Annotated in this window: 49 protein-coding genes (2 of these 49 cut by a window edge); 29 read left to right on the top strand and 20 right to left on the bottom strand. The window is 35.7% G+C overall.

Annotated elements, in window-relative coordinates:
• Positions 1-334 carry the 3' portion of a hypothetical protein gene (locus H3T43_RS03310; RefSeq protein ID WP_198212590.1) on the top strand. It extends 83 nt beyond the left edge of the window, so the window shows 334 of its 417 coding nt (coding positions 84-417); its start codon lies beyond the left edge, outside the window; its stop codon occupies positions 332-334.
• A 666-nt stretch (positions 335-1,000) separates the two neighbouring features.
• On the opposite strand, the gene H3T43_RS03305 is transcribed toward H3T43_RS03310, so the two are convergent.
• Positions 1,001-1,840, bottom strand: coding sequence for a helix-turn-helix domain-containing protein (locus H3T43_RS03305; protein ID WP_198212588.1), 840 nt, complete (start codon positions 1,838-1,840; stop codon positions 1,001-1,003).
• 663 nt (positions 1,841-2,503) lie between these two features.
• On the opposite strand from H3T43_RS03305, the gene H3T43_RS03300 reads away from it, so the two are divergent.
• Entirely contained in the window at positions 2,504-2,665 is a 162-nt protein-coding gene (locus H3T43_RS03300) for a hypothetical protein (protein WP_198212586.1), read from the top strand.
• A 391-nt stretch (positions 2,666-3,056) separates the two neighbouring features.
• On the opposite strand, the gene H3T43_RS03295 is transcribed toward H3T43_RS03300, so the two are convergent.
• Together H3T43_RS03295 and thiD are read right to left on the bottom strand one after the other, a co-directional pair.
• Positions 3,057-3,752 carry a type 1 glutamine amidotransferase gene (locus H3T43_RS03295; RefSeq protein ID WP_198212584.1) on the bottom strand — a complete coding sequence of 232 codons (696 nt, stop codon included), beginning with the start codon at positions 3,750-3,752 and terminating at the stop codon, positions 3,057-3,059.
• A gap of 65 nt (positions 3,753-3,817) precedes the next feature.
• Complete coding sequence (gene thiD / locus H3T43_RS03290) at positions 3,818-4,630, bottom strand: bifunctional hydroxymethylpyrimidine kinase/phosphomethylpyrimidine kinase (protein WP_198212582.1); 813 nt, start codon at positions 4,628-4,630, stop codon at positions 3,818-3,820.
• 147 nt (positions 4,631-4,777) lie between these two features.
• Here thiD and glpK point away from each other — a divergent pair, with 147 nt between their 5' ends.
• The 10 genes from glpK to H3T43_RS03235 all read left to right on the top strand — a co-directional run bounded on the left by glpK (position 4,778) and on the right by H3T43_RS03235 (position 14,922).
• Entirely contained in the window at positions 4,778-6,280 is a 1,503-nt protein-coding gene (glpK, locus tag H3T43_RS03285; RefSeq protein ID WP_198212580.1) for a glycerol kinase GlpK, read from the top strand.
• A gap of 26 nt (positions 6,281-6,306) precedes the next feature.
• Positions 6,307-7,080 (top strand): tyrosine-protein phosphatase, encoded by a 774-nt coding sequence (locus H3T43_RS03280; protein ID WP_198212578.1) that lies wholly within the window; start codon positions 6,307-6,309, stop codon positions 7,078-7,080.
• Between the two features lie 450 nt (positions 7,081-7,530).
• Positions 7,531-8,448, top strand: coding sequence for a GntR family transcriptional regulator YhfZ (gene yhfZ, locus H3T43_RS03270; RefSeq protein WP_198212576.1), 918 nt, complete (start codon positions 7,531-7,533; stop codon positions 8,446-8,448).
• Between the two features lie 17 nt (positions 8,449-8,465).
• Positions 8,466-8,822: a PRD domain-containing protein gene (locus H3T43_RS03265; RefSeq protein WP_198212574.1), complete on the top strand. Its 357-nt coding sequence runs from the start codon at positions 8,466-8,468 to the stop codon at positions 8,820-8,822.
• Between the two features lies 1 nt (position 8,823).
• Positions 8,824-9,186 (top strand): DUF2620 domain-containing protein, encoded by a 363-nt coding sequence (locus H3T43_RS03260; protein WP_198212572.1) that lies wholly within the window; start codon positions 8,824-8,826, stop codon positions 9,184-9,186.
• A 55-nt stretch (positions 9,187-9,241) separates the two neighbouring features.
• Positions 9,242-10,537 carry a YhfT family protein gene (locus H3T43_RS03255; RefSeq protein ID WP_187154092.1) on the top strand — a complete coding sequence of 432 codons (1,296 nt, stop codon included), beginning with the start codon at positions 9,242-9,244 and terminating at the stop codon, positions 10,535-10,537.
• Positions 10,538-10,546: 9 nt separating this feature from the next.
• Positions 10,547-11,440, top strand: coding sequence for a phosphotriesterase (locus tag H3T43_RS03250; RefSeq protein WP_198212570.1), 894 nt, complete (start codon positions 10,547-10,549; stop codon positions 11,438-11,440).
• Positions 11,433-12,530, top strand: coding sequence for an aminotransferase class V-fold PLP-dependent enzyme (locus H3T43_RS03245; RefSeq protein ID WP_198212568.1), 1,098 nt, complete (start codon positions 11,433-11,435; stop codon positions 12,528-12,530). The genes H3T43_RS03250 and H3T43_RS03245 overlap by 8 nt, the downstream gene beginning before the upstream one ends.
• Positions 12,530-13,696 (top strand): YhfX family PLP-dependent enzyme, encoded by a 1,167-nt coding sequence (locus tag H3T43_RS03240; protein ID WP_198212566.1) that lies wholly within the window; start codon positions 12,530-12,532, stop codon positions 13,694-13,696. Before H3T43_RS03245 ends, H3T43_RS03240 begins: the two co-directional genes overlap by 1 nt.
• Positions 13,696-14,922 carry a phosphopentomutase gene (locus H3T43_RS03235; RefSeq protein WP_198212564.1) on the top strand — a complete coding sequence of 409 codons (1,227 nt, stop codon included), beginning with the start codon at positions 13,696-13,698 and terminating at the stop codon, positions 14,920-14,922. Before H3T43_RS03240 ends, H3T43_RS03235 begins: the two co-directional genes overlap by 1 nt.
• A gap of 84 nt (positions 14,923-15,006) precedes the next feature.
• Here the strand turns inward: H3T43_RS03235 and H3T43_RS03230 are convergent, their stop codons facing one another.
• Positions 15,007-15,930, bottom strand: a complete 924-nt coding sequence (locus tag H3T43_RS03230) for a LysR family transcriptional regulator (RefSeq protein ID WP_198212562.1) — start codon at positions 15,928-15,930, stop codon at positions 15,007-15,009.
• Positions 15,931-16,045: 115 nt separating this feature from the next.
• Here H3T43_RS03230 and H3T43_RS03225 point away from each other — a divergent pair, with 115 nt between their 5' ends.
• Together H3T43_RS03225 and H3T43_RS03220 are read left to right on the top strand one after the other, a co-directional pair.
• A complete protein-coding gene (locus tag H3T43_RS03225) occupies positions 16,046-17,827 on the top strand; it encodes an FAD-binding protein (protein ID WP_198212560.1) in 1,782 nt (593 codons plus the stop codon).
• Positions 17,828-17,933: 106 nt separating this feature from the next.
• Positions 17,934-18,443, top strand: coding sequence for an O-acetyl-ADP-ribose deacetylase (locus tag H3T43_RS03220; protein WP_198212558.1), 510 nt, complete (start codon positions 17,934-17,936; stop codon positions 18,441-18,443).
• A 60-nt stretch (positions 18,444-18,503) separates the two neighbouring features.
• On the opposite strand, the gene H3T43_RS03215 is transcribed toward H3T43_RS03220, so the two are convergent.
• The 8 genes from H3T43_RS03215 to H3T43_RS03180 all read right to left on the bottom strand — a co-directional run bounded on the left by H3T43_RS03215 (position 18,504) and on the right by H3T43_RS03180 (position 30,210).
• On the bottom strand, positions 18,504-19,760 hold the full coding sequence (locus H3T43_RS03215; RefSeq protein WP_198212556.1) for an MFS transporter: 1,257 nt from the start codon (positions 19,758-19,760) through the stop codon (positions 18,504-18,506).
• Between the two features lie 243 nt (positions 19,761-20,003).
• Positions 20,004-21,620: an alpha-glucosidase gene (locus H3T43_RS03210; RefSeq protein WP_198212554.1), complete on the bottom strand. Its 1,617-nt coding sequence runs from the start codon at positions 21,618-21,620 to the stop codon at positions 20,004-20,006.
• An 83-nt stretch (positions 21,621-21,703) separates the two neighbouring features.
• Entirely contained in the window at positions 21,704-22,777 is a 1,074-nt protein-coding gene (locus tag H3T43_RS03205; RefSeq protein WP_198212553.1) for a P1 family peptidase, read from the bottom strand.
• A gap of 106 nt (positions 22,778-22,883) precedes the next feature.
• Positions 22,884-24,830: a MucBP domain-containing protein gene (locus tag H3T43_RS03200; protein WP_198212552.1), complete on the bottom strand. Its 1,947-nt coding sequence runs from the start codon at positions 24,828-24,830 to the stop codon at positions 22,884-22,886.
• A 331-nt stretch (positions 24,831-25,161) separates the two neighbouring features.
• Positions 25,162-26,850 (bottom strand): SLAP domain-containing protein, encoded by a 1,689-nt coding sequence (locus H3T43_RS03195; RefSeq protein WP_198212551.1) that lies wholly within the window; start codon positions 26,848-26,850, stop codon positions 25,162-25,164.
• 341 nt (positions 26,851-27,191) lie between these two features.
• Positions 27,192-28,319 (bottom strand): MucBP domain-containing protein, encoded by a 1,128-nt coding sequence (locus H3T43_RS03190; RefSeq protein WP_198212550.1) that lies wholly within the window; start codon positions 28,317-28,319, stop codon positions 27,192-27,194.
• 507 nt (positions 28,320-28,826) lie between these two features.
• Entirely contained in the window at positions 28,827-28,997 is a 171-nt protein-coding gene (locus H3T43_RS03185) for a hypothetical protein (RefSeq protein ID WP_187154080.1), read from the bottom strand.
• 259 nt (positions 28,998-29,256) lie between these two features.
• Positions 29,257-30,210 carry a class A sortase gene (locus H3T43_RS03180; protein WP_198212549.1) on the bottom strand — a complete coding sequence of 318 codons (954 nt, stop codon included), beginning with the start codon at positions 30,208-30,210 and terminating at the stop codon, positions 29,257-29,259.
• Positions 30,211-30,461: 251 nt separating this feature from the next.
• Between H3T43_RS03180 and H3T43_RS03175 the strand changes: the two genes are divergently transcribed.
• The 3 genes from H3T43_RS03175 to H3T43_RS03165 all read left to right on the top strand — a co-directional run bounded on the left by H3T43_RS03175 (position 30,462) and on the right by H3T43_RS03165 (position 34,911).
• The gene (locus tag H3T43_RS03175) at positions 30,462-31,331 is read left to right on the top strand and encodes a PRD domain-containing protein (RefSeq protein ID WP_034981150.1); all 870 of its coding nucleotides are present in this window, start codon (positions 30,462-30,464) and stop codon (positions 31,329-31,331) included.
• 145 nt (positions 31,332-31,476) lie between these two features.
• Entirely contained in the window at positions 31,477-33,450 is a 1,974-nt protein-coding gene (locus H3T43_RS03170; protein WP_198212548.1) for a beta-glucoside-specific PTS transporter subunit IIABC, read from the top strand.
• A 15-nt stretch (positions 33,451-33,465) separates the two neighbouring features.
• A complete protein-coding gene (locus tag H3T43_RS03165; protein ID WP_198212547.1) occupies positions 33,466-34,911 on the top strand; it encodes a glycoside hydrolase family 1 protein in 1,446 nt (481 codons plus the stop codon).
• Between the two features lie 124 nt (positions 34,912-35,035).
• On the opposite strand, the gene H3T43_RS03160 is transcribed toward H3T43_RS03165, so the two are convergent.
• Positions 35,036-36,757, bottom strand: coding sequence for an ABC transporter ATP-binding protein (locus tag H3T43_RS03160; protein ID WP_198212545.1), 1,722 nt, complete (start codon positions 36,755-36,757; stop codon positions 35,036-35,038).
• Positions 36,758-37,126: 369 nt separating this feature from the next.
• Here H3T43_RS03160 and H3T43_RS03155 point away from each other — a divergent pair, with 369 nt between their 5' ends.
• Positions 37,127-39,274 (top strand): PTS transporter subunit IIABC, encoded by a 2,148-nt coding sequence (locus tag H3T43_RS03155; protein WP_198212543.1) that lies wholly within the window; start codon positions 37,127-37,129, stop codon positions 39,272-39,274.
• Positions 39,275-39,795: 521 nt separating this feature from the next.
• Here H3T43_RS03155 and H3T43_RS03150 read toward each other — a convergent pair.
• Both H3T43_RS03150 and H3T43_RS03145 read right to left on the bottom strand, forming a co-directional pair.
• Positions 39,796-40,239, bottom strand: coding sequence for a hypothetical protein (locus H3T43_RS03150; RefSeq protein WP_052060365.1), 444 nt, complete (start codon positions 40,237-40,239; stop codon positions 39,796-39,798).
• 195 nt (positions 40,240-40,434) lie between these two features.
• Positions 40,435-41,298: a helix-turn-helix domain-containing protein gene (locus H3T43_RS03145; protein ID WP_198212541.1), complete on the bottom strand. Its 864-nt coding sequence runs from the start codon at positions 41,296-41,298 to the stop codon at positions 40,435-40,437.
• 106 nt (positions 41,299-41,404) lie between these two features.
• Here H3T43_RS03145 and H3T43_RS03140 point away from each other — a divergent pair, with 106 nt between their 5' ends.
• Complete coding sequence (locus H3T43_RS03140) at positions 41,405-42,649, top strand: MFS transporter (RefSeq protein WP_198212539.1); 1,245 nt, start codon at positions 41,405-41,407, stop codon at positions 42,647-42,649.
• Positions 42,650-42,781: 132 nt separating this feature from the next.
• Here the strand turns inward: H3T43_RS03140 and H3T43_RS03135 are convergent, their stop codons facing one another.
• Positions 42,782-44,020: an MFS transporter gene (locus H3T43_RS03135; protein ID WP_187154070.1), complete on the bottom strand. Its 1,239-nt coding sequence runs from the start codon at positions 44,018-44,020 to the stop codon at positions 42,782-42,784.
• Between the two features lie 150 nt (positions 44,021-44,170).
• Here H3T43_RS03135 and H3T43_RS03130 point away from each other — a divergent pair, with 150 nt between their 5' ends.
• A complete protein-coding gene (locus tag H3T43_RS03130; protein ID WP_198212537.1) occupies positions 44,171-45,088 on the top strand; it encodes a cytochrome C5 in 918 nt (305 codons plus the stop codon).
• Positions 45,089-45,322: 234 nt separating this feature from the next.
• On the top strand, positions 45,323-45,646 hold the full coding sequence (locus H3T43_RS03125; RefSeq protein WP_198212534.1) for a hypothetical protein: 324 nt from the start codon (positions 45,323-45,325) through the stop codon (positions 45,644-45,646).
• A gap of 122 nt (positions 45,647-45,768) precedes the next feature.
• Here the strand turns inward: H3T43_RS03125 and H3T43_RS09580 are convergent, their stop codons facing one another.
• From H3T43_RS09580 to H3T43_RS03110, 3 genes are all read right to left on the bottom strand, one after another.
• Positions 45,769-46,092, bottom strand: coding sequence for a hypothetical protein (locus H3T43_RS09580; RefSeq protein ID WP_370520777.1), 324 nt, complete (start codon positions 46,090-46,092; stop codon positions 45,769-45,771).
• Entirely contained in the window at positions 46,089-46,367 is a 279-nt protein-coding gene (locus H3T43_RS03115; protein ID WP_198212532.1) for an AbrB/MazE/SpoVT family DNA-binding domain-containing protein, read from the bottom strand. The genes H3T43_RS09580 and H3T43_RS03115 overlap by 4 nt, the downstream gene beginning before the upstream one ends.
• A gap of 306 nt (positions 46,368-46,673) precedes the next feature.
• On the bottom strand, positions 46,674-49,661 hold the full coding sequence (locus H3T43_RS03110) for a TIM-barrel domain-containing protein (RefSeq protein WP_198212530.1): 2,988 nt from the start codon (positions 49,659-49,661) through the stop codon (positions 46,674-46,676).
• Positions 49,662-49,817: 156 nt separating this feature from the next.
• Here H3T43_RS03110 and nagA point away from each other — a divergent pair, with 156 nt between their 5' ends.
• From nagA to H3T43_RS03095, 3 genes are all read left to right on the top strand, one after another.
• Positions 49,818-50,972, top strand: a complete 1,155-nt coding sequence (gene nagA / locus H3T43_RS03105) for an N-acetylglucosamine-6-phosphate deacetylase (RefSeq protein WP_034981109.1) — start codon at positions 49,818-49,820, stop codon at positions 50,970-50,972.
• Positions 50,973-51,187: 215 nt separating this feature from the next.
• Entirely contained in the window at positions 51,188-52,831 is a 1,644-nt protein-coding gene (locus tag H3T43_RS03100; RefSeq protein WP_198212528.1) for a malolactic enzyme, read from the top strand.
• A gap of 6 nt (positions 52,832-52,837) precedes the next feature.
• On the top strand, positions 52,838-53,803 hold the full coding sequence (locus tag H3T43_RS03095) for an AEC family transporter (protein WP_198212526.1): 966 nt from the start codon (positions 52,838-52,840) through the stop codon (positions 53,801-53,803).
• A gap of 102 nt (positions 53,804-53,905) precedes the next feature.
• Here H3T43_RS03095 and H3T43_RS03090 read toward each other — a convergent pair whose 3' ends face one another.
• Positions 53,906-54,343 (bottom strand): GNAT family N-acetyltransferase, encoded by a 438-nt coding sequence (locus tag H3T43_RS03090; RefSeq protein WP_198212525.1) that lies wholly within the window; start codon positions 54,341-54,343, stop codon positions 53,906-53,908.
• 363 nt (positions 54,344-54,706) lie between these two features.
• On the opposite strand from H3T43_RS03090, the gene H3T43_RS03085 reads away from it, so the two are divergent.
• The 5 genes from H3T43_RS03085 to H3T43_RS03065 all read left to right on the top strand — a co-directional run.
• Complete coding sequence (locus tag H3T43_RS03085) at positions 54,707-55,309, top strand: rhodopsin (RefSeq protein ID WP_198212524.1); 603 nt, start codon at positions 54,707-54,709, stop codon at positions 55,307-55,309.
• A 162-nt stretch (positions 55,310-55,471) separates the two neighbouring features.
• Complete coding sequence (locus H3T43_RS03080) at positions 55,472-56,176, top strand: hypothetical protein (RefSeq protein ID WP_198212523.1); 705 nt, start codon at positions 55,472-55,474, stop codon at positions 56,174-56,176.
• A 10-nt stretch (positions 56,177-56,186) separates the two neighbouring features.
• Positions 56,187-56,822, top strand: a complete 636-nt coding sequence (locus tag H3T43_RS03075; RefSeq protein ID WP_198212522.1) for an ATP-binding cassette domain-containing protein — start codon at positions 56,187-56,189, stop codon at positions 56,820-56,822.
• Positions 56,812-57,336, top strand: a complete 525-nt coding sequence (locus tag H3T43_RS03070) for a hypothetical protein (protein ID WP_198212521.1) — start codon at positions 56,812-56,814, stop codon at positions 57,334-57,336. The genes H3T43_RS03075 and H3T43_RS03070 overlap by 11 nt, the downstream gene beginning before the upstream one ends.
• A 10-nt stretch (positions 57,337-57,346) precedes the next feature.
• Positions 57,347-57,671, top strand: partial view of a hypothetical protein gene (locus tag H3T43_RS03065; protein WP_198212520.1) — the start only. Its footprint extends 464 nt past the window's final position; 325 of the gene's 789 nt are visible here — the first part of the coding sequence; it begins with the start codon at positions 57,347-57,349; its stop codon lies off the right edge, out of view.

Here is a 57,671-nt window from a genome sequence, read left to right as displayed (position 1 = left end):
TGTAAATAGCGTTGAAAATTATAAGGCAGAATCTGCTGATGAGTATAATAGGGCAAAAAGTTATCTTGGCGAAAATAATAATTCGTTTAAATCTTTTCATGTAAGTGTGGATTCCGCAAAAGATTTCTTGTGTTTATTGAATTTGCTGGGTGCAATACACGCAAATTTTAATATACGTTCAAAGCCTTTTATAATAGAAGGAGAAGAAAACAGTAAGTCGCTAAAAAAAGAGAAAGACTATTATAACAATTGGATGGAATGTTTTTCAAACTATGAATTTATGATAGTTAATTTTGATGAAACTGCTTTAGACCAGGATCAATATTACGGTTAATTTCATTAATTTATAAAAAGGCAGCTTACCAAGCTTAAGCTACCTTTTTTAGTTCAGTTATTTCGCATTATTGAAATCATTATATTAAAAGCTAATATGCTATTATTCATCAATTTTTTTAATGTAAACTAATTTTGCTTTTCTTAATATGCCACGATCTTTAAATAGAAAGCCATAATATCTATTATTAATTTTTCCGACATAATAAAGCGTATCATAAGATCCTTAATTATCAGTAGTTATTTTAACAGAAGCAATTTTTTTATTATGTAAGCATTTATATGTGTCTAAGTTATATGAATATTTTCTTTCGCCAGCACTAAGATATACGGTTTTTCTAAAGAATTAATTCTATAATAATGTATAAAGCTTATTCCAATGCCTATAAAGAGAAATGTTAAAATAAATACAGTTATAGTTTTTTTCATTTTTGCTTCCTTTTTTAATAGGATAATATGCCTGAGATGAATAATACATCGGCAGAGCCTTTTGAGCTTGTCGCAACAAAAATATAACAACAATTGACAGCGCAGGAGTTATTGAGGTCAAAGGTGACAATGTAACTCTCATTAAAATATATGATCAATAAAGTATACTCTTGCGAACATATTAAAATTTATATGATTATAGAGAAAATTAGTGTTCACTAGACTATGTTCAATAAATTTAAATAAATTCATTGATTTCTGATTTCAAATTATTAGCTAATTGTTGCGCCTCAATTTTTTCTAGTAAACTTACTTGTTCCAAAGCTTTAGTTTTATCTTTTTGGCAAACCGCAATTCTTGCCCTTATTACAAGTAATTTATCATATTGACCAAGCTTTTTAATTAGCGGCTTTAGCTTAAGCATATTATCAGCTGCCAGCTTAAATTTATGATCCAGCATTTCTATCATGGCCTGATTAATTAAAGTATCAATTTTCAAAGATTTTTTAAAAGGGTAATCTCTGTCAATTACCATAATGATTTTAGCAATAATTTCATTGGCAGTTTCATAATCAAAAGCAAATAAAATTGTATTTAGAACATAAATATCAGTGATTGTAAGAATTTTAGTTTTAGCCAGATAATCAAACCAGATTGGTTGCACCATCTTTTTAGCTTTGGCTAAACCTTTAGGTTTATTGGCTAATAATAAAGCTTCTAAAATTGTTTTAATTCTTTCGATGTCCCCGTCATTTTCTACCAAAAAGCAATCTTGTAACAATGCTTCTATATCAGCGATACTATTATCGGCAGTATCTGTACTTATTTCAAGTTCAAAAAAACGGTGTAATAGTCGTCGCTTAAAGCTTAAAGTATAATTATTACTAATATATTCAAATTCATCTGGTGTAAGACTTAATCGTTTAATCAGTTCGATTTCATTCTCATAAGAAACAGCTAATTCACTATGTTCTATCTTAGAAAGTTCACTGCGGTCAAAAAGATCATTTGCCAACTCTTGTTGTGTTATTCTGCGGGATATTCTCAATTTTCTAATAGTTATACCAAATCTACTCATACTGGCCAATTACCTTAATTACGTTTATTAAAAAATTATTCTGTTTTTAATATTTATTCTATAAATATTAAACAATATTTTTTCCTTATTGTGCAGGCTTTGCACACATTTTCATAAAAATCAATGTTATTATGAAAGTAGGAACAAAATTAAAAATAGAGTTCTAAATTTAACATAATTTCTAATATATATATTAATTCTTTATAGAAAGAATTTATAATGTTTATTACTTTTTCGGTTATGTGGTTTTTAAATAAAAGCTTGCACTTTTAGCAAAATGCCTCGGCTATAGTACAAAACAGGGCACAAACCTGGGCAAATAATTTATCTAACTTTAATGCCAGCTATAGAAAATCAGGAATTTATCAAGATATAAATTAGGCTGCACAAGACTCCGAAGGAGTTTTGCACGATTAAAATTCTAAAAACATTACAGACTATCATATAGTTTGTATGTTAAGGGGGCTCAAAAATGGCTACTTTACAGTTATACAATTCATACTTCATGTAGGTCAACTTTCATTAATTATCCTTGTGATAGCAGGTATATTTTATGTAAGTAGACACAAAAAAGAAGTCTATAGTAGACCACGACTATATCCTAAAAATGTTGAAATATTTTTATCTTGTATTCCTTTTTTGGTTCCATGGGGCGCATTATTCATGTACTTCATATTTCCAATTAAAGCTAATGTTTCAGTATATATTCAAAGAGTAGTTGATGTGTGGCCATTAATTGTAATATGCGCCGTTTGGACATTGATATTACTTATCGCAATACATTATGACTTAAAGATGCGCAAAAAATATGGTGGAGATCTATAAATTTAACAATTAAATTTTTAACTCAAAGAGATTGGTTAAAATGTTTTAGCCCCGCCATTTTATTTCTAATAAAGAATGCTCCTAACAACTTTGTTTGCTAGGAGTATTTTTATGTAGTAATTAAAGACTGCAATATAACTAATTAAATAAATTATTTATTTAAATGTGCCATCTATTTATACGAAAGAAAGATATTTAATATCTATAATAATGTTTGGATCAACTCAAAATAGTAAAGAAGAATAGATGAGTTTTAGTTCACTAAACAATAAAAATACATTTAACGCCAACTTAATTCACCAGAGCCAATTTTATCTTGCTTAGACAATTTAGACATAAAAATATGACCTGCGAAATTGTCTTAATTCGGGGGTCATATCATTTACTACGTCTAGTAGCTTTTTTGCAATTCATTTGTTTTAGCTGCTATTCGCTCATCATGCCATTCAAGAATCATCTTCACTATGGCGTTAGCAACATTCAAGTTTTTTAACAATGGTCCGTGAGAATAGGTACCAATGAAATTGCGATAACGCAGGCCTTCAACGTGGCCTTGCGGGTTGTTGCCGTAGCCTTCAATCATTTCCCCTAAGGGATGCAACTTATCATTATCGTCAAAATAAGTTTGCCCGGAATGATTTTCAAAGGCCTTGACTTCGCCCCATTCACTCATGTAGCGGGTATCGCCAATCATCCGTTTATCTGCTTTAAAAACAGTATGGAAGGGTAGGATATCTAGTCCCTTGATAGTCACACCGGCATTAGTTTTGTAATATGTACCAACGAGTTGATAGCCGCCACAAACGCCTACCATAGGTTTACCTGCATTAATGTACTTGGTTAGCGTTTCCTTATGACGCGGTAAATCTTTGGCAATAACAGTTTGTTCGAAGTCCTGCCCACCGCCAAAAAAGATGAAATCATAGTCAAAAGCATTGAACTGACTACCAAGAGAAATATTATCAACTTGCGTAGTATAGCCTTGCTTTTTAAGTAAAAAACTGATGATTTTAACATCCCCGGAATCGCCATAGGTGTTCATCAGGTCTTCGTATAAATATGCAATCTTGATTATTTTGTTCGCCATTGTTTACCAACCCCTATTTTCTTGTTTAAAGTATATCTTAATAGTTAGAAGTGGGCAAAGAATAGTTATTTAAGATTTTGCTGCGCTGCAAAATGATTAATTGGGCCGTATTTGGAGCCAACTGCAATTGGGTGAGCAATAGCTTCATAAGTAAAATCTTTAGCAGTCTGTACACTTTCAATAATTGATTGTCCTTTTGCTAATTCAGCAGCAATTACTGCTGATAAGGTGTCACCTGTACCATTAATTCTATCTGTATTAATAAACGGCTTGGTAAATTCGTGAAATTTTCCGTCTGCAGTGAGTAAAATATCTGTTACTTGCGACTGCGCAGAATCATCATGACGGCCTTTCATTAAAACATTTTTGGCTCCCATATCCTGCAATTTTTTGGCTCCTTGATGAATTTCATCTTTGCTAGCTAAATTCAAACCGGTTAATTTTTTCTGCTCGTAAAAGTTAGGCGTAATAATGTCGGCTAATGGCATTAACTGCTCAAGAAAAGCCTGGTAGGCATCGTCATCAAGCAAGGTGTCACCGTGCTTGGTCATAATAACCGGATCAAGCACGACCTTACCCATATCATATTTGTGCAAATTAGCAGCAACACAGGTAATTACGTCCTTGTTAGCTAGCATACCTGTTTTAAGTGCGTCAATTGTAAAATCATCGTTTAGTACGTCAAATTGTTTCTGAATAAAAGAAATAGGCATAACTTCTTGTGCATATATACCAGTTGTATTACCAGCAACGGCAGCTGTCAAAAGCCCCATACCGTACACTTGACGGGCATAAAATGAATGTAAATCGGCAGTCATCCCTGCGCTGCCATCGCTGTCATTTCCCGCTATTGTTAAAGCAATAATTTCTTTTTTCATTTTTATGTATCCTCTTTTTAATGTAAGCTCTATGTAATCAGTATAACTTAAAATAAGGATAATGTTATAATAATTTCTTGTAAAAGCAAGGCCGGGTAGTAAAATTAGTATAAACCGCTTTCTGTCGGAGAGGATACAAGAGACAACATGCTAAAGCAATATATTATGGCAATCGATGAAGGGACTACTTCAACTAGGGCGATGATAATTGATCATCGGGGCAAAAAAATAGCTTCATCACAAAAAGAATTTCCCCAATATTTTCCTCAACCTGGTTGGGTGGAACATAAACCTGAAGAGATTTGGCACGCAGTCCAAACAACAATTGCCAATGCCATTATTAAGTCTGGCGTGCGTCCGGAGCAGATAGCAGCAATTGGTATTACTAACCAGCGTGAAACAACGGTAATTTGGGATAAAAAGACCGGCAAACCTATTTATAATGCAATTGTTTGGCAGTCACGGCAGACAACTGACTTAGCTGAAAAGCTAAAAAAAGATGGCTATAGTGAATTGATCCATAAAAAGACGGGACTAATAATTGACCCATACTTTAGTGCTACCAAAATTCGCTGGATTTTAGACCATGTTGCTGGTGCACAAGAAAAAGCCGAAAAAGGCGACTTGCTTTTTGGTACAATTGACAGCTGGCTTTTGTGGAACTTAACTGATGGTGAAGTACATGTGACTGACTACACTAACGCTTCGAGAACGATGCTGTTTAATATTCACGATTTAAAATGGGATGACGACATCTTGAAGCTGCTCAATATTCCCAAGGTAATGTTGCCAGAAGTTAAGTCCAATTCAGAAATCTATGGTTATACCAAGTCTTATACCTTTTTTGGTGGCAAAGTGCCAATTGCCGGTATTGCCGGAGACCAGCAGGCAGCCTTGTTTGGTCAGCTGGCTCTGAAAAAAGGAATGGTTAAAAATACTTATGGTACTGGCTCCTTTATCGTCATGAATACCGGAGACCAGCCGACAGAGTCGGACAATAATCTGTTGACGACTATTGCTTATGGCTTAAATGGCAGAATTTCCTACGCTTTAGAGGGTTCTATTTTTGTTTCTGGCAGTGCTATTCAGTGGCTGCGTGACTCGTTAAAAATGATTAAGACAGCTGCAGATTCGGAAAAGGCGGCCAGGCAGTCGAAGTCTGAAAATGAGGTTTACGTTGTTCCGGCATTCACAGGTTTAGGTGCTCCGTACTGGGATTCAGAAGCACGTGGATCCGTTTTTGGAATTACACGTGGAACAAATGATAAGGATTTTATCAAGGCGACGTTGCAATCGCTGGCTTACCAAACACGGGATGTGGTGGATACGATGCAGGTTGATTCCGGCATTAAAATTCCAACCTTGCGCGTTGATGGCGGAGCTTCCAATAATGATTATTTGCTCCAATTCCAGTCTGATATCCTGGGCATTAAAATCGAACGTGCTAAAGTATTGGAAACAACTTCAATGGGCGCAGCCTTCTTGGCTGGCCTCGCAGTCGGCTATTGGCAAAATGTGGCTGAATTAAAAGATATTTTTGTTGTAGGCAAGACCTTTGAACCTCAAATGCCTGAAAGTGAAAAAGAACATTTATATCAAGGCTGGAAGAAGGCCGTAAAAGCTACTCAGGTTTTTGCACATGGTGAATAAGTTATTTAAAAAAGGGGGACAAGAAATTGGCACATGATCGAATAGTTGCACTAGATAGTCCGATGAACTTTCGTGATGTTGGCGGTTATCAAAGTGTGACTGGTAAAACAGTTAAATGGAATAAAATTTATCGTTCAGATTCACTTAGTTCTTTAACGGCCAGGGATCAAGTTAAATTAGCTAAAATGCGTGTCACTGTTGATTGCGATTTACGCTCTGAATACGAGAAGTCCTCTTCACCGGATATTTCTTGGCCCGATGTGGAATATGTGGACTTGCCGGTATATTCAGATAACGTCAATGATGCCCAAAACAATCGTTCACTCTACCGTTTTTTGCACCATATTCCTGATATGCACCATAATTTTATTGGTCGCATTTACCAGCAAACTCTGCTTAGTTCGCACAGTCAGGAAATGTTTGCCCGTGTTTTTGCGGAGTTGCTGGAATTGCCCGAAGATGAAGCACTGGTCTATCACTGCAGTGCTGGTAAGGACAGAACAGGAATGGTTTCGGCTTTAATATTAATGGCACTTGGAGTAGATGATGATACCATCGCCCGCGATTATTTATTAACTAACGAGTTATATGATTTTGCTGTTTCTCGCCAATTGCCAAGTAATGATGAAATTACGCAAATGGTTTCAAAAATGAATGTAACTAAAGGTGAAGGTATAGCTATTCGCGGCATTACAGAAACAGTCCGTGGCGGCTGGGGCGATTTTCCCACCTTTTTCAAAAAAGTATTGGGCTTTAATGATGATGACTTGGCTCAACTAAAGCGAATGTACTTAGATTAGAGGCTGATCACGATAGTAACCTTGCTTGACGTTGCTAAGAAAGCTAATGTTTCAAAGATGACAAGTTCATGGGGTTATCTCTCTTAAGTAGTTCGGTGATGGGTCAATAGTTCTGTAAAATATTAAACAAAATGCATAATTTAAAAAGAAAAAATCAACGAGATAAAAAGCATTGAATTTTATTGTTCAATGTTTTTTTCATATGTATTTTTTCTTGAACTTAATATTAGTTATCAGTAAAAATATCAAAATTTAACTGTAAGGTATAAGAACTATATAAAGACCTTTTTTAAGGAGATTTACTAATTATTTTTAAGTTTTCTTTAAAGCTTGTATTTGTTATATTATGGCAAGTTTAAAATCATATTGACAAAAGGCACGATTTGAGTAATACTGAAAACGTATTCAATATACGGTATTTTGAATATTCTATAAAAAGGGGTTTTAAAATTGCAAACTGCACAGTATAAAATGAGAGGATTAGCGCTAACATTTTTAGCAAAAAAGTATTTACTTTTGGAACCTGACGATCGCGTACCAACAGTAGAGGAATTTTGCAAAGAATCAAATATATCTCAGGGTACAATGCAGGCAGCAATTAGTATCTTAAAGGAGGATGGTGCAATTAGTACAAGATCAAGAGGTCATTTAGGTACATTTGTTGAAAGCATTAATCATCATAAACTACTTTCTTATATAGGAAATCATACATTGGTTGGTTCATTACCACTACCATATACTAAAAAATATGAAGGACTCGCAACTGGAATTTACAAGGCATTTTTCAACAATGAGATTCAGGTTAGCCTTTCGTATATGAATGGTAGTGAAAAGAGACTTTCGGGATTACAAGAAGATCGTAGCAATTTCATTATCACTTCAGGATTAACTGCTGATTATTTGATTAAAAAAAATGGCAACTTGGCGGAATTTTTAGTACTGCCTGAACAAACTTATGTTACAAAGCACGTTTTAGTTTTCAGAAAAGGTGAAGATGCACAAATAAAAAGTGGTGCCAGAATTGGGGTAGATACACAGTCCATTGATTATACTTTGCTAACAAAGTATGTAACCAAAGGAAAAAATGTGCAGTTAATTCAAATGCCATATAACCAAGTGAGCAAAAGTATAGAAGAAGGACTAATCGACTTTGCTATTTGGAACAAAGATGAAGTTGTCGAACATAACTATCCACTTGATTATAGTGAAATAGACAATAGTTTAACTGTTCGCTCTTCTCAAGCTGTATTTGTAGGTAAAAAAACGGATATTTTTACAAAAAGTATTTTAGAGAAAACGATAAATGTAGATAAATTGTTAAGTACACAGAAAAAAGTGATTTCTGGTGAACTTCTTCCAGAATATTAAGGATGTGGTCATTTTTAATGCAAAAGGAAACTCAAAACAAGCTGAATATACTATTGCAGGCGGGTAAAATCAATGACTTAGACGTAGAATTTCTTAATGAAATTGATAATGATTTGAGTAAATATGATAATGGAAATAAAGAAGAGATGCTGTTAATTCATGTGGCAATGACTATCTCGAGACAGAGAAACAACGAGGTGATTGATACCATGCCCGAAGCTCTTTGGCAACAAATAAAAAATAAGCCTGCATATCAACGAGCAAAGCAATATTGGCTAGAAAAGAAAGCAAAAGCACCTATTGCCCTGAGTAAGGATGAAGATCAGTATATTATTATGCATTTAGTAAATGTTTTATCGAAGGGAGGACATTAGTATGACAAAAATTGTAATTGGAGGCCAAATGGGCAAAGAAGAAATCAGACAAGACTTAGAAAAATTAACAAGCGATAAAAATGTCGAAATTACTGTGCAGAGTGACCTGGATGCTGCAATGGCAGTTCAAAATCATCAAGCTGATTTTTACATCGGTGCCTGTCAAACTGGTGCTGGAGGTGCATTAGCGATGGCTACCGCCTTACTTGGTTCAGGGAAAACCCTCACTGTTGCTACACCAACTAAGGTATTAAAAGCAGATGAAATTAAAAAAGGGGTAGAAAGCGGCAAAGTTGCTTTTGGTTTTACATTTAATGCTAAAGATACTGTATTGCCAGAAATTGTTAAGGCATTACCTTTATAGTGTTTTTAATATCAATATTCAATTTTTAGAATATTGAATATAAGGAGGATAAAAAATGTCAATGACTACAATTATAAATTATGTTCTAATAGCCCTGGTTGGGGGCGTTGGTTCAGTTTTGGCGAATAAAGGCATTGCTGTTTTCAATGATGGATTAAGGCCAATTTATCCAGAATATTTTGACCACAAAATTAATAGACGTGAATTAGCTCTAACATCTTTTGGAGTTAGTTTTGGCTTAATTATTGGTTTTGGTATTCCAGTATCAATTGGTTCAACGATTTTACTCGCTCATAGTATTTTACTTGCTTGCGATATTTTTGGGACTTGGACACCTGATAATAAATGGGGTGCCACTGCTGCTTTTGCTATTGGAGCAGTTTATGGTGCTGGCTTATTATTAGGCTTATCTTGGATCGTTAAACTATTCAAAATGCTGCCATTTAACTTTTTTGGAGCACTTTCTCTTTTAGGTAGTCCAATATTGCTTGCCTTTTGTGCATTTCCAGCAATTGCAGTTGCAGAGCAACATAATGTAAAAAAGGGTCTTATTACCTTTGTTTGGACCTTTGTAACTTACATTCTAATTAGTAAGTTTGGAATCTTTAACTTGGGTAATGGTATTACCATCACTTTGAACGCAACCGGTATGGCACTATTAGTGGCCATGATTTGTATGGTTTATTACGCAGCCAAAGTAAAGGGAACCAATAACTCAAACGAAAATTTGGTTAATGTCTTTTCTGCACGTATCGGAAGAATTAAGAAAAATTGGATTTGGCTTTCATTAATGGGGGGCTTGATCACTGCTGCTTCAAGTGAATTAATTCTTGCAGTTGATGTTCTTCCTCAACAGTTATTGATTAAAGGGCAAATTCAAGAAGCAGCAATGGCAACTTTTGCCAGAGCCATTGGCTTCATTCCCTTAGTATTTTCAACCGCTATTGTAACTGGTGTTTACGGTATGGCTGGAACAACTTTAATTTTTGCAATCGGCTTGTTATTAAAAGGTCAACCGTTAGTTGCCTTTATCGCAGGTGCTGTCTGGATGTGGATTGAAGTACAAGCCTTAGGTGCTACCGCTAAAGGAATGGATAAGTTTCCAGGTTTACGTGATATGGGTGACCATATTCGTACTTCTCTGATGGAAACCATTTCAACTTCGTTATTAATTGGGGCGGCCATTGCATGTAATAAGATGGCACCAAATCTAGGATTCTTCTGGGTCATAGGTACCTGGCTCTTAAATAAAAAAATGAAAAAACCTCTAGTTGATATGGCCGTGGGGCCAATAGCTACTATAGCATTAGGACTTTTATTAAATATTTTAAGAATAGTGCATTTATTCTAAGGAGATTATATGACAGTTTTAAAACCAGGTATTACGTATGCGCATGAACATATTCCTATAGATCGTTCAGAAGTAATTGAGGATGAAGATGCATTACTTGATTCCCAAGGGCTGGTAATAAAAGAATTGAAAGAGCTTTATAACAAAGGGGTAAGAAACATTGTTGAAGCCACCTGTCGAGGTATTGGAAGGAATGTAGCATATGCACAAAAAGTAGCTACAGAAACAGGAATTAATATTGTCCAAGCTACAGGCTGGTATCAATCTGCTTTTTTACCAATAGAAATATATCAGTTATCAGTCACACAATTAGCCGAAATGATGATCAAAGACATTACAGTAGGAATTAAAAATACAGATATTAAAGCTGGAGTCATAGGAGAAATTGCTACAACTAAAAATAGATGGACTGAACAAGAAGAAAAAGTATTTAATGCAGCAGTTATTGCTAGTAAAGAAACTCATACTCCAATTATGACACATACTTCAATAGGCACTTTAGGACGTGAGCAAGTTGAATTTTTTCAAAAAAAACATGCCAATTTAAGCAAGGTCATTATTGGCCATGTAGATCTAACGGGTAATCCTAATTATGTCTTAGAAATGTTAAAGACAGGAATTAATGTAGAAATAGATACTATAGGTAAAAATAACTATATGTCTGATGCTAAAAGGGTCGAAATAATTAAAGCAGCCCAAGATGCAGGCTTTACAGATCAAATTGTTATGTCAATGGACATAACTAGAAAATCTCATTTAAAAGCAAATGGCGGCATTGGTTATGCATATTTATTGGATAGTTTCATTCCTGAGCTAAAAGCTGGTGGTGTAACTGAGGAGTTTATTAATAAAATGCTGGTAGAAAACCCTCAAAGAATTTTTGGTGGTGATTGGAATGACTGATTTTACAACTTACCCGCTAGAAAGTATTACACCGGAGGAAGCTTTAACAAAGCAGTGGCAATTAGTAGATGCAATTACTAATGTTTTTGCGGGTAATGAGATTATTACCAGAGGAGACTTGGGAGTTATTCCAGGGTTAAATGAACCCAAGTTTACTAAAAAAGCAGAGGAAGTAATCGCCAAGTTTTTTAATACTGAAGCCGCCATGCTGGTAAGAGGCTCAGGTACTGGTGCTATTAGAAGCGCACTACATTCTGTTTTAAATGCGGGACAAACTTTATTAGTTCATGAAGCTCCAATTTATCCTACTACCCAAGTTTCTCTGACTATGATGGGTGTAAAAACAAAAGAAGTTGATTTCAATAAAATTGATACTGTTAAATTACCGGAAAATATTGCTGGCATATTAGTTCAATATACCAGACAAAAGCCTGATGATTCTTACGATATGGGTCATGTTCTAAAAGTCTTAAGGACACGCTATAGCCACAATATTCCTATCATTACAGATGATAACTACGCTGTTATGAAAGTGCATAAAATTGGAACTGAACTAGGTGCAGATTTAAGTTGTTTTTCCACATTTAAGCTATTGGGTCCTGAAGGGATAGGATGTATAGTCGGTAAAAAAATATACTTGGATAAACTACGAGAGGAAAATTATTCGGGTGGTTCGCAGGTTCAAGGGCATGAAGCTTTGGATGTTTTAAGGGGCATGGTATATGCACCTGTCGCTTTAGCTAATCAAGCTCGAGTTATTAATGAGTTAAAAGAGAGACTTAATAACAACGAGGTTCCAGAAGTCAAAAAAGCTTACGTTGCAAATGCACAATCAAAAGTTTTACTAGTGGAATTTACTCATCCGATAGCCAAAGAAATTTTAAAAAATGTGGCTAAATTTGGTGGAGCACCTAATCCAATTGGTGCAGAATCTAAATATGAAATTGTTCCTATGATATACAGAGTTTCAGGAACATTTAAAGCTTATGATCCTGAATTATTGGACAATACGATTCGAATAAATCCGTATAGAGCAGGTGCAGATACTATTATTAATATTTTGCAAAAATGTATAAAGGAGGTGAAATAATGTTTTTACCTTCACTAAAAAAATATAACCCTTGTCTAATTGATTATGCAGTTCAACTTCATCAAAGTGGTCGGATTTTACCAGACACTTATGTCATTGATTTGGAAGCAATTAAAAATAATACCAAAAAAATGGTTAAAGCAGCCAAAGAAAATAAGGTTGAATTGCTTTATATGACAAAACAATTTGGTCGTAATCCAGTTATAGCCAAAGCGATTGAAGAAGCCGGAATACCACTAGCAGTAGTTGTTGATTTTAGGGAAGCAGAAACCTTTATGCATTATGGACTGCACCTTGGTAATGTGGGGAATTTGGTGCAAATGCCGAGAAGTTTGGTCAAAAAAGTCTTAGCTTATGGAACCAAATACGTGACGGTTTATTCGATGAACAATTTAGTATATATCAATCAGATAGCTAAAGAATTAAAAGTAACTCAAAAAATTATCCTTAAAGTTATAGGAGACAATGACGAACTCTATCCGGGACAAGTGGGAGGGTTAACTATCAGCGAGTTTAAGTCTAATTTCACCAAAATAGTTAGCTTTTCAAATGTTGAGTTGGTTGGTATAACCTGCTTTCCCGCACTTTTATTTAATGACTCTACTAATAAAATTGAACCTACTACTAATGTTAAAACTATAGAAAAAGTCAGAAAAATATTTCGGGAAAATAATTATCCTTTACGGGTTGTGAGTTTACCTTCTGCTACATGTTGCAATTCAATTCCATTAATTAAAAAATTGGGAGGAAACGAAGGGGAACCCGGTCATGGTTTATCAGGTACTACGCCACTTCATGCAAATTCAAAGCAACCGGAAATTCCGGCATACTGCTATGTTAGTGAAATTTCGCATAGTTTTAAGGGCCACAGCTATTTTTATGGCGGAGGATATTACAGAAGAGGGCATGCAAGCAATGCATTAGTATTTGCTGATAATCAGGAATATGAGAGTAAAGTTTTGCCTTTTGACAACGAAAGCATTGACTATTACTTGGAGCTTGAAGATTCTTATACAGAAGGTGCAACAGTTATTACTGATTTTAGGACGCAAATTTTTGTTACAAGAAGTGTTGTAGCAATTGTAGATGGCTTGCAATCAGGCAAGCCAAAATTATTAGGTTTATATGATAGTCAGGGCAAACATATGCCTAAGGAGATAATGTAATGAGTAAATTTGGTGTAATAGTTTTAGATGGTTTTGGTGTTGGTGCAATGGACGATGTACCTCAAGTCCGGCCTAATGATGTTGGTTCAAATACAGCTTTGAATATCATTAAAGCTGAGCCGAACATTGATATTCCCAATCTTGAAAGATTAGGTTTAATTAATGCAATTGGCGTTGAACGTGGCAGACATATTTTTTCACCGGACGCGAATTGGGGTACAGCTCTTCTTAAACATCACGGGGCTGATTCTTATTTAGGACACCAAGAAATAATGGGAACTAATCCACCAATGCCTTTACTTCAACCCTTTAATGAAGTAATTGATCAGGTTGAAAAACAAGTAAGGGAAGACGGCTTTACTGTAAAAAGATACGGAGATCCGGGATTAGAAATTTTAGTTGTTAATAACTGTGCGACTGTTGCTGACAATTTAGAAGCAGATCCAGGACAAGTATATAATGTTACGGCTACTTTAGATAAAATGTCATTCGCAGAAATTACAAAATTAGGAGAATCCGTTAGAAAAGTAGTCAAAGTATCCAGAGTAATTGCTTTTGGTGGTAGTGATGTGACCATTGATAATATTCTTGATGCCCGACACATTAAAAAAGAAAAGTATGTTGGTATTTCTGCACCGGAATCAGGTGTATATAAGAAAAATTACCATGTTGTTCATTTAGGTTACGGTATTAATCCCAAAGTACAGCTAGCCAGTATTTTAATTCGTCATGGGATTGATGTTGCTTTAATTGGCAAAGCTTCTGATATAGTAAGAGGTGACACTGATAGACGATTTCCTGGTGTAGATAGTAACTACTTGTTTGATAGATTTATAGATCAGGCAAAAGAAATAAGTAATGGATTAATTTTCATGAATATTCAGGAAACTGATTTAGCTGGCCACTCTGAGGATACAGATCATTATGCAAATATTTTGGAGATAGTTAATAGAAGATTGCCAGAAGCGGAACAGTATTTTACCGGAGATGATATTTTAATTGTCATGGCTGATCATGGTGATGATCCTACTATTGGCCATGCACAACATACTAGGGAAAAGGTTCCTTTATTAATATATAAAGAGAATGTACATTATAAATATGTTGGTGAAAGAGAATCTCTTTCTGATGTTGGTGCAACTGGAGCTGAATTCTTCGGAGTAGAAATGCCACAGAATGGAACTAGCTTTCTTAATAGAATAACAGGAGGTGTAGATATTTCCTGATAGTGCTATAACATATTTAAGATTTTTGCTATTTATATAGAAGAAAAATGCGACCACTTTGTGAGTCGCATTTTTTGTTTTGTCCTAATTTTGCCAACCTGTTTTGATTATTAAATCTGCAAAACTTTTAGCAATATTTTGTAATTGAATAGGAGCATCTCTGCTGATACTTAAGCCTGTATCTAAGTTTAAACTGGATAATGGTAATTTCATGTAGTTGAATTCTAATGAACTGTCAATATAGTTTAACGTATTAGCGAGAGTAATAGTTATACCAAATCCTTGAATTGCTAATTCTACAGCTCCTATAAAGTCATTGACTGTGATAGATTGATTAACCTTAATCCCATTATCTATAAAAAGATGGTTAACCGCTTCTTGAAACCAAGAATCATTTTCTAACGCTACTAAATTTGAACCATTAAGTTGATTAAATTTTGCTTTACTAAAAGAAATTTCTCTTAATCCTCGTTGATAAATTGCAGAATTTTTAGGAATAATTAAATAGGCTATTTGTCTGTATAAAAACTTAGAACGAATTTCATTGCCTTTAAGATAACGTCCCCAAAATATATCATAAATATGATTAGCAATTAGATTATAAGATGTATTGCTGGTGAATACTTTTTGCAGGAAAAATTTAGTATGTGGAAATTCGTTTTGTAACTGTTTAATTATTTTACCTTGTTGTTTTGTCCATATAGGAGTATATGCAATCTTAATTGTATCTTCTTTTGACGCAATAAATGGTCTTAAATTGGCATTGATTTCGTTTCTATCGCTAATAATTTTAAGCAAGCCATTCCGAACTTGTTCTCCTGCAGGGGTTATACTAATTGGTATTGTTTTACGATTAATCAGTTTAACCTTGTAATATGCCTCTGCATTTTTAAGAACTTGACTAATATATGGTTGACTTAAATATAACTGAGTTGCAATTTCGCTAATGCTTTTACAGTATTTAGTACTCTCTAAAATTTTAAAGACTAATTCTTCATCAAGTTTCATTATTGATATTCACTTATATTCAACTTATAAAATAACTATTTAACAAGTCACATTATATCATTGATAATAAGGATGTAAACGGTTATATGAAGTCAAATAGTAGGAGAACATAATAATGAAACCAGAATATAAAGCGAAATATGATGTTGTTGTTCTAGGCTTTGGTGGAGCGGGTGCTACCGCTGCACGTTTTGCAGCAGATAATGGAGCAAAAGTCTTGCTGGTTGACTCTGCTCCATATGGCCATGAAGGTGGAAATACAAGGTATTGTGTTCAGCTGATTGGAACAGGGGATAACTATGAGAAGCTGTTAGCCTATTATAAAAATTTGTCTACACCGATGGATGAAGATGAAAAAGTACAAGAAGTTTATGCAAAAGGTATGACTAACATGAGAGAATATTTGAAAAAATATCTAAATGTTAATCCAGTTAGTGTACGACATGATAACTTAGACACCTCTAAATATGCTTTTCCTTTACAAGAGATGCTGGAAGAATTTCCAGAATATGAAGGAGCCAATACATTTGACTTTTCATTAGTTCATGAAGGGATAGCTGACAGTGCATTATGGAAAATATTGCGGCAAAAGGTAATTGATAGAAGTGCGAATATTGATGTTTGGCTTAATTCAAGAGCTAAACATTTGATTATTGATCCGGATGATAAAACTGTAGTAGGTGCAATTATTGAACGTAATGGTAAAAATATTAGTGTTGCTGCGACTAAAGGGGTAGTTTTAACGTTAGGTGGTTATGAAAATAGTCGTGAAATGGCTCAGACATATTTGAATAGCAAATATCTGTCACCATTTGGCACTTTGTACAATAAGGGAGATGGCATTAGATTATCTATTGAAGCTGGCGCGCAATTATGGCACATGTGGAATTATGAAAGTGCAGGTGTATTGCCAGGACTTGCTTTCTATACGAAAGAAGGAGAGCGTGCGCGACTTGTATTTGATAATTCACAGTTTAGAAATGGAAGCATTATAGCTGTAACTGAAGATGGTACAAGGTATATGAATGAGAGTGGGGCAAATCGTCATGGCCATGTTTATAATCATGGCAGATGGGATATACCACGTTATCACACAAATATCCATCTTGTTTTTGATCAAAAACAACTTGAAAAAATAAAATCAAAACCAGATCCATTTGAAGGTTTTGACAAAACTTTAGTTAAAGCAGCCACTGTTGAAGAATTAGCTGAAAAGATTAATGTTCCCGTTGCTAATTTAAAGCAATCGATTAGCGATTTTAATTTCTTCGTTGATCAAGAAAAAGACTATCAATTTAATAGAGATGTTAAAACAATGAGCAAATTTGACCATGGACCATTTTATGCCATCAAGATGGTAAACTGTGTTTTAAATACTCAAGGCGGACCTAAACGTAATAGTAAGGCTCAAATTGTCGATCAAACAGATCAGCCTATTAAACATTTGTATGGTGCTGGTGAACTTGGTGGGGTTTGTGTAAATAACTATCAAACAGCATGCAATATCGCCGAATGTTTAATATTTGGGAAAATAGCTGGTGAGAATGTTACAAAAGAAGAGAGTAAGAGAGTTGCTGCTTCTACAGAAATGAATGGGCAGAATGATCTAATTAATCATGAAGATAAAATTACATTAGACAGTAACCAATACCTGGGTGTTTCTCATTCAGGTATGGGTGACGAAATTAAAGTTCGGGTTACTTATCAAGATAGTCGAATCACCAACGTAGAAATTGTTTCTGAAAATGAAAGTGAGGATGTTGGTAAAAGAGCGTTAAAGGTTGTACCGCAAGAAATAGTTAATGCAAATTCAATAGATGTCGATGCCGTTACTGGAGCAACTAGGACAAGTAAAGCAATTGAAGAAGCTGTAGAGAATGCACTGAAAAATAAGTAATTATGTATACTAACTTGTTGAAAATGCGACCACTTTGTGAGTCGCATTTTTTGTTTGGGCAAAAAATAATTTGGGTTTAAAATGAAATAAAAGAGAGGCTCAGTTTATGGAAAATATCAAAATAATTCAAGGGGACATAACCAAATTAACGGTAGATGCAATTGTTAATGCTGCCAATAAGACATTGTTAGGTGGCTTGGGAGTTGATGGGGCAATTCATCAAGCAGCTGGACCGGAATTATTGGCAGAGTGTCGCCAGCTTCATGGCTGTGAAACGGGACAGGCTAAAATTACCAAGGGCTACAAGTTGCCTGCTAAGTTTGTAATTCATACTGTGGGACCAATTTATTCGGGGTCTGCAGAAGATAATAAGTTATTGAAAAGTTGCTATATCAGCTCCCTAAATTTAGCCAAAAGCCATGGCTTACATAGTATCGCGTTCCCGGCAATTTCTACTGGGGCTTACGGCTTTCCGGCTGCAGCTGCTGCACATATTGCTTTTACTGCCGTGCAAAATTGGCTCATTCAGCATTCTGATTATCAAATGGAAGTTATTATGTGTGCCTTTGATTCCAAAACAACCCAGTTATACCAAGCAGAAATTAAAAAATTTTGAGTAAAAGTTAAAAACCACCCTAACTAGGATGGTTTTTAATTGCCAATAAACATTTCCAAATTATGCTGCCTCAATTGCTGGCTTTTTGTTAATTGAGCAAGCAACTTTGACCGTTATTACGAGTACTATTAAACTTGTGATTCCCAGTAGTATTAATGCAGTAGTAACATTAAACGAAGCAGTAATTGTAGTAAAAATGGTAGTCATAACAGGACTGGTTATTATTAAAATTGTGTTCAACAATCCAATCGTTGAAGATAGAATATCTTGGTCAACGGCACCAACCAGCCATTGCGTTAATTTAGGACTGGCAGTACCAATAAATGCTGCAAGACTTGCCATAACAGGTAAGCAAATAAAAATATTTTTAATAAGCATGCTGCCTACAACTGCTGTGCTTAAGGCAGTGGCAATTATTGCCACAGTAGATAATGACATGTTTTTAAATAATTTAGTGCCTACGATACTGCCAAGAGCCATGCCGGCAGTCATCACACCGCCAATTAGAGCAATGGTAAAACTATATGTTACGATAATCATAGAGGATTTATTGCCTGCAACTACGATTGAAATTAAAGGTTCAATAGTGCCTAAAATACCATTTAGCAAGGCAATTACTAAAACAACAGTTAATAGTCCATTAGCTTTTTTAACTTCTTTGAATGAAAAAGCAATCGTCTTAAAAAAGCCATGCTCGTTAACCTGAACAGTTTCTTTTTGAGAATGATTTTTGTGATAATTGAAACCAACATTGGCAAAAAGGACACCTGCTGCTAGAAATGTTAACGCGTTAAGGATTGCCAGGCTAGAGTAGGACATAAATAGTAATAAACCTGATCCAATAAATTGGGCAATCATATTTATAATACTGTTAATGCCGCTGGCAAAGCCTTCAGCTTCAGCGAGATCATCGTTTCCAACAATAGCAACAATTAGTGGAGTTTGCAAACCACCAGAATATGAACCGGCAATATCTGACATCAGGTTGATGCCAATAACAGTTAAAACTAGATTCCAACCAGCAAAGCCACTGGCGAAAAGTATACCAACGATTAAGTAAAGTCCAAAACGGATAACGGCTAGCCAAACCATCAATTTAAATTTATTTTTAGTGCGGTCAGCTAAATAACCAATAAAAACTTGCAGTATTTCAGGTATTGATTCAGAAATTGAAATCAATGAAATTGCTAAAGCATAATTTCTTAATTTACTGGCGTAAGTAATAAGTGCCAGATAAAATAAAATGTTGCCTGCACCAGATAAAAAGCTGGCGATTGTAAATTTGCGATAATTCTTATTTTTTGCGAAAACGTCCATGATTTTGTAGCTCCTAACGTAAAACTTTTATACTTAAGTTATAACTTGGGCATAATAAGAATTAGCAAAAATGTCGTATTCGAACATTTAAGGATAAATATGAATTAATCAAGGGCATATACTGCTGAAAATAGTAATATTAGTGCAACAATTAATGAAGCATATTATCGCAGGTAAAAAGAATCAACTTGAGCAAATTAAAAAGCCGTATTTGAGGTTAAACTTAAATATGGCTTTTACTATTTATTTTGCAATTACAGCAAAGGCTTCATATGGTCTTAATTTAATATTATCAAGTGTTTTGGGTGCCTGATAGTTACTAATGATAACTTGTTTTATTTTAGCAGGTGCAGAAAATCGTTCTTCATTGCCTGTCAAATTAGCAACGACTAACCAGCGCTCGCCAACAAGTTCACGGTAATATGCCAAGACGTTAGGACTGGCAGAAACAGGAGTGAAGCTGCCATTAACGATAATTTCGTTTTCGTGACGTAACTTAATCAATTTTTGGTAGGTGTAAAAAATTGATTGTGGGTCAGCTAAAGCCGTTTGAACGTTAATATCCTGATAGTTGGGATTAAGCGCCAGCCAAGGAGTGCCAGTAGTAAAACCAGCAGCAAAAGACGCTGACCACTGCATGGGTCTGCGGGCATTGTCGCGCCCTTTAGCATTGATTGACCTGATAAGTTCTTCTTTGGTATAACCTTGCTTGATTCGCTCATTATAAATATTGACACTTTCAAGGTCTTCAACTTCAGAGATATCCTTGACCGGACAGTTTGTCATGCCAATTTCTTCACCATTATAAATATAAGGAGTACCTCGCATTAAATGTAAGGCAATGGCAAACATTTTGGCAGATTGTACTCTGTATTTATTATCATTGCCCCAACGAGAAATGACACGTGGAAGATCATGATTTTCCCAGAACAAACTATTCCAGCCATGATTATAATCAATTTGTGTTTGCCATTTAATCAAGATCTCTTTAAGATCGCTGGCCTTAAAGGGTTTGAGATCCCATTTTGTCTTTCCCGGCTGCTTATCAATGTTTTGATCTTCAAACTGAAAAATCATAGAGAGCTCATGCCGGTCAGGATCAGAATACTTACGGGCACTATCGAGATCAGCACTCCAGGTCTCACCAACAGTTACTACATCGCGGTTAGCTAAAACAGCTTGGTTCATTTCCTGAATATAATGATGAAGCTGGGGACCATTTTCGCGAATTTTTCGATCCGGATCTTTGCCAATTAGTTCGATCACGTCCATGCGAAAGCCGCCAATGCCTTTATCAAGCCAGAAGTTCATCATGTCATATATTTTGTGTCGTAATTGTGGATTTTGCCAGTTCAAATCTGGTTGTTGCGGGGCAAAAAAGTGTAAGTAATACTGGTTCGTTTTATCATCAAATTGCCAGGCAGAACCTGAAAAATCAGATTTTAGATCATTAGGTTCATGACCGGCAACAGGATCACGCCAGATGTAATAGTCTCGGTAAGGATTATCTTTACTTTTACGTGCTTCAATAAACCACTCATGTTGATCAGAAGTATGATTAACGACTAAATCCATGATGATTCGAATGCCACGTTTTTTAGCCTCACTAATCAGCCTGTCCATATCTTGCATGCTGCCATATTGCGGATCGATTGCTTTATAATCGGCAATATCATACCCATTATCGATGCCAGGAGATTTATAAATTGGTGAAAGCCAAATTGCATCTATTCCCAATTTTTGCAAATAGTCTAAGCGACTTATAATGCCCGGCAGGTCACCAATACCGTCACCGTTGCTATCTTGGAAAGACTTGGGATAGATCTGATAAATTACTGCATTTTTCCACCATGGTGTCATATTAATTCTCCTTTGCAATCGCTCACATTTTCAGTTAATTATAACACTGCAAGATAGTAAAAATTATTGTTACCGGTATCTGATTAAAGTCCTAAATCTGCAATTAATTGCACTGCCTCTTTATCATCACCAAGATGCAATAGGGCATCTTTTAGACAAAACATGGGCTTACCCTCACGGTCAGGCGTTGTTTGGGCATGAGCCAAAGAACTGAGAATGGCTTCGTGCACAATATCTACCGTAATCCTAAAGTAACGGTCGATTTTGTCATCAGTAATTGCCTGAATTGTGCTCAACTCATGGTCGGGGAAATGACTTACCCGGTTAGCAGTAGAGAAAGCTAGAGTAATCTCGCCACTACCGTTGCCGCTAAATGAGCCACTGCGAGTGATACCGATACCGGAACGTTTGGCAATGCGTTTTAATTGTCTCGAGCTAAACGGAATGTCAGTAGCAATTACTGTGATAATGCTGCCTTTTTCCTTACTATCCTTGTTATCCACAAACTTTTTACCAATGGCATGACCATAAATGTTCAAATCAGCGCTAAGACCAAAATTGGACATAACAAGTGCGCCCATTGTAAAGGTCTTACCGTCAATTTCGACTTGTCTTGAAGCCGAGCCTATGCCGCCCTTAAGTTCATAGCAGCGCATTCCTGTGCCACCGCCAACTCCGCCTTCAGCGAAATCTGTACTAGCAGCTGCAAAAGCATCGTTAACATCGTCTTCGGTGACACCTAAATCGCGAATATGGTTAATCGAACTGTCATTGCACTCCATGATGATCGGATTGACGCTGCCAGTTGACAGACCAATTTCAGGATTTTCAGCTAGCATTCTTTTGACTAAAGCCATTGATGCGGTACCCACGCTGAGAGTATTGGTTAAAACCAGTGGTGTTTCAATTGTACCCAGCTCGTTAACTTGAATGAGTCCTGTGCTTTTGCCAAAGCCGTTAATCACGTGTGCAGCAGCAGGCATTTTTTCGCGAAAGATATTATCTGGGCAAGGGTTGATCACAGTAACACCAGTCCTGAGTCTGTCAGTGACAACCGTCTTGTGGCCAACGGTAATGCCCGCAACATCTGTAATTAAGTTTTTTGATCCAGGCTTAGTATCGCTAAGCGCAAATAAAAGTGGTTTATTAAGTCCCATTTTTACTCCTTTTTTAAAAAAATTTCTTCTCTTATTAAAACGGTTCGTTTATTTTTATGCAAGACAAAAAATTCCGTCAATTATGACGGAATTTTTGAATTTGCAATCATCCTTTTTTCTTTTTACTAAAGCAGCTGGCAAGCAGGCTGCAAATTACCGACAAAAAGCCTAACAGCAGCACGATTATTTGTGAACGTTCATTAGTGCCAGTTTGTGGCAACTCTTCTTCTTGGCCATTGTTGGTGATAAGTACTGGATTAGTGGAGTCAGAATCACTGTCAGAGGATTTGAAAATAGTATAGTTCTCAGTAACACCATTAGTGCGGGACTTGTGCTTATTTTGGGACTCATTAGTTTGTGAAGTCCCTTTTTGGCTAAGGTTATTACTGGATGAATTTGTTGGACTATTTTGGTCATTTTCTTCAGGTATGGCATTATTTCGAGCATAAATATAAGTTACGCTTTGCGGTTTAGTGCTGAAAAAGCCGGTGGCATTCGCAGGTCTTACTTTTAAAGTATAATCTGGGATCTCAACAGTACCAGTAGTATAGCCGTCACCCACATTGCCCTGTAATATTGTTTCAGGTGCAATTTGATTGCCGTTTTCATCTTGATAAGAGACTGTAACATCTGTAGCTTTAATTGGTGTGGTGGTAGAGTTAGATTCTGGATCAGCAGAATAAATAAATTCGATGTTCTGCGGCTGATCGGTGAAAACCCCAGTAGCATTATCTGGGACTTTCTTTACGATATATACCGGAATTGTCTTCGTTGTCACTTTATAATCATCGCCAATTTTGCCCTTCAAACTAGTATCGGGTGCAAGTGATCTTTTACTAGTATCCAAGTAAGAAACAGTAATAGGATTACCTGGTCGAATATAAGTGTCGCCAAGAATGTCGTGAGCATGGGCAATTAAGTCTTCAGACAGATATTTATTATTTGCTTGTGGTTCGTCTTCGCTTCCATCGCCGATATTGACCCAAGTTCCTGGAGTGTTAAGATGCGTATCATTAATATATGTACTTTTACCTAGTTTAAGGGTATTTAATTTAGCGAGGCCATCTAACATATAACCCTTATCAATATTGGGATCTATGACAAAACTCCTGAGATCAAGTTCTTTTAAGCTACTACAATTATTAAACATTCCATTCATATCAATTACATTAGACGTGTCAAATGATGATAAATCCAACTTGGTTAAGCTGGAGCAATCCTTAAAAGTCCAAATCATTTTTTTAACTTGGCTAGTATTAAACTTACTAAGATCTAAAGCAGTTAAGCTTGAACATCCACTGAACATGCGACTTATATCATCCACCTTGGCTATTGTGAAATCAGGTGAAAACTTAATGCTTTGTAAATTTTCACAATCCTGAAACATGCTCTCTACATAACTAGTATTAGCAGTATTAAAATTTGATAGGTCCAGACTTGCTAATTTACTACAGCCCGCAAACATAAAAGACATATTAGTAACTTTGGTGGTCTGCAAATTATCAATGCCATCTATGCTGGTTAAATTTTGGCAATTCGCAAACATGTACCGCATATCACTGGTAGCAGATGTATCCAGATTTTCCAAACCAGTGATTTTAGTTAAATTAGTTAAGTCCTTAAACATTTCAGAAGCTGAGCCAATCTTTAGTTGACCCGTAAATTTAACTTCTTGCACATCGTCACTATTAATGCCGTTAATGTGAGCTAAAGAATCCGGTTGACCTACACTGCCACTGGGGACGGTAATTACATGGTTACTATAGCTGACATCAAGGTTGCCCCATTTAAAATTAGCAGCACTTGGAGCAGTAGACTCTGCAATTTTTGGTTGAAGCTGTTTTTGAGGGTTGGGTTGCTCTTTGCTAATTAACTTAGAATTAGCATAATTGGTATTACTAATTTGTTTATTCTTAATTTGTGCAGGAGAGGGCAGAGATGGATCTGCTTTAACTGTTACAGAGTTAACAGTTAGTGAACTTAAAATTGCTGTAGCAACACTAAAAAACATTGTTGCTGTTTTGGTTCGCATAGATTTCTTTTTCTGGCTCATTTTGCTATTCATTCCTTAATTATAAAATAAACATATACATGATTAATATTTTTCTTATACCTTATTTTCCTTATTATACAATTCATTAAACTTAATAACACTATTTATACATTTCACCTTGTTTGGCAAGAATAAATAATTAGCTCACCTAAAAACTGTTTTTGACTTATAAATTAAATTTGGTTATTTGCTGGAAGATATGGCACTAGTTAGTAATATAGACACACAATTTTAAAGTATTTATTAATTTTTGAGCATATAAAAAGAACTCAATTAGCAGTTTTAACTACTAGTTGAGTTCTTTTTATTTATAAAGTAAATCTCTTAATCTTTAAAAGTTTGCTTTCTTGACAAATTGGTTCTTGCCTACGATGTAGTATAACTTATTGTGCATCTTAACAGCACCGCCGTAAGTTCTAACTGTCTTGTTCTTCTTCAGAACATCACGACCATAACGTTTAACTTTGTTATTGGCTTTCTTAGTGTAAATAAAGGCATTGTGCTTTAATTTACGGTTGATACCAGTAACATTATTAGCCTTAACGAAACGGTTCTTGCCTAAAGCATAGAACTTCTTGCCGTTAATGGTCTTAGTACCATAAGTAGTAATAGTTTTACCAACGAAGTATTCACCTTTTACACGCTTGCCTTTTTGGTTAAAGATATAAGCGTTGTGGGTAACAACTCTCTTAACACCTTTCTTGGCCTTCTTAGCTGGCTTCTTGTTGTCAGCAGCAGGCTTAGTAGTGTCTGGCTTGTTAGTATCCGTCTTATTAGTGTCTTGCTTATCAGTCGTAGTATTTGTGTTGGTGTTACCTGTGTTAGTAGTATTACTTGGAGTAGTCGGTGTGCTTGGTGTATTGTTATTGTTGTTATCAGTAGACTTGGTAGTAGTATATTCACCTACATAACCTTTAACATCATTTTTACCGTCAAATTTCTGCATAAGTTCTACTGAACTTAATCCCTTGTTTTTACTATCCTTTAAGAACCAAGTAGTCTTAGTCTCTCCACTAGTTAGACTCTCTTCTACTGAACCAGGGAGTCCTGAATTGTTAATGATATTGTCTGAACCAAGTTTAATATCATTTAAGCTATCCATACCTGATAACATATCTTGATCAATGGTATATGTTTGACGAGATGGCTTTGTAGTACCTTTATTATCGTCGGTATTGTCAGTGTCAGAAACGTTATCGTTAATGGCTTTATCATGTTTAACCATCTTAAAACTACTAATATCCAGGGATGTCAAAGCCTTATCACCTTTAAACATTTCCCACATCTTAGTAACTTTTCCGGTGTTGAATTTCTCCAAGCCATCAATTTTGGTTAAGCTTGAATCATTACTAAACATATAAGACATGTCTTCTACTGAATCTGTAGTAAACTTGGATACATCTAAAGTACTTAATGCTTCATCATCAAAGAACATGCCCATCATGTCAGTTACGCTAGAAGTGACAAAGTTTGACAGGTCTAAAGAAGTCAATTTAGGATCACTAGCAAACATTTGTTTCATGTTAGTGACTTCTTTTGTATCAAGATTCTTTAATCCCTTAATTTTCTCCAGGTTTGGTAAACCAGCAAATAAGGAACTAGCATCACCTCTGAAAGTAACGGCACCATCAATTTTAATGGTTTGAATTTGATCTGTATCAACACCATCAATGTTCCAAGCTATTTGGGCAGGATTGATAGGGTTATCTTCACTAAATTTGTAATCATTGTCAATTGTACCGGCTTTAATAGTTAAAGTCTTAGTCTTTTCATCATAACTGCAATTGTCTTTAGTCCATTTTGAAGGCAATAGCATATTTGAATCATCTTCGCCAGCGTTATCACCAGAATCAGCTGGTATTGTCGGCTTTGCGTCAGCAGGCTTAGAAGTTTGCTCTCCCTGTGATTCAGCAGCCATAGCTGCAACTGGATTGGCAGATATGACGCTTAAGGCAGCAACTGCCATACTACTAAACAATATTTTTTTACCTTTATGATAAAAAATATTATGCTTGCTCATATTTTTTCCTCCATCTAAATTATATTATGATAAAAATAAGTCTATACACATGTCATAAGTATTTCAATATAATTTAATAATAATTATCATTTGTATTTAATGATAATTTATTGAGAGAGCATATAACTATGTTTTTAATAGCAGTTTATTTATTTTTTAATAAAACAGTTATTGACTAGTAATTATTTTCCAAGACTAAAAGATAGTAACAAGATTTAATTTTTATCATTAGTTTCTTTAGATAGCAAATCAAAATAAATAATAAAAATCTTTGAATTTAAAAATACTCCGAAAAGCCTATCATGCCTCACGGAGTATTTTAAAGTTTACATTAAATTTAGTTATTCTTTCTTTTTACGATTAAACCAAGCACCTACTATACTAGTAATAATTGCCATAAAACCAACTAGCAAAGCAACAAATCGTGATTGCTTGTCAAAGCCGGCTTGTGGTAGTTTTTTACCCTGTTTTGTATCTTTATTGCTTAATACCTTAGTAGCAGCATGACCATTATGGTTGTCAGAGCCAGTTAAATTACTTGGATCGCCATTATTTTTACCACTATTAATAAGCTTGTGGTTTCCAGCATTGTCATTATGATCTTTTGTTTTGGGTAAGTTATTGGTCTTGCCAGTTCCATCAGTTATATTAATATCATTTCCTGTATTATTGTCATTAGTTGGAAGATTATCCTGATTGTCTTTGACATATACGTAAATTACGCTTTGAGGATAATCACTAAAGAAACTGGTAGCGTTATCCGGTCTTGTTTTTAAAGTATAACCTGTAACTTCTTTAGCGCCAGTTGTATACCCATCGCCAACATAACCATTTAAAATTATGTCATCCGCTAGGGTATTGCCCAATTCATCCTGATATTTTACAGTAACTGCTGCAGCCTTGTTACGATAATAGGTTTTTCCCACTTTGGCATAGACAAAGGTAACTGTTGGGTTAGAGTCAGCTCCAGTATAGTCTAGACTTGCAGTGTCAGTATCGGTTACTTTGTTACCATTGATTAATATGTAGCTAAGCTTGTAGCCTTTAATTTCAGGGGCAGTGAAATGCTTACCTTTTTCGCCTTCTTCAATAGTGCCGTGATCAGAGGTCTTGCCTTCATTATCAGGCAAAGCTTTCCCACTTTCATCCTGATAATAGATACTGACTTGTTCTTGAAGTTTGGTATCAGCTTTGCCAACATTGCTGTTTTGATTTTTGTCGGAACCAGTAGTATTTTGGTCTAAATTTTCTTCTTGCACGATTTTGGCTGAAGCAATTGAAGTAGGAACAGCGCTAACTGGTTTTAAATTATTATTTTGATTAACTTTTTGGGTCATTAAATAGCCAGCTGATAAATTATCGGCTTTAACAGTATAAGCTTTTGTACCCAAAAGACTAATAGCCGTTATTGTTATACCGCTAACAAACAGTTTTTTGCTTTTTTTATAAAATTTACTTTGTGTAGTCATATAATCCCTCTTTTACTGATGTTATTGAATATAAACCAATTATATGTCGTGACTTTTTGAAAGTCAATGCAACTTTGTCAAATAAAATAACATGTGTACTATAATTTATAAAAATGTTATTTTATTGTTTTTAAAGTCTAACTGGGTACACTGAACTCAAGCTGGGCTATATCAGTAGTTTTCAATCCGAACAAGGGTTTAAGGATATCATACAAACAGAGTTGTAACAAATCAGTATTATCTAGGGTTTGGCTAGGAAGGGCAAGTACAGGGGATGACCTTCGATTTAATGAAGCTAGGATGTTTCAATGCTCTTAAGATCAATCTATTTATGCAAGTAAAATAAAACCGAGAACTATATTAATTGACTTAACAACTTAAGAAAATATTATAAACTAAAATATACAATGTCGATCAATAATGAAGAATCGTGTATTAAATCTTTATCAAAGTTTAAATCCTTAACTTTTAGGAAATAGGATTGAGATTATTAAGTATGAATGGTCTTTAACATGATAGCCATTTTTGATAGTTTTCATAACTGATATTTTTGTCTCTTATCAATTTTTGAAAAGGAGAGATTATATTAAAGTTGAAATCTTCGACAGAATTTTGCAGTTTAAACGCAGGCTCAATTGTATCATTCAAGTCGCTTGATTCTCGGGTTTTAGTCGTCATTTAGTCACCATCTTCTTTACTAATCCAAATAGCAGTATATTTGATGCTAAGAGCGCTTACTTAAAATTAACAATAGCAATTGTAATGCTTAAATGAAATTCCTTTTTAAAATTTAACTATCTATTTTGTATGTAAAAGTAACCGCAGTCAAATATTATTCTCATGATATTGTGTTACCCTCAGTATAGCATGGATTAATAAAGATGACTATTTCGAAATTGGTAATTATACTACCAGTATATAGTTAAACTTGTAATCGCTATTTCAAAAACCAGATGTGAATAAGTCGCCAGCCTATAGCGAGGACAAAAACAACGTTAAAGATAATAATTACTGTTCTGATGAAAGTCATATTTTGATAAAATTTTGGTTTAGTATTTGCGCGGACTTGAACAGCCTTGTTAATTGTCTTTTGCTGTTTACTGTTTTTCAAAGATACTTGATGTTCTTTTTTACTATGCTTTGGCTTAGCAGTCAATTCGCTAAGAGCTAAATTATGTTGACTTGCTTTCATTTTGCTGATCAAGTCGCCCTGTGCAACTGTACGGTGTTGACCGTAACCGTATTTGGAAGTGTTAAAGTCTGAACATGTAATTAGTGTAATCATACTCTTATCCTGCACATTGTTTTCAACTTCAACCTGAGTTGGTTTGATGGCAAAAGACATCCTTTTTATTTTATATACATAAATATGATGCAAATCTGTGACATAGATGAGGTCACCAGGGTGTGCCAGATGTAAATTATCCAAAACTGCAGGACCATAAGACCCCATATAGTGTCCTGCAAGCACATAATTATTAGCACCGCCCATGACGCGATCGGGCAGACAGGTAACGACACCGTATTCTAAGTTCTGGTTTTGATCGCCATAACCGGCAAAAAGGGGATTATGAATGTTAACAGCAGGAATAGCAATGCGGCCAATAGCGTATGCCTTAATTTGCTTGGCTCTAAGGACGCTGGCTGCACTAACTGATTTGGTTTTGCTGGCATCATAACTTGTTTTGCGTTTTTTATTTCTATCTGCTTTCTTTTGTGTTAAAGTGGTATTTGCTTTTTCCGCATTTTGCTGAACTACATAGGAGTTGCCAAAACCGGAGCCGAAAAAGATTAAAGTTACGCCCAGATAAAAAAGGGCACCTAAAAGTAACACTCGAATAGTAGACCATATTTGCTGTTTTGAAGATTTTGCTTGCTTTTTACTTGCCATTTGATCCCTTTTCTTTAAACTACTATTAGTCTTCTGCTACTATTTAAGTATAAATTTGCGTAAAGTACAATTATTTATCTCGAATTGAAACACTTAAAAAAAATAATCAAATAAGTATTGAAATCGCTTTAATACTGATTTATAATATCAGCTGTAAGTAGACGTGTTACTGACTTGATCAGGCATTACCTATGAACAATACTTTTTTGGTACTGTTTGTAGGTTTTTTTATTGGAAAGGAAGTAGTTGAAGTGAAATTTGTTAAAAATTTTAACAACAACGCTGCCTTGGTGTCTGATAAGGCTGGAGTAGATTGGGTGGTGATTGGCAACGGGATTGGCTTTGGCAAAAAAGTCGGTGATCCCATTGATGAGGACAAAATTTCACGCCGTTTTGTAGCTGTCGAAAAAAATATTAAATTGGTTGACAGTGTAAGAGATATTGATCAGCGGACTTTGAAGTTGACAACTGAAGTGATTAGCATGGCCAGTCAAAAATTACAGATCACTTTTTCTGATTATGAATTTTTGGTATTAGCTGATCACATTGATTTTATGTTAACCCGTGCTACAGGAAATATTGAATTAGGTCAAGATACGCTTGGCTGGGAAATGAAAAAAATATTTCCTAAGGAATATGGCACGGCTCAAGAAGCCTTAAGGTTAATGAAGGAAAAAACTAAGCTTGACTTTCCTCAAAGTGAGGCAGCTTATCTGACATATCACTTCATTAATGCAGGTTCTGGTCAAACAAAGCTGCAGGATACAATTAAAATTACTAAACTGATTAAGGGAGTAATTGATATTATCCAGTATCAATACGGAATGCAGCTGGATACTGAATCGTTTAACTTCAACAGGTTCATGACTCATTTACGTGCTTTTATGGTAAGGCATATGTGTGGTGAAAGCGACCAGGATTCTGGCAGTGAGCTTGATCATTCCTTAATTGAATTAATGAAAGTCAAGTACAAAAAGGCTTATGATACTGTCCAAAAAATCGGCACGTACTTATACAAGCAGGCAGGCTGGCAATTGCAGCCTGACGATCAGGTATATTTAACTCTTCATGTCTGGCGGGTAACGCATAGACAAAAAGATGCTCAATCGCAGAAGAATTAAATTTACTATATTTTAATAATTTATAAGTTTAAACGGTGTGTTACTGTTTACAGGCATTAACCCGAGAACTTCAGGTGAAAATCTCACAATAAATTAGTGAGGTGCTTTCTTGAGGTCCTCGGGTTTTGATATTTAGGAGGAAAAAATGGCTTACGAGGATCTAAGTCGTGAAATTATCGCTGATGTTGGCGGTAAAGATAACGTGATCAGTGTTGTTCACTGTACTACGCGCTTACGTTTTAAATTAAAAAATATGAAAAAGGCTAACGATGACAAATTAAAGGCCACCGATGGCGTAATTTCTGTTGTGAAATCGGGTGGGCAATACCAAGTTGTGATTGGCAATAATGTCGCTGATGTTTATGACACGCTGGTTAAAGTAGGCGGCTTTTCTGGTGGCGGCAGCGTGCCCGATGATTATGAAGATACCAGCAACATGAGTTTAGCAGATAAGTTTATTGATTTAATCTCTGGCATTTTCAATCCGATTTTGGGGCCAATGTGTGCTGCCGGTATGATCAAGGGCTTTAATGCCATGTTCTTAGCTTTTGGCTGGGAAGCGCAAACTTCTGGTACTTACATTATTTTGAATGCCATTGGTGACAGTTTATTTTACTTCCTGCCAGTTATTTTAGGAATTTCAGCAGCTAAAAAGTTCGGCATGAACGGCTATCTAGGTGCAACAATTGGTGCTGCACTTTGCTATCCTTCAATTGTCGCAATGGCCAGCAGTAAAACCACACTGTTTACTGTATTTAAGGGTACTATTCTCCAAGCACCAATTCACATGACTTTTTTAGGAATTCCGGTAATTTCGATGAACTATACTTCATCAGTCATTCCAATTATCCTGTCAATTTGGTTTGCTTCTAAAGTGCAAAAATTGGCTAAAAAGATTATTCCTGATGTTGTCAAAACTTTCTTAGTGCCATTTATGGTTTTACTAATTACTATTCCTGTTACCTTTATTGTCATTGGTCCTGTTGCTACCTGGTTAGGTAATGCTATTGCAGCTGCTGTCAGTGCTGTTTACCACTTCAGCCCAATTGTTGCCGGCATTTTAATGGGAGCATTCTGGCAAGTATTTGTTATCTTTGGCGTTCACTGGGGCTTTGTGGCAGTTATGATGACCAATATTGCTGCTTTAGGCTATGATCCAATCTTAGGCTTATCTTTAGCAGCTTCATTTGCTCAAACAGGCGTTGTTTTAGCAATTATTTTCCAAACTAAAGATGAAAAAACCCGCAGTATTGCAATTCCAGCCTTTGTTTCTGGTATTTTCGGGGTTACTGAGCCGGCTATTTATGGTGTCACCCTTGAAAGAAAGAAGCCTTTCATTTTAAGCTGTATTGCATCTGCAATTGGGGCCGGCATCATTGGCTTCTTCCAAGTAAAAGTATTTCAGATGGCCGGAATGGGAATCTTCTCAATTCCAGACGCTATTGGTAAAAATGGTATTGATACTGGCGTTTATGGTTTAATTCTAGCAATGGTTATAGCAACAATTTTAGGCTTTGCTTTCCAAATGCTATTTGGTAAAAGCAGTGTTGATGCACCAATAACTGAACAAACTGCCTTAGCGACAGCTACAAATGCAGGTACAGATAATGCTGCAACAAACAATTCTGCAAATTCCGCAAATGTTAAACCAGAAGTTTCATATAATAAGGAAGAAAAATTGGTAGCTCCGTTAAATGGACAGGTTGTGCCATTAAGCGAGGTTAAAGATGAAGTCTTCTCCAGTGGATCAATGGGTAAAGGCGTTGCGATTGAACCACAAGAAGGTAAAGTATGTTCACCTCTTGATGGAGAAGTAGTGATGGTTTTCCCTACCGGTCACGCAATTGGTCTTAAATCGACTAGTGGCGCAGAAGTAATGATTCATATTGGTATGGATACTGTTGAACTTGATGGCAAAGGCTTTACTACTTTAGTTAAAAAAGGTCAGAGCATCAAAAAAGGTGAGCCTCTTATTAAATTTGACCTTGAAGCTATTAAAAAAGCTGGCTTTGAAACTACAACACCAGTAATTGTTACTAATTCTAATAATTACCATGAAGTTAATGTAGTTGCGAATGGTACAATAACCATTGGGGATGCATTATTAGACTTGAAATAACGAAAGGAGACAATAATGACCACAAATAATTTTCCTAAAGGATTTTTATGGGGCGGTGCTACTGCTGCCAATCAATTAGAGGGTGCTTACCAAGAGGGAGGTAAAGGTTTATCTTTACCAGATGTTATGCCTGGCGGTAAGGACCGAATGAAAATCATTGCTTCACCTGATTTTGATTTTAAGATTAATTCAGATTACGTTTATCCTAACCACATTGGTATTGATCACTATCATCATTATAAAGAGGACATTGCACTTTTTGCCGAAATGGGCTTTAAGTGCTACCGCTTTTCAATTGCCTGGTCCAGAATTTTTCCTAATGGGGATGAAGAAACCCCTAATGAAGAGGGACTTAAGTTTTATGACTCACTAATTGATGAATGCTTAAAGCATGATATTGAGCCTGTAATTACTATTTCTCACTATGAATTACCTCTTCATTTAATTACTGAATATGGGAGCTGGAAGAATAAGAAGTTAATTGACTTCTATGAGCGTTTTGCCCGCACCGTTTTAACTCGCTACCAAGACAAGGTTAAATATTGGATGACTTTCAACGAAATTAACAGTGCCGCTCACTTTCCAATTATGAGTCAGGGCCTGACGACAAGTAATGGCGCTGATGACAAGAAAAACATTTACCAGTCGTGGCATAACCAATTTGTTGCTAGTGCAAAAGCAGTTAAAATTGGCCATGAACTCAATCCTGATATGAAAATTGGCTGCATGATTTTATATGCTACCACTTACAGCTATGATTCAAATCCTAAGAACCAATTGGCTACCTTGCAAGATAATCAGGCTAATAACTTCTTCTGTGCCGATGTTCAAGTAAGAGGACATTATCCTGCTTATACTAAGAGCTTGTTGGCTCGTCAAGGTGTGCAATTATCTGACATTGATTACACAGATGGTGAATTGGCATTGCTGGCTCAATACCCAGTTGACTATATTGGTTTTAGCTACTACATGTCATCTGTAGTTGATGTTACTCATGAAAACCAAGAAACTGTTAACGGCAACTTAATGGGCGGCGTTAAGAACCCATTCTTAAAGAGCAGCGACTGGGGCTGGCAAATTGATCCCACAGGATTAAGAATTGCCTTAAACCAATTGTCTGATCGTTATCAAAAACCTGTTTTCGTTGTTGAAAACGGTCTGGGTGCAGTAGACAAGCCTGACGCAAATCATTATGTGGCTGATGATTACCGGATTGACTACCTGCGTGAACACATCGAGGCTATTTCCCAGGCAATAGACGATGGAGTTGATGTTATGGGCTATACTCCTTGGGGCTGTATTGATTTAGTCAGTGCTTCAACTGGTGAAATGTCGAAACGTTACGGTTTTATCTATGTTGATGAAGATGATGAAGGACACGGAACCTTTAAGCGCTACAAGAAAAAGTCTTTTGACTGGTACAAGAAGGTTATTTCTACTAACGGTGCTGATTTAGGGTAAATCTTGGCGGAGATACGACTCGGCTCATGTGAGCAAAATAAACAAGAAAAAGCGTGCTTAAAAGCACGCTTTTTTACTATGTCAATTTCTATTGCAATTTTTTCAAAACATTGATTGCTATAAACTAATTAGTCATAGTCAGGCTGCATAGATTATATAAATCACCTTTTTGCTTCATTAATTCTTTATAAGAACCTTCTTCAGTAATAGTGCCGTCTTTCATAAAAATTATCGCATCATATTTTTGTAATAAGTTGGGATTCAATTTATGTGTTACCACAATTGATGTTAAATTCTTTATCTCTAAAATGGCATTTTCAATTGCAGAAGTATTTTTTTGATCTAAAGATGACGTTGCTTCATCCATTAATAAAATAGGTGTTTTTCTAATTAATGCTCGCGCTATAGAAATTCTCTGCTTTTGGCCACCAGATAAAGCTTTGCCATTTTCGCCAACATTCAGATCAACGCCCTTAGAATTGCCGTCTACTAGCTTTCTTAAACCAGCCTTATTTATAGCATAATTCAGTTCTTTATCTGTAAAAGATTTGCCTAGCATTATATTATACGCAAGAGAATTATCGAAAATATAAACGTCCTGTTGGACAATATTTATTAGTTTATAAAGCGATGACAAATTAATGTTATTGATGTTTACGTTATCTATACTGATGTTGCCATCCTTAGTCAATTTGTAATATCTCATTAGTAACTTTAATAATGTTGTTTTTCCGCTGCCAGACATACCTACAAGCGCGTATTTTTTGCCTTTTTCTATTCGTAAGTTGATGTGTGAAAGTACTCTCTTTCCCGTTTCACCATGCTGGGAATAGGAAAAACTAACGTTGGTCAATTTGATCTCATTTTCAAATCTGTTCAATTTCAAATAGTTGCTGTTATCTTTTACCGGATTATGCATTTTCTCCAGCAACTGATTCAGAGTTTTGCTGGCGGCTAAACCAGCCTTTTTGTTATTCATTTCCAGACCCAATTTGCTCAGTGGCATTACAATAAAATTAACTAATTGCACAATTGCTGTAACTCCACCAATACTGGTGTTTCCATTAATTACCATAAACATACCGAGTCCGTACGCAACCAGAAAAACTAAATATCCAGAGAAATTCGAAATTGATACCGAAATATTATTAAGTTCTGACAGAGAAAACTTACTATCAGCCCGTTTTTCGTTACCGTTCTGAAATTCCTTGCTAATTTGCTTTTCAATATTAAAGCTTTTAATTACTAAAAAGCCTGAAAATGCGTCTTTTACCTTGGAGACATAGGCATTTTGTTGTGTCAAAGCCAGATTCTGCTTTGCTTGCATTTTCCCACCCAACAAACTCATAACAATAATTGGCACTAAACTTACTATTAGCACTGCTATTGACAGCTGCCAGTTAATCATAAACATCCCTATAATCGAGAAAAGCAATAATGACGAGTTAGAAACAATACTAAAGAAAGATTTGATATATTTTTCCTCAATTGTCGAGACAGTATTGGTCATTGTTGCTAAAAAATCTCCGGTACTATTGTTGCTGAATTCATTTAGGTCACTTGCAATAATTTCATTAAAAATATGCCTACGATATTTTTTACTAAAATTATTAACAAACCTATTTTTTGTTAGTTCACTGGTAAAAACAGCAGCTGCCAAAAATATACATACTAATAAACAAACAAATATTGCATTTTTTAATTCATAAACATTCCTGGCAATCCCTGAGTCAATTAATCTTTTTAACACCAAAGCAAGCAATAAGTTTATAAACGGATAGACTATTCCCGAAAAAAAGAGCGCAAGATAGTAATTTAACTTATCATATTTTTTGTAATTTTCCATTAATATAAACATCCTTTCTATTCTAAAAAATATAAGTAAAAGTATCTAATTATTTTAAATTCTTCTACGTCTTCTCACTATACGCTAAACATTTTATAATCGAAAGAGCTATTTTAAAATAAAGCTATATTTTTTAAAATTATAAAATAATAGTTGTTTTGATAGTTTTGCGTGAAAAAATTATAGAAAGTTTTTTTAAAAATAGGCAGGTCAGGTTAGTATTAATTTGAAGGATATTAAGCATAGAAAAAAGTATTTCATTATAAATACAGAAAAAAATAGTTTTTACGAATCACAAAGGATTGTTTATATTTTGTCTTAATGAGAACATCTGATCTGGAGTATTTAAATAGATACAGGAGGAAAATAATGAAAGGAAAAATTTATGCTAAGGCGCAACAGGTTGGCAAGACATTCATGTTGCCAATTTCGTTGCTTCCGATAGCGGGATTATTTCTAGGATTGGGTGCTTCTTTTACCGGTCCGACTTTTATAAAGTTGTATCATTTGGAAAGTATTTTATCGCCGGGGATGCCGTTAAACAGGTTTTTAAGCATTTTAAATGACTGTGGCTCTGTAGTCTTTGACAATCTAGGCTTGCTATTTGCTGTCTCTATAGCGTTGGGAATGGCAAAAAGTGAAAAAGGGGTCGCTGCGCTTTCTGCGGTTGTAGGCTACTTTTTAATGTACGCTTCCTTAACCAGTTCAATTAAAAATCTCAGAAATTTAAATCAGCTCAAACAAGTTAATGGCTTAATTACAAATGTGTTGGGTTTTAACAACACAATGAACCTGGGAGTATTCGGGGGAATTATTATTGGGTTGATAGTCGTATGGCTACATAATAAGTACTACAATATTAAACTGCCTGATGTAATTTCATTTTTTGGCGGGACCCACTTTCCGCCAATAGCCGCTGCGGTTTCTGGCGTAATAATAGGAATTTTGCTTTCATATATTTGGCCTTATTTTGCTGCTGGAATTTCTGCTTTGGGCTTCTTTATTGCTAAATCAGGAGTAGTTGGTTCCTTTCTATACGGATTAATCTACAGAATGTTGATACCCTTTGGTTTACACCACATTTTCTATTTGCCATTTTGGCAAACAGCAGTAGGTGGAACGGCTGTTGTTGCTGGTCATACCGTGCAAGGTGCCCAAAATATTGTCTTTGCACAATTAGCTGCCGGCGGAAAAATTTCGTATGAAGCTGCCAGATTCTTTTCATTTCAGTTCCCAGAAATGATTTTTGGCTTGCCAGCTGCTGCCCTTGCAATGTACTCTGTAGCTCGTAAAGATAAAAGGAATGAAATTAAAGGACTTTTAGTATCTTCTGCAGTAACTTCCATTTTAACTGGAATTACCGAGCCGCTTGAATTTACTATTTTATTTGCTTCACCATTTTTGTATTTTGGCGTTCACTGTGTACTTTTTGCTTTTTCTGCAGTCTTTGTAACATTGCTAAAAGTAGGAGTAGGCTTTACCTTTTCCGGTGGCTTAATAGACTTTATTCTTTATGGTGTGTTACCCGGAAATGCCAGAACTAATTGGGTTCCAATCATCTTCTTAGGTATTGCTTATTTCGTTGTTTACTATTTCTTGTTTAGATTTGTAATTACTAAGTTCGATCTCAATACGCCTGGTCGTAAAGATGATACTACTTTAAAAACCAAGAAAGATTATGTTGATAATAAGAAATTTACTGCTCTAACTAAAGATGAGCAAGTAGCTTATGAAATAGTAGCAGCTCTAGGCGGAACTGATAATTTAGTGAATGTTGACAACTGTGCCACAAGGCTGCGGGTGACAGTTAAAGACGGCAATTTAGTAGATAAAGAAACCTTAACCTCAACGGGAGCAGCCGGAACAGTAGTTAACGGTGCCTCTGTCCAGGTAATTTATGGCACTACTGTCGGCAACATTAAAACAAATGTAATGGATTTGATTAATAGTGGCAAAGCGCCAAAAACTGTTGCAAATTCTGTTAAGCCAGCAAATAGTTCGAAGTTAGATTCAGAGGATAAAAAAGTTCAAAAGTCAGTTGAAACGGGTCCGAGTCAAAAAATTGCATTGTTTGCACCTGCTGATGGACAGCTGGAATCATTGCAAACCTTAAATGATGGGGTCTTTTCCAAAGAGATGGTAGGTAAAGGCTTTGCGATCTTACCAGAAAATGACAATATTTATGCTCCAGTTAATGGCACTATAACAACAATTTTTCCGACTAAACATGCAATTGGCATAAAAGATGAAAATGGCATTGAGTATCTTTTGCATATGGGATTAGATACTGTTGAACTTAAGGGCAAAGGCTTTAAGATTCTTTGCTCTGAAAAAGAACAAGTCCATCAGGGTGACAAGCTGGCAGAGATGAATTTAACAGAAATTAAATCTGCTGGAAAGGCAACTGATGTTATCTTTGTAGCTACTCTGTCTGACAGATTATTAGATGTCAAAGTTGCTGATAATGATAGAGTTACTGCTAATGATCAAGTAGCCGAGTTGTTGGTTAAAAAATAAACAGCTATAAAGCCAGATTTATATGTTAAAACATATTGCTTCAGCCAATTGCTGCAAGTAAAAAAGCCAAGCTTTTCATTTAGAAAGCTTGGTTTTTGTTTTACTCAAAAATTAAATTGATGGCAAATTTGAAATAGGGTTTAGTTGCCAATTTGCTTACGCTATATTTATTCACATTTTATTTTTACTGTCATAGATTCAATAAAAAAATCGACTTTTTGTGGACAATACAATTTTTTATTGTTTACTTATGCATGATAATATACTAACATTTTTTGCATATTTCAACAAAAAATTAAACAAGCTGTGCCTTTTTAATCTATGATGCCACTATAGTGATGCCCATTTACCATTATGAAAATGATTAAATAAATTTTTATTCTCTTTAAGCAGCCAAACTATCTGTTGTCTATCATAAACAGCTACTCCATGATTATTAAGTATAGTGACAATTTCTATTAAATCTTTTGCTTGAATATTTCCTAATTCTAATTGAATAACTTTTTTATTCACAGTCAAATTTAGTTTAAAAAGTCTGGGTTAAAATCAAGTGGACTGATTCGAACTTTTTTACGATATGTAATTTCAGCATTAGTGATATTCTCGAATAAATATGATTTTGTATATATTTTTTTGATATGTAACAGCTGCATAAGTTTCATTGCATCATTTGAACTATAACTCACTACAGTAATTCCATTTTTATCGATCAGCCAATATCCACTAAAACATGTTGGTAAAGTAATAAAAATTCCTGCCAAAATTGTGAATCCCAGTACCCACCATGGTTGATAGCCAAATCCAGTCATAAATAATGACACTAAAATGACTAAAATTATTCCTGTGATTACATGCAGAATGTTTACTTTATGTCCAACAGTCACACTTTTATTGGAGTTAGTAAAACCTGAATTATTTGAAGGATAGAGTTGTTGTCCTTCAATCATTTCTTCGTTTGACTTCATGATATTTACACTTTCACAACTTAGCAGTAACAGCTTTATTTTCATTTAATTATACTATGTCTTAGCTTTAGAAAACGCTTTTCTTGGCAGCAACGGAAAATTTTTGCTTTTTGTTGATCCCTAGACTATAGGAGTGTCTTAATCAAATTGATAATAAAAAGCTGGTTACCAGTGAATGCTGGAACCGGCTTCTATTTATACTAAATTGCCACCTGTCTGTTCTTGCACAATTTTTTGCAACTGCTTACTAAATTCAGTCATGCCGATTAAGGCAAACTCTTCTATTTGCCTTGCGCAATTATCCAGATAAACCTGTTTAGGATCAAAATGATAGTTAATAATGTTCTCCAAAAATAATAGAACCATCTTATTAAAGAAGGTTAGTGGCTGGGTGTGAATCTCATGGGATTTTTCTACCAATTGCTTTGCTTCCTGGAATTTGCTTTTTTCCAGACACATACTAATCATATTGATTAATATTCCCAACACTATAAATTGTATATCGTCATTATCACTATCTTTAAATTGCTGAAAAATTTTGTTAGTAATGATCATGTCACTGGCAAAATCATAAAAAACCATGCAGTTCAGGAAAATTTTGATAGTTTTCCAGTCGAAATTCTCTTCATTAAAGAATTTATTTTTAAGTTGCTGGATTTCTGCAGCACTCAATTTTTCTCTATTACCATCTATAATAGCTAAGATTGAGTTCACACTTAGCATTAAATCATTTTTACTGGTAAGCTCGCTACCCGCAATGGCCTGCTTAATTTCTTTTAGGCGCTTGGTATCAAAATTATAATAAGCGTCCGTCATTTGGGCAACAATCCTCTTTTTGAGATTATCTTCACTTTCAGACTGGTAATCAAGTTGTTTAAAAAAATCAGCAATTTTAACGTGATTTTGCCGTAATAATTCAATTAGGTCTGCCGCTGAAATGCGCGTCAGATCTTTTTCTACTTTGGAGTAAAAAGAAGGGCTGATAACGTCGCCAATCCATGCGCGTTGAGTTTTGCCAGCTTCTAAACGGTATTGTCTAAGTAATGCACCGATAGTCATAATTTAACCTCATTAAATTTTTTTGTTTCATATATGACACTTTTCTTTTCTTAATTTTAGCTTAAGTACAATTGAAAATAAAGAAAGCTAAAAAGGAGAAAAAATTATGACTATCTTTTTTAAAAATAAAGAATATCGCAAGTTTTCAATTGCCAGTATTTTATCCAGTGCGGGGGATATTTTATTCTATTTAGCGTTGATGACTTATGCCAGTCGGCTCAAAAATTATTCGCTGGCCTTGTCATTAATTGCTATTTCGGAGTCAGTTCCCCGGCTGTTCTCTAGTGTTGGTGGCTATCTAGCTGACAGGACTCAGAACAAATTTCAAAAAATAGTCTGGATGGCTATGATCAGAGGTGCGCTTTATTTACTGGTTGGTTTTCTTTTTAGCCAGAATATTGCGGGTTGGAATCTGGTAATTATGGTGATTATCATCAACTTTATTTCTGATACGGCCGGAACTTATTCTGGCGGACTGACCACACCACTAATTATTAGTCTGGTTAAAAAGGATGAGATTGCTGAAGCTGAAGGTTTTACTAGCGGTGTTTCGCAAGTAATCACTTTGATTAGTCAGTTTGTTGGATCAGGACTTTTGTTATTCATGTCATATTCTGCACTGGCTGTAATTAACGGCCTGACTTTCGTTGTGGCAGGGTTGATCTATTGCAATATTGCCAGGAGTAAACGAAAAAAGGGCATTTCAACTGTCACACAAGAAGTCGATGATCGTGGCTTTTGGTCCACCTTGGCCTTAGCATTAAAGCAAGTTAAAAAGGCTAGTGGCTTAATTACTACTGTACTAGTAATCGCCATTTTAAACGGAGTTCTCAGCACGATCGAGCCTCTGATTTCTATTGTAATCGCGGGCAATCGCCAGGTGATGGTCATTGGAACCTATAGTTTTACAATCGCGTTAATCGGCGCTATGGCAGGAATAGGCGCTGCCTTAGGCAGTATTTTTGGTACTAATCTATTTAAAAATGTTAGCCTTTATATCATCATTATGTTAGCCAATATTGCTGGAGCAAGTGTCATAATTGCCATTTTAAGTAAACAAATTTGGTTCTGTTTAATAACTTATTGTATCCTAGGCTTCTTTGCAGGAACTGCTACTCCAAAATTAACTCAATGGATGGTAGGTGCAGTTGATCGTAAAATTTTGGCGTCCTCTGTTGGTCTGATTAATACGATTTTATTAATTGCCAGTCCCTTAATGACAACTGCTTTTACTACCTTATCGGCTGTGACAAGCGTCATCTATTCTCTTTTGGGGTTATTGATCGTCAGTGTTCTGCTCTTTGTAATTACCTTATTGGTGATGAGAAAATCTGCACAAAAAGGAAAATAAACAGTCCATTTAGCTGGTAAATTTGCAGTATCTGATTTTTGCCGTCATTCTTTTCTATCAAGTATATAAAAACTGTCAAGATAATGATGTGAATCACCAAATTAGGATATTTTACTAGTTGTAAGTTAGCTCTTATTTATTAGTGCTTTTTCTCAAACTGAAAAAGATAATCAGAATAAAGTTAATCAGTAGGGTGAAACCTGTAGTCCAGAAAACTGTAGCGTAGTTGAACAGACCGGAGATAGTAGAACCCATTAGTGAACCAAACACAGAACCAACTGCTTGGAAAGACTGATTATAGCTAAAGATGCGACCAAAGCTTTCTGCCGGAGTGTTCAATGTCAAAACAGTCTGTGCTGCCGGTAACATTGCTGCACTGGCAATTCCCAGCAGAAAACGCAATCCTGCCAGCACCCAAGGTGAGTGTGTTAAAGCCATAGGTACGAAGAGAATCGCACCTACTATTAAACCTAAGCGTAATATTTTTAGTGGTCCAATTTCATCCATTTTATGTCCGATTTTGGAAGCAGCCAGCAGTGTTCCGAGACCTGGGGTTGCGGCTACGATCCCCGCTACAAAGGCAATATTCTTGCTATTAGGCATCATCGATTTGACATACAAAGAAACAATTGGATCAATTGACATGTTAGCGGCCTGCACTAACAGGGTGGTTATGAACATGACTACAATCAGTTTAACGCTTGGTAGAGAGTGCATGATTTCTTTCATAGGTTTCATTTCTTCACGAGAAATTGGGGTGAAGTTTTCATGAACTAAGAATGTCGACCCTAAGAAGACAAGCACCATCAAAAAGCCGGTGATGAAGAATGGGATCCGGTAGCCCCAGACGCCACCAAGCCAATTACCGAAGAAGTTTGACAAAACACCACCTAAAAGTGGTCCAACTAAGTTTCCAGCTGTACCGGCAGTCATCATTTGACTCATTACCCAGCCACTTTTTCTGTGGGGAGTTTCTCCTGCGATCAAGGCAGTAGCATTGTTAATGTAGCCGGAAAAAGCACCCTGAATAAAGCGCATGACAATTATGTAAATAGCATTAGGGGCAAAACCGGTAGCAGTAATAGTTAAAGCCATGACGCCAGAGGCCCGCATGCACATTAATTTACGACCTTTGCGGTCAGCCAAGTTGCCCCAATAAGGTGAAACAATTGCCTGAGCAATAAATGTCATGGCAAATGCAAGACCGGAATACATGCTAATCTGCAGCTTGCTGTAGTGGCCCAGATCAGCGATAAATAGTGAGATAAAGGGCATTGTCATGGAATAGCCCATGCCTGTGATGAAGCAGCCTAGCCATAAAGTGACAAAAGCTTTATGCCAGCCAGCCGGAAATTTTTCGGAAACTGTCAAAACGTCCTCGCTTTCTTTTTTAATGTTTTTCTAAAAAATATGATATCTTTTCTATTTTAGCACAATAAATTTGCTAAGAATTTGCTAAATAGATGATATTTTCATATTAAACATGTTAGGATATTATTTCTGAAAGGAAGGGATGTTGGTATGGAAAGAGATTCGCATTTAACTAGGCAGGAATACCGCCAAAAATCCCAGTCGCACACAAACAAGGTGCCAAAGGCAACGATTAGAGAAAATAATACTTCTCAAACTCGTGCTGACTATCGCCATTTAAAGTTAAATTTCTGGGATATTTTTGCAGATCGGCCATACATCGCGGTGGCAATAGTTGTTTTGGCTATTTTCTTAGTTATGGCCAAACTCTGGTGGCTTCTTGCTGCACTGGCAATTGTGGTCGCAATTGGCATCTTTGTGATTGGCCGCAGTCATCATCCTAACCGTGTACTTAGCCTTGAATTTAAAATGAAGTCATCTCGGAAATTAAGCATGTTACGAGCTTTGCAATTTGGTGGCTCGATTATCATGTTTCTGGCCACTTATATGAAAAAAGTGGTAACAGTTAATTTTTCCACAGCTGGTTCGACTGATGGCTTGCAAGTCGTCCAGGGCATCTTGTCTAATCGTGGTGGCGTCTATGGTCAACAGGGATCATACTTCTTGAGTTTATTGAATACCCTAACTGGTGGACAGCTGTGGGGTAAATATCGTTATGCGGCTAACAGTGCGCAAATGATGAACAGTGGTGCAGGCCGTTTAATTATTATGTGGGTTCTGCTTTTAATGATTGCACCAGCATTTTGCGTTTTAGCACAATTTTTTCGGGAACCATATTCGCGCAATACGGCCTTGGTAGCTTCAATCATAGCTACTGTCAGCTTTGTTTTAACTCCTCGTTTATTGAGTAAGTGGATTGTAGAATACGCTGTCGAAAATCGTATGGCCAGCAGTCAAGCTCAGGCTGCTATTAGTGTCGGACCTATGGCCTATGTGGCAATGCTCTGCGCAATTTTAGTTTTAGTTATTTCAGTTTACCGGGTAATTAAAAAGGACAGATTCGTTTAAAAACCAGAAAAAGTTTTAAATTAAAAACCAGCTTTTTGTTCTATAAGCTGGTTTTTTATGATTTTAAAAACTGCTTTGAAAAAGCAGTTTATTATATTTGCATAGCAAATTTATTTTTACTTAATATTGTAAAAGTATAGGTTTGTCTTTAGAATTAAGTTAAATAGTAAATAATAAAATATCATCTGTTTAAAAAATTTTTTGACTTAAATTGTAAATAGGAGAGGATTATTTATGCTTAATGATATTGTTCTGATTTTGCTAATAGTGGATGCTATTTACTTAATATATCTAGTTTGCGTCAGATTAACACACAAAACACCGCAGAATTCTAAACTTATTCAATTTTATCAGCACCAGCATTTACGGTGGACTAAAATTAAGTACTTCTTCCTTGTAATTCCTATTGTTTTATTTCTTCTGCCATATGATAATAGCTGGAATAATTATGTAACATCCTTGTTTGTGCGCATTATTGGAATTGTTTTGTGGACGTTGATATTTGTGATTGGTGACTTTCTCGATGGGAAAATGTATCACTGGTTTTTCAAAAAATAATAGGGATAAGTAAAAAAAACATAAATACCTCAGGTTAAACCTGAGGTGCTTTTAAAATGAAACTATTTTTATTTTTTGAGTGACTAGAATTAAGCAACGTTTTGATAAAAATTAGTGCTTATCTAAAATTTGATATGCTTTAGATAGCAAGTTATCCAAGTCTTTATCACTAACATGTCCAACAATTTTACCATTTCGACCGGAAAATCATAATTAGGCATTTGAAAAGTAACTACACTACCAGATATCCCACTGCTGATATCAGCAAGACGATAGTATAGACCACGATTATCTTTTTTAAAATCATGCGTAAGAGGCATGCAGATAACGAGTCCTGTTTTTTGATTATATGCATTATTTAATGTAACTATCGCTGGTCTTTGAATAATGCCAGATTGGGGATTATGGCCGCCTTCTTTTCGTCCTGCATGTGGTTCAGCATCTATCCGAATAATGTCTCTTGATTAGATGCTACATTTTCCTTACCAACCTGCATAGTATCAGGGTTACCTACTTTTTCAGTTTCTTTTTTAAAGTCAATATCGTCATATTCTTCATTAAACCGCGGATTAGAGTCAATAGCCTTATAGATTAAAGTGCTATTATCTTCTTGAATCAATTCAAATCGTTGTCCAGGTTTAACTCCAGCCTTACTCGGGATCATAAGTGCTATAGAATTACCAACTTTTCTAGCAACAAAGTTACCCAGTTTCTTTTTCATTAATATTAGCTCCCTAATTTATGTTAGTACAAGTATACACCGCACCCGATGAGATTTCGATTATGTCTCTCCATAATTTAGGTGATCTTGATTTTAAGCAGCAATATAGTCTTAACAGCTATTGAGCATAATTAATAGAAGTCATAATCATATTTTCAATGCGATAATGCCTTAAAACTAAAATATATAGACAAATCATGAGCCAAAAGCTTAATTAAATGTCTAATATAATTTTTAAATAAAAGAGCCCCAAGTTTAGGACAACTTTTGGAGGCTCAGTATATATTAGCTTTGTGTTTATATTTATTATCTTTTTGCTCTGAAAAAGATAATTTCTCTTGCAGCAATAATCGGACCAGATGATTGATAGATAGTCAAATGCACTTTCTTTGCACGGACATCTCGCAGACCAACCACCTTGTTTTTCGTGTCAGCTTTCCACTGCAAGTGGTCTGCATAGGTAGTATATTGCTCGCCATCCGTTGAAACAGCAATTGATATTGCAAGAGGATCACCATTATGATCAATATTTCGTGGCACATAGACCATTCTGCTTAATTTCTCAACTTTTTCAAAAGTAAAGGTTAGTTCCAGTGGTTGTTCAGGTGAAATTGATTGATCCGTTTGCCATTCGCTTGCCAGTTTAAGATCAGTTAAATAAGATAGGGGATGATTTTCTTTGCTGGTACAGTTGCTAGTCACCTCAATGTTTTCAATAGCATAATCTTTAGCAGCATGCTTGGTAATAACACCGAAAAGATCAGACCATTCAGAAACTTTATTTCCTATTACATACCTCATTCTAATGATATAGCGAGTATTAGGAGTTAATTCGTGAAAAGTGAAATTTTTGCCGGTAATGCCCACATAAAGGAGATTATTAACTTCTATCTGAACTGCACTTTCATGAGGCCAGGCAAGCTCGAATGAATGAGCTGAAATTTTGCTTGAATCAACTGCCGGCAATTTAGGTGAAGGCAATACGCCACTGGTAATTTCATGTACTAAAACTTTCTTGCCATAATTAAAATTGTGCACTGTAATTTCGATTTTAGTTGTGGTAATGTCTCGACTTGCTAATTTTATTTGCAGGGCAGTTTGCGTATTCTTGTGATATTGTTTAAATTCATCCAAGCCATAATTAGTATTGTAAAAAATGCCTTCGCGAGCATGATTGAAAGCGTCAAGCGATCCGTATTCTTCCACTGGGACAACTTGATCGTTAATTTTAATAGTGATGCGATCAGGGTAAGAATCACACATAATAGTCAGTTTAGTAGGCTGTTCAACATCTTGGTTTTCCCAGTTGCCTTCAACTGGTGGAATAGTTACCAGCAACGTTTCATTTTCAGTTTTACTGAAAATTTTTGTGGTAGAACCATTGGATTCAGCGGCTTGAGAGTTATCGTTGTAAATAACTGTCTCACTTTGATCTCCTGGGTAAAGCAGAAAATCACGATTGCCCCAGTCAAAAATACTGCCGCCGCGAACAAAGACTGGTAGGTGCCATAATGGAAAAGATAAATTATTGTAGACCTTGCCACCGGCATATTTTTTACCTGTAAAAAGATCAATCCACATTGTCTTCTTCCCGGGTAAATACAGATTATCTTTGCGTGAATCTCCGTTTTCATCTTCGCGGCCATTAGTAATTGGTGCAATTAACAAATCGGAGCCTAACATGAACTCATTGCCAAACTGTGCTGTGTAATTAGCCAGCTCGTCTGGAAAGTCACTAAAAAGGGGACGCATGATTAATGCGCCATTTTTTGCCTGTTCATTTAGTGTATATATGTAGTTAGTCAAATGCTGGCGTAATTTGAGGTAAGCCAAATTAATGTCGGTTATTTTCCTATTATAAGCAAACGGGTTTTTACTGAAGTTGCCCTGATCATCGAAATTAAAGAGCAGTGGGGTAAAACATTTCCATTCAAAATCACGGACATTGATTTGTGCATTGCCACCGCCTTGCAGTCCATCAACTGCTGCACCAACTAAAGGCTGACCTGAAAGATTTGCTCCGAGCATACCAGCTACTTGTGTAGCAACATTGCCCCAGTTGCCGCCAACATCTCCAAAGATCAAAGCAGCGTTTTTTTGCATGCCGGTACTGCCGCTATCAGCAAGCACTAGTGAACGCTTTGTTTGTGATTCGTTTTGAAGCTGTGCTTTATCTTTAGTCGCTATTTCATTAGTAGTAAAAGTAAAAGCAGTTTTTTCCGGTAATTCGACTTCGCTTTGGTGCCAAAATCCGGGATGAACGTCTTGGTTTAACGCATATTCATTAAAGAAACTGAGAGCTTGTTGATTGTTGGCTTGAACACCATAATTGGGCACAAACCAGCTCAAAGGAAAATGCATGGCATGATAGCGATCAATTAGTGCCCGCGCGGAAAACTGGTAGTTTTCTTCGCCGTTAAGTGAAGATTTGCCCGATGCGGCTTTTTCATCTTTTGTACGAGTATAATAATTATTGCCAATTTTACTGGCATTGCGTTTCTTAGCTTGACTTGGTTGCCACAAAGTTGTACAGAAATTGCCAATATGACCCAGACCTAAGGCGTATTTGGGCAATAACATTGGTTTGCCCGTTAAAGTATAATAGCGTTGCAAAATTTCCTGAGGATTAGTACCAAGAAGGTAAAATGCATCAAAGACTGCATCTTGGTGGGTGAGAACAGTGACTCCTCTCTTGGTTTTGCCAAAATCATAAGTTCCTTCTGCAGTAGTATTTCTTAATTCGCCATAACCAGCATTCGACCAGAAAAAAGGGACAGGCATAATGACGCCACCTTTACCGGTTATTTGGTCATGCTTAATTGCGATTTTGTGTCCTCTGTGACTAAAGTAGCCGTTTTGCAAGCCGCCACCATAAAAAAATTCATTTTTATTTTCTGTTAAAAACTCACGGGTTCTGGTAGAACTAAGTTCAAGTGGTTGAGATTGGTGCATCCTGTTATGGTGCAATGATTCATCAAAAATACTTATAACAGCTGGATTTTGCCCAAAAATAATTTGGTAATTGCCAGTATGGATAATTAAGGAATCATTGGTGGCTCTGACCTGCGACTTTGCAAAGGCAGAGTTATCAAACTGGGTTAATTGAATAGTTTCCGTTCGATTTTCAGTAAAATTTTGCTCTGGATCAATTAAAAGACGAAAAATGCCGGCAGCTAAGACATAAAAGCGCGCAATTTCGCCCGTGGCAAAATGTAATTCGTAATAGTGGTCACACTTGCTGGCACCAGTAAGTGCTCCTAGTTGATGTTGATTTGTTTGCGTATTTTGAATCATATTTCTTGTTTCCTAATTAGTTACCTATACCACTATTATAACTAAAAAATAAAAAGTTTCTGTACTATTTGAAATTGAACTGGTAAATACCAGTTGATTAAGCTAAAATTAAGCTATAAATACGAGTTTTATTTTAAAAAGAAAGGCAAAAATATTATGACTTATTATATTCATGCAGATAAATTCTTTCTTGAAAATGTGACAGAACAAGGTGGTTACCTAGAAGTTCAAGATGACGGCAAATTTGGCTTTTACTATACTGAAGATCAAAAACCTGAAGGCAAAATAGTAGACTATAAAGGCAAATGGATTGCACCAGGACTGGTTGACACACATGTACACGGTTCACTAAAAGAAGACGTGATGAAAAGTGATTGGGCGGGAATCAACCGTCTGTCAGAAGGCTTTTTACGGTCTGGCGTTACCAGCTGGCTGCCAACGACTTATACTGCTGGTGCAGATACATTAAGCAAAATTTGCCAGATGTTTGGCGCCCATAAAGGTGAAGAAACTGGTGCTAAAATTCAAGGGTTGCATTTTGAAGGACCATACTTTACTGCAGAACATGCTGGTGCAGAAAACCCTAAATATTTGATTGATCCTGATATTAATCAATTTAATGAGTGGCGTGAAGAATCTAAAGGGCTGCTGAATAAAATATCTCTTGCGCCTGAGAGAAAAGGTGCCCGGGAATTTATCCGTGCTGCTGTTAAAGAGGGTGTAGTTGTTTCTTTGGGGCACTCGAGTGCTGACTTTGAAGAAGCTAAAGCCGGTGTTGAAGCTGGTGCAACAATGTTTACTCATACTTTTAACGGAATGCCTGATCCTTCACACCATGATACATCAATTTCTAACGCTGCGATGGCTCTGCATAATGTAACAGATGAATTGATCTGTGACGGTCACCATGTTCAAAAAGAAATGGTGCGGGCATTGGTTCAGCTTAAAGGTGCCGAACACATTTGTTTAATCACAGATTGTATGGAAGCTGGCATGATGCCTGACGGTGACTATATGTTAGGTGAATTGCCTGTTTATGTTAAAGAGGGCATGGCTCGTTTGAAAGGTGGCAATAATTTAGCTGGCAGTATTTTGCAATTAAAGACTGCAGTCAAGAATGTTGTTGACTGGAACGTTGCTACTCCTGAAGAAGCTGTTATGATGGCTTCTTATGTTCCGGCTAAGAGTGCGCACGTACTCGATAAATGTGGTTCAATCGCACCTGATAAAGATGCCGATTTCTTAGTATTAAACCCTGACATGACTTTAAGTGAAACTTATTTAAATGGTGAGTCACGCTACCAGGCATAAAGCAGCTTATTAATTATTATATAGAATAAAAAACCAATTCATTAACTTGAACTGGTTTTTTATTTGCACAATTTTTAATATAAACTATATTTAAGCACATATTATATACTATATGCTGTTAATATAAGCTTAATTTATTGCACTTTTTACATGCTGGTTATAGTCTAATCATATAGTACGTGCTAATAATAATTAAATAGACGGAGAGTGAAAAAATGGCTAAAACAGGACAAGATAGGTTGAATGACCCATTTTTAAACAAAGGTACTGCTTTTACAGAAGAGCAGCGAGAAAAGTATCAGCTGGCAGGGATGTTACCTCCTAAGGTGCAGTCATTAGAAGAGCAGGCGCGGGAAGTTTACCTGCAGTATCAGGAAAAATCAACTAATTTGGAAAAGCGCATTTTTTTGATGACCGTTTTTAATACTAATCGGGTGCTGTTTTTTAAGGTCTTCAGTGAGCATGTTACCGAATTTATGCCGATTGTGTATGACCCGACGATAGCTGAGACTATCGAAAATTACAGTCATTTGTTTGTAAATCCGCAATATGCCGCATTTTTGTCAATTAATGAACCTGATCAAATCGAAGATAGTTTAAAAAATGCGGCTGATGGCCGTGATATAAAACTAATAGTGGTTACTGACGGTGAAGAAATTTTAGGAATTGGTGACTGGGGTACACAGGGAGTTGACATTTCTGTTGGCAAGTTGATGGTTTATACTGCTGCAGCTGGTGTTGACCCAGCGTGTGTATTGCCAGTAGTGCTAGATGTTGGCACTAATAATGACAAATTACTTAATGATTCGCTCTACTTAGGCAATCATCAGCGTCGCGTAAATGGTGAACCATATTATCAATTTGTTGATCGCTTTGTGCAAACTGTAGAAAAATTATTTCCGGGACTATATTTACATTTTGAAGATTTTGGCCGAGATAATGCTGATAATATTTTAAAACATTATCGTGATCATATTTTAACCTTTAATGATGATATTCAAGGTACCGGTGTCATTGTTTTGGCCGGAATTCTCGGAGCATTGAAGATTAGTGGTCAGAAATTAACAGACCAAAAGTATGTCTGTTTTGGTGCCGGAACAGCTGGTACAGGAATCGTTGAGCAAGTCTATGCCGAGATGCTGCAAGCAGGCTTACAACCTGAAGAAGCGCGCAGGCATTTTTACTTAGTAGATAAACAAGGTCTGCTTTTTGAAGATACGCCTGAACTAACACCTGCTCAGAAACCATTTGTCAGAAAACGTTCTGAATTTAGCAATGCTGACCAGCTTAAAGATTTAAAGAGTGTTGTACAAGCAGTTCATCCTGATATTTTAGTGGGAACATCAACTCGCTCAGGTGCTTTCACTCAGGATATTGTGACGGAAATGGCAACCCATACCGAACGTCCAATTATTTTCCCATTGTCAAACCCAACTCAATTAGCGGAGGCAAAAGCAGAAGATTTAATTCATTGGACTAAAGGCAAGGCTTTAGTAGCTACTGGTATTCCTGCTGATCCAGTTGATTATGACGGCACTAAGTATGAAATCGGACAAGCCAACAATGCTTTGGTCTATCCGGGACTTGGTCTTGGCGCTCTGGCAGTTAATGCTAAGATTTTAAGTGATGAAATGATTAGTGTAGCGGCCCACTCACTTGGCGGCATTGTTGATTCAAGTAAACCAGGCGCAGCAGTTTTGCCACCAGTTGAAAAACTAAATGTCTTTTCTCAAACTGTAGCAAAAGCTGTGGCTAACAAGGCAATTGCCGATCACCTCAACCAAAATGATTTTCAAGATGGTGACAAGGCAGTGGCTGCACTTCGCTGGGCGCCTGAATATAAAGATGAGCAGGAGTGAGAATAAATGCAAGCCTTTATTACTTCATTAACTAGCGTTGTTGAACTGTTACTTGTAATTGCTTTAGGGTATTGGCTGCGAACCAGTGGCAAACTAGGCGATCAGTTTAAGGGCAATATTTCTTATTTAATTATGAATATTGCTTTACCAGCTTCAATTTTTGTTTCCGTCTTAAAATATTTAAACAGGCAAAAATTATTTGGCTTAACAGGTGGTCTGATCTATGCCATTATCTGTTTTGCTTTAAGTTATTTGTTCGCATGGATATTATGTAAGCTTCTGCGGATCCGCAAAGGCCGCCGAGGTACTTTTATTAACGCCATTACGAATGCCAATACCATTTTTATTGGATTGCCATTGAATATTGCCTTATTTGGACAAAAAAGTATGCCGTACTTTTTAATTTATTATGTGTTAAATACGGTTTCTACCTGGGCAATTGGTGTCTTCTTCATTTCTAGCGATGACCCAACTGAACAAAAAGGAAAACAGCAAAAATTCAACTGGAAAAAATTGTTGCCAGCACCATTAGTTGGTTTTCTAATTGCCTTAATTTGTTTATTAGTTGAAGTACCAATTCCTAGTTGGATTACGGCTGTGTTAAGTATGGTTGGCGGCATCGTCACGCCGATGTCACTGATCTATATTGGTATTATATTGGCAGATGCTGGTTTGAAGTCAATCCACCTTGACCGTGATACTATTTGGGCATTGCTTGGCCGCTTTATCTTAGTACCGGCTTTAATGATGATTTTAATTGTTGTTGGTGCAAATTGGCTGCCATCCTTGACAGGTCTAGCTAAACAAACCTTAGTTGTGCAATCAGCTACTCCTGCTTTGGCAGTTTTGCCAATATTAGTGGGTGAATCGCACGGGGATGTGCAATACGCTACCAACGTTGTGACCACCTCAACAGTTTTATTCGTAATAGTTGTACCAGTGGTTTTGGAACTCACGCAAATGCTAATATAATTAATAAAAATTCATGTTATAAAAACCCGTCTTTGATCATGTAGATAAGGCGGGTTTTTGTTTGGAAAATATTTTAAATTAAAGTGCTATATTATTAAGTTGTTAATCCAACTTTTTACCAAATCTTTTTTGCATTTTATTGCTGGTATAGCCCAGTTTTTCGTAAAATTTATGAGCACCTAAACGTGATTCTCCTGAATTTAACCTAATTTCTTTCATGCCTAAATTTTTAGCCTGTTTTTCCAAAGTATGCATAAGTTGACTGCCAATGCCTTTCTTTTGCACAGAAGAATCTACTGCTAAAGCTAAAACGTTGAACATGGGGTCAAAATAGGTTTCTTTAAAAACTTCTGCATGCAAATAGCCTTCAACTTTTTTGGTATTATCATCTTCAAAAACCCAGAGATAATGATGCGCAGGATCATTTAGCAGCCTTTTAATGTTGGCAGCCGTTTTTTCTACAGGATAATCATAACCTAGTTCAATTTGATTGATTTTTTGAATAGTTGGACTGTCAGCAACTTCACATTTTCTAATCATGAAAATTCCTTTCTTATATTTATTGTATTACGAATTAAAGTTATTTTAGCGCTCTCAATAATAGATAGGAAGCTCTTTTGTATGTCTAGATATAATAAAAATACTATTAAAGTTGTACTGCCAAATTTAATAGTATTTTTTTAATTCTATACAAGTGGCAATATTGGCGTAAGCTATTTCATTTTTGACTAGTGCGAGTGTAAACAAATAAGGAGAGAACAATTGCATTCTAAAGCGGTAGGCTCAAAAGCATCTCTTGTAAATTTATTTTGGGACCAATTTTTATTTTTGTGGCAACTAATAAAATCGCGCTTTCTTTTTTGGTTAGGCTTAATAAACTTTGTAATACTGATGTTGAAATTAATGCCGAATTCTGCTATAGTTCCTATTTTTTTCATGAGTGTTGATTTTAACGCAGTTAAATCACGCCAAGTTATTTTGCCTGTTTTTTGGTTTGTTTATTTTGTAGTGCCGCTATTGATAGTCTTAAGCGGTATTAAACAATTGTGGCAAGTAAGAGGAATGCAATTGCGAGGTCTGAGATACTCACCATTAAGTTTCGCTGTGGTTAACATTGGGTTAATGGGATTGATCACCCTCATTTATGTGGCACTAACAGAAGGAATTATGGCTTTAGTGACTGATTTTTCCTGGCTAAAAAATTTTAAGCTATTACAATTTCACGGATTACCAGCTTTATTAGTACTGGTCATTAATAATTTTTTAGGAATATTTCTGTTGTTGATAATTCAGGCCACTATCGGTCGCTTCAATGCTCCATTGGGTATAATTATTCCAATTAGTTGGCTTATAATGACTGTTTATACCACTTGGAAATATAATCCGCTCAATAGTTTAATGCTTCTGCGTGTCAATAAGAACAATATTCTGCTGTTATTAGCTACAACGCTATTAATGCTAATTGTCTATTTAATTACTGACCGTTACAGTGAACCGGATTATTAAAAGTCTAATTCTACTATTTTTAATAATTCTAAAATGGTACTATGAATGTATAGAATTAAACGATAATTAAAAAATAAGAAACACAAACTGGATATTTATAATAGTCAAATTAATTTATCTTTATTGGCTACGGCTGTCCTCACTCTTAAAAAGAAGGTCTTTATGAAACGTTTGTTTTGGAATCAATTACTATATTTATGGCAAATAATCCGATTCCGTTTTATTTGCTGGCTAAGTTTGATCTGCTTTTCAATTATTTTTCTCAGTGCGCAGCTAATTAATAGTTCACATACTTCTATATTTAATCTCTTCTTTGCCGATACCAGTCAAGGTGCATCTTTTAATTTTATTTTGTGGCTGGTTTATTTCTTGATACCGCTGCTCATTGTATTAAATAGCTTTAAACTGCTTTGGCAAACTACCATTATGCACCTAAGAGGATTACAAATTCCACCGAAAAATTTTACTGTTGTCACTATGTTGTTAATGGGAGTAATAGCTTTTGCCTATGTGTTTGTTACACTTTTAGTTATGTTGCTTGTTACGGCTTTATTTAAATTGCCCTCTTTGTCTTTTTTTGATTTAACTGACTGGCAGGCGGTCCCACTACTTTTCATCAACAATTTTTTGGGAATATATCTGACGCTTCTTTTGCAAGGTACAATTGGAAAGTTTAATTCGGCATTGGGTCTGATTATTCCAGCTTCACTTTTGATAATGACATCTCTTTTAAAATGGCAATTAAATCCTTTAAATAACTTGATAATTATGAGATTTAATTTCCCTGGCTTTTTATTATTATTGCTGGCAACTTTGATTATGGTGATTGTTTATGGGATTATTGACCATTTCTTTAGTGTAGAGTAAGGAGCAAACAATGAGTTTTATTGAATTAAATGAAGTAGGAAAATTAGTGAAAAGACGGCCACTATTGCATGATGTTAGTGCAGATATTCCAGAGGGCAGTATCACTGTTTTAGAAGGAATAAATGGTTCTGGTAAAACGCTAATCTTAAAGGCAATTTTAGGCTTAATAAATACCAGTGGGGAAGTCATAGTTAATGGTAAGAAGATGAAGGTCCAAGATCCTTATCCTATTAAAGCGGGAATTTTAATTGAAAATCCCAGTTTAATAGAAGAATTTACTGCTTATAAAAACTTAGAACTACTAGCGAAATTAGATCCAGATATTCAAGAAAAGCAGATTAATGATTTATTGACGTACTTTGATTTAACCAGGTTCCCTAAACAAAAAGTTAAGAAATTTTCACTGGGGATGAAGCAGAAATTAGGAATTGCACAGGCTTTTCTTGGAGCCTATCCGTTAATTGTTCTGGATGAGCCTACCAATGCGCTGGATCATGAAAGTATTGGTAAATTAATCAGATTGATTGATGGGTATAACCATAAAGGCTCAACCTTTGTTATTGCTTCGCATGATCATGAATTTGTAAACAAAGTCGCCACGCAAAAGCTATATGTACAAGAAGGAACAATAAATTATGAAAAATAAAAAATTATTATGGAGCTTCTTCATTGTGATAATAATTGTAGTTGGTTGCGTGGGCTTTTATCGCTACCGCCAGGTAAACGCCCATCCTCAGCAGTATGGTGTGACTAAAGAACAGCTTTTTCACAAAAATGAATTGGTAAAAGCCTATCATGTTAACTTTATTGTTCATGAAGCTGCAGTTAAGAAAAGTAAGGATTTTGTACAAGCCAAAGTCAAATTTAATATACGTCAAACTGGCCAGCCATTCTATGGCGAGAAAAAAAACAATCCTAATTTTATAGAAAATATGTATCTAAATAATCCTTATGGTATAAGCAATCCCTCAATAAAATTGTATGACAAAAGTCACCACAGAATTAATCCTGATAAAGCATTAGCGCACGGCAAGCAGCCTTTTACAATATTTTTTACCATTCCGCGTTATTCATATGACATGCGCAATCAAAAATTACGTTTCAGTTTCTTGGTACCAACTAAGAAGCACTATATCAAATATTCGCTTCTGCTAGAATAGGGAGAATAAAATGAAATTTTTGTGGTCACGTTTGAATAAATTATGGTTATTTTTAGCATTGGCAATAGGGTTAAGTATTAGCGTTGTACAATGTGCTGTTTCTGTGTCTAAATATATTTTTGCGACAAACTCACCTTATACTATGTGGATGTCAATAGATGGATTTACTTTTGTACCTACTATATTTTTTATCTTGTTACCTTTAATAGCAAGTTTACCTGCCAGTACATTATTAAAAGAAGATTTTACCAACGGCTATTTTTATAAATTAAAGATGGAGAAGTCCATTAAACAAATCTTGTTAGGATACCTAGAAATCGCATTTATGACAGGTT

The sequence above is a fragment of the Lactobacillus sp. M0396 genome, from assembly GCF_016101625.1.
Lineage (GTDB): Bacteria > Bacillota > Bacilli > Lactobacillales > Lactobacillaceae > Lactobacillus > Lactobacillus huangpiensis.
This window is presented reverse-complemented; position numbering and strand designations above follow the sequence as displayed.

Coding starts and splice junctions, on each gene's coding strand:
- nagA (WP_034981109.1), top strand. CDS start 49,818: ATGACTTATTATATTCATGCAGATAAATTCTTTCTTGAAAATGTGACA.
- H3T43_RS03235 (WP_198212564.1), top strand. CDS start 13,696: ATGAGTAAATTTGGTGTAATAGTTTTAGATGGTTTTGGTGTTGGTGCA.
- H3T43_RS03085 (WP_198212524.1), top strand. CDS start 54,707: ATGCCGAATTCTGCTATAGTTCCTATTTTTTTCATGAGTGTTGATTTT.
- H3T43_RS03250 (WP_198212570.1), top strand. CDS start 10,547: ATGACAGTTTTAAAACCAGGTATTACGTATGCGCATGAACATATTCCT.
- H3T43_RS03185 (WP_187154080.1), bottom strand. CDS start 28,997: ATGACGACTAAAACCCGAGAATCAAGCGACTTGAATGATACAATTGAG.
- H3T43_RS03130 (WP_198212537.1), top strand. CDS start 44,171: ATGGAAAGAGATTCGCATTTAACTAGGCAGGAATACCGCCAAAAATCC.
- H3T43_RS03075 (WP_198212522.1), top strand. CDS start 56,187: ATGAGTTTTATTGAATTAAATGAAGTAGGAAAATTAGTGAAAAGACGG.
- H3T43_RS03165 (WP_198212547.1), top strand. CDS start 33,466: ATGACCACAAATAATTTTCCTAAAGGATTTTTATGGGGCGGTGCTACT.
- H3T43_RS03220 (WP_198212558.1), top strand. CDS start 17,934: ATGGAAAATATCAAAATAATTCAAGGGGACATAACCAAATTAACGGTA.
- thiD (WP_198212582.1), bottom strand. CDS start 4,630: ATGAAAAAAGAAATTATTGCTTTAACAATAGCGGGAAATGACAGCGAT.
- H3T43_RS03305 (WP_198212588.1), bottom strand. CDS start 1,840: ATGAGTAGATTTGGTATAACTATTAGAAAATTGAGAATATCCCGCAGA.
- glpK (WP_198212580.1), top strand. CDS start 4,778: ATGCTAAAGCAATATATTATGGCAATCGATGAAGGGACTACTTCAACT.
- H3T43_RS03145 (WP_198212541.1), bottom strand. CDS start 41,298: ATGACTATCGGTGCATTACTTAGACAATACCGTTTAGAAGCTGGCAAA.
- H3T43_RS03155 (WP_198212543.1), top strand. CDS start 37,127: ATGAAAGGAAAAATTTATGCTAAGGCGCAACAGGTTGGCAAGACATTC.
- H3T43_RS03260 (WP_198212572.1), top strand. CDS start 8,824: ATGACAAAAATTGTAATTGGAGGCCAAATGGGCAAAGAAGAAATCAGA.
- H3T43_RS03245 (WP_198212568.1), top strand. CDS start 11,433: ATGACTGATTTTACAACTTACCCGCTAGAAAGTATTACACCGGAGGAA.
- H3T43_RS03215 (WP_198212556.1), bottom strand. CDS start 19,760: ATGGACGTTTTCGCAAAAAATAAGAATTATCGCAAATTTACAATCGCC.
- H3T43_RS03140 (WP_198212539.1), top strand. CDS start 41,405: ATGACTATCTTTTTTAAAAATAAAGAATATCGCAAGTTTTCAATTGCC.
- H3T43_RS03090 (WP_198212525.1), bottom strand. CDS start 54,343: ATGATTAGAAAATGTGAAGTTGCTGACAGTCCAACTATTCAAAAAATC.
- H3T43_RS03195 (WP_198212551.1), bottom strand. CDS start 26,850: ATGAGCAAGCATAATATTTTTTATCATAAAGGTAAAAAAATATTGTTT.
- H3T43_RS03170 (WP_198212548.1), top strand. CDS start 31,477: ATGGCTTACGAGGATCTAAGTCGTGAAATTATCGCTGATGTTGGCGGT.
- H3T43_RS03300 (WP_198212586.1), top strand. CDS start 2,504: ATGTACTTCATATTTCCAATTAAAGCTAATGTTTCAGTATATATTCAA.
- H3T43_RS03125 (WP_198212534.1), top strand. CDS start 45,323: ATGCTTAATGATATTGTTCTGATTTTGCTAATAGTGGATGCTATTTAC.
- H3T43_RS03230 (WP_198212562.1), bottom strand. CDS start 15,930: ATGAAACTTGATGAAGAATTAGTCTTTAAAATTTTAGAGAGTACTAAA.
- H3T43_RS03225 (WP_198212560.1), top strand. CDS start 16,046: ATGAAACCAGAATATAAAGCGAAATATGATGTTGTTGTTCTAGGCTTT.
- H3T43_RS03205 (WP_198212553.1), bottom strand. CDS start 22,777: ATGGGACTTAATAAACCACTTTTATTTGCGCTTAGCGATACTAAGCCT.
- H3T43_RS03070 (WP_198212521.1), top strand. CDS start 56,812: ATGAAAAATAAAAAATTATTATGGAGCTTCTTCATTGTGATAATAATT.
- H3T43_RS03150 (WP_052060365.1), bottom strand. CDS start 40,239: ATGAAGTCAAACGAAGAAATGATTGAAGGACAACAACTCTATCCTTCA.
- H3T43_RS03190 (WP_198212550.1), bottom strand. CDS start 28,319: ATGACTACACAAAGTAAATTTTATAAAAAAAGCAAAAAACTGTTTGTT.
- H3T43_RS03240 (WP_198212566.1), top strand. CDS start 12,530: ATGTTTTTACCTTCACTAAAAAAATATAACCCTTGTCTAATTGATTAT.
- H3T43_RS03180 (WP_198212549.1), bottom strand. CDS start 30,210: ATGGCAAGTAAAAAGCAAGCAAAATCTTCAAAACAGCAAATATGGTCT.
- H3T43_RS03100 (WP_198212528.1), top strand. CDS start 51,188: ATGGCTAAAACAGGACAAGATAGGTTGAATGACCCATTTTTAAACAAA.
- H3T43_RS03095 (WP_198212526.1), top strand. CDS start 52,838: ATGCAAGCCTTTATTACTTCATTAACTAGCGTTGTTGAACTGTTACTT.
- H3T43_RS03110 (WP_198212530.1), bottom strand. CDS start 49,661: ATGATTCAAAATACGCAAACAAATCAACATCAACTAGGAGCACTTACT.
- H3T43_RS03080 (WP_198212523.1), top strand. CDS start 55,472: ATGAAACGTTTGTTTTGGAATCAATTACTATATTTATGGCAAATAATC.
- H3T43_RS03200 (WP_198212552.1), bottom strand. CDS start 24,830: ATGAGCCAGAAAAAGAAATCTATGCGAACCAAAACAGCAACAATGTTT.
- H3T43_RS03255 (WP_187154092.1), top strand. CDS start 9,242: ATGTCAATGACTACAATTATAAATTATGTTCTAATAGCCCTGGTTGGG.
- H3T43_RS03295 (WP_198212584.1), bottom strand. CDS start 3,752: ATGGCGAACAAAATAATCAAGATTGCATATTTATACGAAGACCTGATG.
- H3T43_RS03265 (WP_198212574.1), top strand. CDS start 8,466: ATGCAAAAGGAAACTCAAAACAAGCTGAATATACTATTGCAGGCGGGT.
- H3T43_RS03160 (WP_198212545.1), bottom strand. CDS start 36,757: ATGGAAAATTACAAAAAATATGATAAGTTAAATTACTATCTTGCGCTC.
- H3T43_RS03115 (WP_198212532.1), bottom strand. CDS start 46,367: ATGAAAAAGAAACTGGGTAACTTTGTTGCTAGAAAAGTTGGTAATTCT.
- H3T43_RS03210 (WP_198212554.1), bottom strand. CDS start 21,620: ATGACACCATGGTGGAAAAATGCAGTAATTTATCAGATCTATCCCAAG.